Here is a 55,290-nt window from a genome sequence, read left to right on the forward strand (position 1 = left end):
TGCGAGGCGATCTTGTTGAGGTGCTCGACCTGGTTCTTCGGATCGACCGCGCTGACCATGATGCCGGCGGCACCCGCGGCAACGAGGTCGTCCATCATGCGCTGCTGAACGGCAGCGGCGGCCTGCTCCGGATATTTGAGCTGAAGATTGTAGTTGGGCAGTTCGCCCTGGGCCTTCTTCACGCCGGCTTCCGCGATCTTCCAGAAGTCGGACGCGCCGTTGACGACGAAGGCCAGGACCTTCTTGTCGGCCGCATTGGCCGAGCCGAGGCCCAGAGCCAGTGCGAACGCGACAGATATACCTGCGATCAAGTGACGCTGCATGTCATCCTCCCCTTGTGCGGTCAGCCCTTGATGGAGGCCAACTCTGCTTCAGCCCGAATTGGGCACATGCCTCGCTCCCCCCACGGGACACACCGGTCGGCCGCCAATCCGCATCTTTGCGGCAGGGGCGGGGTCACCAGTCGGCCCATGAGGTGAAATGAGGCGCGTACCTCAACCGTAGCAAAAGCACGTCGAGCGTGCAACAGGAGGCGACGTTCGCGCGAAATCGCCCCAACGCTCGCCTCGCCGGCGTTCATCATCCTGAACGTGTTGGGGGAACTGGAAGTCCCGCCGCGGGGCCCCGGATTGGTACGGACCGGGTTATTAACCACGCTTTAGCGCTGATCGTGCGGATGATCGGCGTGGCGAGACCAGGGGAGCGGCCCCCATGCTGAAGGACGGTACCTACGCGGCGTGGTACAAGACGCCATTCGATCAGGGCACCGGCATCGTCCATGTCGCTGACGGCCAGATCTGGGGCCGCGACAGCCTGATGACGTATCACGGCTCCTGCAAGATCGATGGCGATCGTTTCACCGCGACCGTTTCGACGAAGCGTCACACCGAAGGGCGTGACACGGTGTTCGGCGTCTATGATGAACTCACGCTGGACATCGAGGGCATGTGCCCCGGCAAAATCGCGACCTACACGGCAACGGCGGGGCAGGCGCAGGGAGTCGTCCTTGAGGGAACGCTCATCCTGACGGAGCAGCCGACGGCGGCGCTTGAACGAACCTCAGAAGTCCCGCGGTTCAATCCCGGCAAGCTGCCAAAGCTGCCGAGGCGCTCGCGCTGAAGCGCAGCGTCGCCTGCCGCGACATCTCGTGCCCTCGGCCAGTGCGATTGTGCATCCTCAAATTCCGGTGCTGGCGCTTCTCAAACGGACGACGCCCAGTCATTGTGCCGCCGCATCGTCAATCTGGGAGCCAGCATCAATGTCAGACAAGGTCTCGCGTCGCCAGTTCGCGAAAATCGCGGGCCTGTCTGCGGCCGGAATCGCAAATCCACCCGAGGTCGCCGATGCCAAGCCGGCAGCCGCGCCGCGCCGCACCGGCGGCTTCCCGGCAGGCTTCCTCTGGGGCACCGCGACCTCGTCCTATCAGGTCGAGGGCGCGGTCGAGGAGGACGGGCGAGGGGCCTCGATCTGGGACAAGTTCGTCCGCATCCCCGGCAAGATCGAGGACGGCACCAATGGCGATCGCGCCGCTGAGCATTATCATCGCTACGTCGATGACATCGCACTCATCAAGGAACTCGGCTGCAAGGCCTATCGGTTCTCGGTGGCCTGGCCGCGGGTGTTTCCTGACGGCGACGGCAAGCCGAACCCGAAGGGGCTCGACTTCTACAATCGACTGATCGACGAACTCTTGAAGAACGGCATCGAGCCGTGGCTGACACTTTATCATTGGGACCTGCCGCAGTCATTGCAGGACCGTTTCGGCGGCTGGCGGTCGACCGAGACCTGCAAGATCTTCGGTGACTACGCGGCCTATGTCGCCGAGCACCTGACCGATCGCGTCAGGAACGTGTTCACGCTGAACGAGAGCGGCCGCTTCGTCTATTTTGGCTATGGCATCGGCATCGACGCGCCCGGTCTGACGCTGCCACAGGCCGAGGTAAACCAGATCAGGCATAACAGCGCGCTCGCGCATGGGCTCGCGGTGCAGGCGGTGCGTGCCCATGGCCGCCGCGGCACGCGCGTCGGACCCGCCGAGAACATCGATGCCTGCATTCCCGCGATCGACACGCCCGAAAACGTCCGCGCCGCCGAGATCGCGTTGCGCGAGCTGAATGCCGGCTATCTCAACGTCATCATGACCGGCCGCTACACCGACGCATTCCTGAAATATGCAGGCAGCGACGCGCCGAAATATACCGACGCCGAATTGAAGATCATCTCCTCGCCGGTCGATTTCCTCGGCCTCAACATCTACGCGCCGCAGCACTATATCGTCGCGTCCGACCAGGGCGCCGGCTTCACGCCCCTGCCGATCCCGAAATCGTTTCCGCACATGAACTCGGACTGGCTGCGCGTCGGCCCCGAGACGATCTACTGGGTGCCGAAGCTCGCGGCAAAGATCTGGAAGACCGATGCGATCTATATCAGCGAGAACGGCACCTCCGGCGAGGATCAGGTGACGCCTGACGGCAAGATCTACGACACCGACCGCATCATGTATTTGCGCAACTATCTCGCCCAGCTCCAGCGCGCCACCGCGGAAGGCGCGCCGGTGCGCGGCTATTTCCTCTGGAGCCTGCTGGACAATTTCGAATGGGTGTTCGGGCTCAACAAGCGCTTCGGGCTCTATCACGTCAATTTCGACACCCAGGTGCGCACCGCCAAGCTGAGTGCGAGCTTCTACCGCAATGTGGTCGCGAAGAACGCGGCGGGGGCGTGATGGCTTGAGTCCGGATTTTACGCGGAGCGGAAAATCCGGGCTCAGGGTGCAAATGCCGCGCATTGACTCCACTTTCCCCCTGATTCAAAACCGTCCTCAATATGCACAACGAGAGGACAACGCTCATGACCGACGCACTGATCATCGATGCCTGCCGAACCCCGCGCGGCGTCGGCAAGGCCGGCAAGGGAGCGCTGTCAGGCATTCATCCGCAGCAGTTGGGCGCCACCGTGCTGCGTGCGCTCGCCGATCGCACCGGCATCAACACCGCCGATGTCGACGATATCGTGTGGGGCTGCAGCGCGCAGGTGGCAACGCAAGGCGGCGATCTTGGCCGCATGTCGGCACTCGATGCCGGCTATGACGTCCGGGCCAGCGCCGTGACGCTGGATCGCTTCTGCGGTTCCGGCATCACCAGCGTCAACATGGCGGCCTCCTCGATCATGGCGGGCGCGGAAGATCTCGTCATCGCCGGTGGTTGCGAGATGATGTCGATGGAGGGACGTCGCGGCGGCGGCCCGATGATGATGGACTCCGGAAATCTGCGGCTTCGTGCAAGACATCCGCAGTCGCATCAGGGCGTCTGTGCCGACGCGATTGCGACGCTGGAAGGCATCACGCGGCACGACGTCGACGCGCTTGGCCTCGAAAGCCAGAAGCGCGCGGCGCAGGCGATTGCCGGCGGCCATTTCAACAAGAGCCTCGTGCCCGTTCATCGCGAGGACGGCAGCCTTGCGCTCGACCATGAAGAATATCCGCGGCCACAGACGACGATGGAAGGGCTAGCTGCCCTGAAGCCCGCGTTCCCCGCGATCGCGGACTATGCGCTGGACGACAAGGGCACGACCTATCGCGGCCTGATCCTGCAAAAATATCCTGACCTCGACATCGACTTCATGCATCACGCCGGCAATTCGTCCGGTGTCGTCGACGGCGCCGCGGCGATCCTGCTCGCGTCGCCGTCTTACGCCAGAGCACATGGCCTCAAGGCCCGCGCCCGGGTGGTCGCCATGGCCAATATGGGGGACTCGCCGACCCTGATGCTGAACGCACCAGTGCCGGCGACGCGCAAGGTGCTGGCGAAGGCCGGGCTCGCCATCGACGACATCGACCTGTTCGAGATCAACGAGGCTTTCGCGGTGGTGGCGGAAAAATATATCAGGGATCTCAAGCTCGACCGCGCCAAGGTCAACGTCAACGGCGGCTCGATCGCGCTCGGTCATCCCATCGGCGCGACCGGCTCGATCCTGATCGGCACCGTGCTCGACGAGCTGGAGCGGCGGGATCTCAAGCGCGGTCTCGTCACCATGTGCGCGGCCGGCGGTATGGCGCCAGCCATCATCATCGAGCGCGTCTAGTGCGCCGCGGCCCCGTAAAAAGCAGGGAAAAACGTCGCAGGACGACGATCCAGCCTTATTTTTCAGGGTGAATCGCGCATCCCTTCTCACAAAGAGGTCGGTCGTCGCTTGTCGAAAGCATCGAATCAGCTTTAGCAAGGCTGCTTGCGGGCCTTTGAAACAAGGCAAAAACCGCTGCGTGAGGCGCCATCCACTCTGGAAGCCGCTAAAATGCAGGGTTTTTTGTCTCAGGGGGCCAAAAAAGCCCGTAAAACCGCGACAAAACTGTGCAGAAGGCTATAGGCCTTCGCCGGTTGGTCTAATATGCAACCGGCAACGAATCAGAGGAGACACGATGCCAGCCCAAATGTCCAAATCGCAGTTGATCGAAAAGATTGCGACCGCCACCGAGCTTTCCAAGCGCGACGTCAAGAGCGTCATGGAGACGCTGACCGATGTCGGCCACAAGGAGCTCAAGAAGAACGGCCTGTTCCTGGTGCCGGGCTTCGCCAAGTTCGTGGTCATTAAGAAGCCCGCGACCAAGGCGCGTAAGGGCACCAACCCGTTCACGGGCGAAGAGATGATGTTCAAGGCCAAGCCGGCCCGGAAGATCGTCCGCGCCCGCCCCGTCAAGGCCGCCAAGGACGCCGTGGCCTGATAACGCAAAGGCCCCCTCGATGAGAGGGGGCCTTTTGATTTGAATGCCCGCGCGGGCCGATCGGAGGGGATCAGCCCTTGCGGCGCCTCACCCGGACCGGGATCGGCTGAAGCCGCGGCACCGGTCCTGCAAGCGCATCGCGCACCCGGTCGATGGCACGACCGAGCAGCTGGCGCAGCTTCTGCGTCGTCCGCGATCGCTTCGCGTCTTCCAGCAGTTTATTCATCGCATTCACTCCGCCGCTTCGACCTTCGCATCGACTTCCGCGGGCTCGAGCGCCGCGGCGATGGCCTCGTCGACACGCTCCAGCCAGATGAACTCCAGGTTGTCCCGCGCGCTCTTCGGGATGTCGTCATAGTCCCGCTTGTTGCGCGCCGGCAGCATCACCCGCTTCAAGCCGGCGGCGGCCGCAGCCACCACCTTCTCCTTGATGCCGCCGACCGGCAGCACCAGGCCGCGCAGCGAGATCTCGCCGGTCATCGCCGTGTCGCTCCTCACCGTGCGATTGGTGAGCAGTGACGTCAGCGCCGTGAACATCGCCACGCCCGCGCTCGGTCCGTCCTTCGGGGTTGCGCCCGCCGGGACGTGAACGTGGATGTCGCTCTTCTCGAACAACTGGGGATCGATGCCGAGCTGGTTCGCTTTGCTCTTCACCAGCGTCAGCGCGGCCTGCACGCTCTCGCGCATGACCTCGCCGAGCTGGCCGGTCAGGATCATGCCGCCGCGGCCGGGCACGCGCGAGGCCTCGATGAACAGGATGTCGCCGCCGACAGGCGTCCAGGCGAGGCCGGTGGCAACCCCGGGAATGCTGGTGCGCTGCGCGATCTCGCCTTCGAAGCGCGGCTGTCCCAGCACGTCGCCGATGTCCTTTGCCGTCACCACGACCTTTGCGGTCGTGCCTTCGGCAACCTGCACCGCGGCATGGCGGAACACCTTGCCGATCTCGCGCTCGAGGTTACGCACGCCGGCCTCGCGGGTGTAGCCCTTGACCACCAGCTTCAGCGCCTCCGGCTCGATCTCGGCCTGCTCGGCCGTCAGGCCGTTGGCCTCCAGCTGCCGCCGCACCAGATAGCGCCGCGCGATCTCGAGCTTCTCGTCCTCGGTGTAACCGGCGAGGCTAATCAGCTCCATACGGTCCAGCAGCGGACCGGGAATCTGGTCCAGCATGTTGGCGGTCGCGATGAAGACGACGCGCGACAGGTCGAAGGGCACGCCCAGGTAATTGTCCCGGAACGTCCCGTTCTGCTCGGGGTCGAGCACCTCCAGCATCGCGGCGGAAGGATCGCCCTGCACGCCGCGGCCCATCTTGTCGATCTCGTCCAGCATCATGACGCAGTTGCGTGCGCCCGCCTTCTTGATGCCCTGGATGATGTTGCCGGGCAGCGCGCCGATATAGGTGCGCCGGTGGCCGCGGATCTCGGCCTCGTCATGCACGCCGCCGAGGCTCACGCGCACGAAGGGGCGATCCATCGCGCGGGCGATGGACTGGCCGAGCGAGGTCTTGCCGACGCCGGGCGGGCCGACGAAGCACAGGATCGGCGCCTTGCCCTGCGGCGCCAGCTTGCGCACCGCCAGATATTCGATGATCCGGCTCTTGATCTTCTCCAGGCCAAAGTGATCCGCATCCAGGATGCGACGTGCTTCCTTGATGTCGATCGGCTTCTCCGCAGGCAGCGCCCACGGCAGCTCGATCAGCCAGTCGAGATAAGTGCGGACCATGCCGGCTTCGCCTGCGGCCTCAGGCATGCGCTCGTAGCGGCGCAGCTCCTTCTTGGCGTGCGCGTCCGCTTCGGGCGGCATGTTGGCCTTGGCGATCGCAGCCGTCAGCTCGGCGACCTCGGCAGCCTTGCCGTCGCCTTCGCCCAGTTGCCGCTGGATGGTCGCCATCTGCTCGCGCAGGATCGCCTCGCGCTGCCGCTCGTCGAACGAGGCCTTGGTCTTCTGGCCGATCTCGTTGGAGATGCGCAGCACCTCCAGCCGCTCCGCCAGATGCTTCGACACCCTCTCGACGCGCAAGGAGAGGTCGATGGTCTCCAGCACCTCCTGCTTGTCGGATGGCTTGATGTCCATGAACGACGTCGCCAGATCCGCCAGCGCGCCGGGTGCACTGGTGCTCTGGAACATCGCGACCAGCTCGGGCGGGGCCTGCGGCAGCAGCTCGATCGCCTCGATGGCCTGGCGCTGCAGGTTCAGCGCCCGTGCCTCGATCTCGGCTGAGGTCGTGGTCGGCTCGGGGATCTGCTGGAAGCGCGCGGCCAGGAACGGCGTCCCCGGCAGGAAGTCGAGGATACGCGCGCGCTGCACGCCCTGGCAGACGATGTGATGCGTGCCGTCGGGTGCGGTGATGTAGCGCACGATGTTGGCGATGGTCGCGACCTTGTAGAGATCATCCGGGCCCGGCTCGTCGGTCTCCGGGCGGCGCTGCAGCACGATGCCGACCGGCCGCTGCTCGCGCAGGGCCTGCTGCGCGGCGGCGACGGATTTCGGCCGCGCGATCGCGATCGGCGCGATAGCGCCGGGGAACAGCACCATCTCGCGTACCGGGATGATGATCAGTGCGTCGTCGGGGATCTTCACGTCTGGATTGGTCTGAGCGGTATTCATCTGTTCGGTGGCCATGATCGACCTCAGGATTTGGCGAGGCGCAGTGCGACGCAGCCGTCCATCACGAAGCGGCTGATGGCGTAGCGGCCAAGGGGAAGCGCGATGCGGCGCTCAAATCGCCCCTGCGGCAGCTCGAGCCGGTGGATGCGGGCGTTGCGAAGCTCCGGCGGCAGCGTGCGCTGGCCGGAAATGACCAGCACGCCGTCATGGATGACGGTCTCGACATTGTCCGGATTGACGCCGGGAAGCGCCACCAGGATCAAAAGTTCATGCTCGGTCTCGAGCACGTCGATCGGCGGCTCCCAGCAGGTGTCCTGGCGGCCGAACTGCTGCCGCAGCCGTTCGGCGCGGGTCAGCTGGTCGAGGGCCTCGGACAGCATCCAGTTAAAGGGATTTTTGGGTTGCATGGCAAAACTCTGGGAAGGCGCTGCGGTTGGAAAACGGGGATATGGTGATGGTTCCCGCAATTTCCAGCATCGCGCGTTTGCGGCATGCCTGCCTCTCTAAGGGAAGCAGGCCCTTGCGCTCAGACGCATCGACGCCGCGAAAGATGTTCCGCGGCGCCGGAGGCAACAATTGGGCGGGTGGTCGGGATCAGGCGGCTTCGCGGTATTCGGCCTCCGCTTCGAGGTTGATGACCGACGTGGCGAGCTCGGTCAGGGTGTGGTCGGTCGCCTCTTCCTCGTCCAGCGTATCCTGGAGCAACCTTGCCGCCTCGGGCATGCCGAGCTCCTCGGCCCAGGTGCGAAGTGTGCCGTAACGGGAGATCTCGTAGTGCTCGACGGCCTGCGCCGCCGCCAGCAGGCCAGCGTCGAGGGCAGGGGCGTTCTTGAAGTCCTTCATGATCTCGGCGCCCTCGTCGGTAATGCCGTTGATCGCCTCGCACGGCTTGCCGCGTGCAGGCTTGTCCAGCATCCGGAAGATCTGCTCGAGCCGTCTGACCTGGCCCTGCGTCTCCCGCAGGTGCTTGTTGAAGGCGGCGGCAAGGTCCTTCGAATGCGCGGCCTTGGCCATCTTCGGCAGCGTCTTGATGATCTTGTTCTCGGCGTAATAGATGTCTTTCAGCGTTTCCAGGAAAAGGTCGCTCAGCATCTTAGGCGCCCGCCGCGGGCGGCGCGATGCGGTCTTTTTCGTAGGTGCACGTTTCTTTGCTTTCTTCGCCATTGGTCCTCCTCATGAGGCGACACGGGAAGGCACGTCCTTCCTCAATCCTCACGCGATCAAGAGCCGGGACAGGCAAATGTTCCTCGCGAAGGTCTGCGCGAGCCGCTATGGCTGGCGATCCACGCTTGTCTGAGGCGCCCGACCCATGCTCGACTTCGCCCTGTCCGCCTTCGTCACGCTGCTGCTGGTGGTCGATCCCGTCGGCCTTGCGCCGGCGTTTCTGGCCGCGACCGGCGGCATGCCCGACGCGAGCAAGCGGACCGTGGCGCTGCGGGCGCCGTTCATCGCGGCCTCGATCCTGGTCGTGATCGCGCTGGTCGGAAACTGGCTGCTGCGCCAGCTCGGGATCGGCATCCCCGCCTTCCAGATCGCGGGCGGACTGCTGCTGTTCGGAGTGTCCTACCAGATGATCTTCGGCGACCGGCCGCATCGCGAGGCGCGGGAGGCCGACAAGGCCACGGCCGAGCACGCCTCCGATGTCGCGGTGTTTCCGCTCGCCATCCCCATGATGGCCGGTCCCGGGGCGATCGCGACCACGCTGCTGCTGGCCGGCGATGCGGGCTATGGGGCGAGGCTCGCGATCATCATCGCGATCGTGCTGGCGGTCTGCCTGCTCTGCATGCTCTGCTTCGCCTCGGCGCACCTGATTGCGCGCACGCTCGGGCGCACCGGAAATGCGGTGCTCTCGCGGGTGCTCGGCATGCTGCTGGCGGCCTATTCGGTGCAATTCGTGATCAACGGCATTGCGGCCGTCCGGGCGAGCCTGTCCTAGCGCCGCGACAAACTGTTAATCTGTTGATTTTACAATAAATTCATGGCCCTTGCGGGCGCGTCGGCAATCTGGCGCCTGAACAGGTCCGCTTTCGCTTGCACTGCCATATTGCTTTGACGTACTTCGGGTCTAACAAGAGCCCATCGCCACGAAGATCACCAAGAAAATCCGCAACAAGGTCGAGATACAATCGAGATGTCGATGACAGCGGACGAACTCGCAAAGAGACAGGCCATCATCGACGCCTGCCGCCGGATGAATGCGCTCGGCATCAACCAGGGCACCTCAGGCAATATCAGCGTGCGGCATGAGGACGGGCTCCTGATCACGCCCACCAGCCTTCCCTATGACACCATGACGCCGGACCAGATTGTCTTCATGGCGATGGACGGCTCTCATGCCCCGGGCCAGAAGCCGTCCAGCGAGTGGCGCTTCCATCTGGACATCCTGAAGGCGCGCAGCGACGTCAACGCCGTCGTGCACGCCCATCCGACCTATTGCACCATCCTGGCGATCATGGGCATGGAGATCCCGCCGGTGCACTACATGATCGCGGCGGCCGGCGGCGACAGCATCCGCTGCGCGCCCTACGCCACCTTCGGGACGGTGGAATTGTCCGAGCATGCGGTGCGTGCACTGGAGGGCCGGCTCGCCTGCCTGCTGGACCATCACGGCATGATCGTGCTCGGCAAGACCCTCGACAAGGCGATGTGGCTCGCCGTCGAGGTCGAGACGCTGGCGCGGCAGTATCACGGCTGCCTCCAGATCGGCAAACCGCCGCTGCTGTCGAGCGCCGAGATCGAACGGGTCCGTCAGCGCATGGCCGGCTACGGCCTATCGGAAGGGTAGGGCTCGCAAGCGGTGTTCGCGCGGATCAGATATTTCGTCGACGGCAAGGGGACCAACCGAACCATGGTTCGGCTGCGCGCGCTGTTGCGCAGCAACGAGTTCTACCTGATCCCGCTCGCGCTCGTCATCGGCACGCTGGCCGGTGCGATCGTGACCCTGATGGCCGAGATCGCGCAGATCGCCCATGTCGTGATCTTTGGCATTCCGATCGACGTGCGCCTCTCCGCCAACGCCTATATCAATCCCTGGGCGGCGATGACCGCGCCGGCGCTCGGCGGGCTCGTGCTCGGCGTCATGGAATGGTGGCGGCGGCGGCTGAAGATCTCGAGCGCGGTTGATCCGATCGAGGCGAACGCGCTGCGCGGCGGCATCCTGTCGATGCGCGACAGCGTGGTGGTGTCGAGCCAGACCTTGATCTCGAACGGCTGCGGCGCCTCGGTCGGCCTGGAGGCCGGCTACACCCAGATCGGCTCGGGCATCGCCTCGCTGTTCGGCAAGTTCTTCAACCTCCGCCGCAACGATCTGCGCCTGATGGTCGGCTGCGGCGCAGCCGCAGCAATCGCGGCGGCGTTCGGCGCGCCGATCACCGGCGCGTTCTACGCCTGCGAGCTCATCGTCGGCGTCTATTCGGTCGGCAGCGCAGCTCCCATCCTGGCGGCTTCGCTCGCCGGCGCGCTGACCGCACAATGGCTGGGCGGCGCGCCTTACTCGATCGAAATCCCCAAGGTCAGCGCCGTCGGCGTCGAGCAATATCTGGCGCTGATCGGGCTCGCGCTCATCACCAGCGGCGTCGGCATTGCCGTGATGCGCTCGTCCTCGATGTTCGAGCGGCTGTTCAAATGGCTGCCGGTCTGGCTGCGCCCCGTGATCGGCGGCCTCATCGTCGGCAGCTTCGCCCTCGTCACGCCGCAGGTGCTGGCGGCCGGCCACGGCGCCATGGTGCTCGACCTCTTCCACGACATGACGATCGGCCTGGTCGCGATCATCATCGCGCTGAAGGTGACCTCCTGCCTGATCTCGCTGGCCTCGGGCTTCCGCGGCGGTCTGTTCTTCGCCTCGCTGTTCGTCGGCAGCCTGATCGGAAAATTCTTCTCCGCCGTCCTGCTCTTGATAAGTCCGAATTTCGCGATCGATCCGCTGGTGGCGATGCTGACCGGCATGGCCACGCTGGGCGTCGCCATCGTCGGCGGTCCGCTGACCATGTCGTTCCTCGTGCTCGAGATGACCCGCAATGTCGATGTCACCGCCGTGGTGCTGGCCGGCTGCATCGTCACCTCGATCTGCGTCCGCTTCATGTTCGGCCACTCCTTCTCGACCTGGCGCCTGCATCTGCGTGGCGAGACCATCCGCAGCGCCAACGACGTCGGCTGGCTGCGCAATCTCACCGTCGAACGGCTGATGCGCTCCGACGTCGGCAAGGTGCCGTCGAGCACCACGATCGCCGCGACCCGCAGCGAATTCCCGCTGGGATCGCGCCCGGGCGTCGTCATCGTCAACAACGCCGACGAATATGTCGGCCTGGTCCTGCTGCCCGATTTGTTCTCCAGCGACCTCGACACCATCGCCGACGATATCCAGATCATCGAGCTCGCGCGGCTGACCGAGATCGTGCTGATCCCGGAAATGAACGTGAAGTCGGCCATGGCGGTGTTCGACGAGGCCGAGGCCGAGATGCTGGCCGTGGTCGATTCCACCGACAGCCGCAAGGTCGTCGGCTTCCTGACCGAGACCACCGCCCGCCGACGCTATGTCGAGGAGATCGACAAGGCCACGCGCGGCGTGCTGGGAGCGCTGTCCTGAGGTCCGCCCCCCGGGCAAGTTGACGCTGGCACGCCGGGCGGACTTGCCAGATCGTTCACAACCTCTAGGCTGGGGACCGGCGGCGGGGCCGGCGCCTGGCCGCATCCAGCGACGAGGGACGTGCGATGCCGGATACGCTTCGCCTGTTACTTGCTTTGCTCGAGCTCGGGCCCCGTCTGAAAGACCTGCTCGGCGACAGATGGCCCCCTTATGCCGACGAATTACAGGAATTGGCCGGTCGGGCCGGCAGGGGCGAGGATCCGGCCAGGCTTCGTCCGTCGCTTGATCTGCTGCTCGTGCGGCTGCTCGCGGAGGCGCCGGCCACGGAATTCGTCGCGCATTTGATGGAGGACATGGCGGCTCCCACGGCCGCCACGGAGATTGTGACCCGTCGCGGCCGGATTTCGCCGCTGGTCGTCCCGGAGATCGTCCGGCCGACCACCGATGAGGCGACCGGCGTCGTCACCATCCCCGTGTTCTACGGCACCGACCGCGCCCGCGGCGACGACACGCCGTCGCACTATTTTGGCGGTGTACGCGGGACGCTGTCATTCGGGATCGCGGAGGTCAGCGTGCCCACGCATGGCCGCGACCTCGGCGAGCTCACCAGCCCGAGCTGGTGGCACCTCGAATTCTCGGCCAATCCGGAAAAGCATGTCATCCTCAAGTCGGTGGGCGCGCTGGACAGGGATACCTTCGTCACCGGTCTGAAGGACTCGCTCGCGGCGGCGGATTTGCACGACGTCCTGATTTTCGTGCACGGCTACAACGTCACCTTCGAGGATGCGGCGCGGCGCGCGGGGCAGCTTGCGGTGGATCTGAAATTCGCCGGCAGGACGCTGCTGTACAGCTGGGCGTCGGCGGCGGACACCAAGAAGTACACGGTGGACGAGAGCACGATCGACTGGTCGCGCGATCATTTCGAGGCGTTTCTCCAGCTTGCGCTCGGCGAAATCGGTGCCGGCAAGGTGCACGTCATCGCTCACAGCATGGGCAATCGCGCGGTGATCAACACGCTCGAACGCGTGACGTCGTGGCAGCTGCCATCAGGCGCCGCAAAGCTCGGTCAGATCATCTTTGCCGCGCCCGACATCGATCGCGACCGCTTTGTCCAGCTCGCGGCCAAGTTCAAAGGCTGCGCTGCGCGCGTCACGCTTTATGCCTCGTCGCGCGACGTGGCGCTGCTGGCCTCGAAATTCGTGCACGGCTATCCCCGGGCGGGCGAGGCCGGCGATGCGCTGACTGTTGTCGACGGCGTCGACACGATCGATGCCTCGCTGGTCGACACCAGCCTGGTCGGCCTGCGCCATTCCTATTTCGGCGAGAAGCGCTCGATCCTGAACGACATGTTCAATCTGATCGTGCAGCAGCTCGCGCCCGATCAGCGTTTTGATCTCCAGGCTGCGGGCGATGCGCTGCGGAAGTATTGGAGCTGCAGGGCCTAGAGGCGGCACGACCGGTCAAAGCGTGGCAGATTGCCGCGATCGCGAAACCAATTTTGCGCTTTGCGCATTATAGGGTGTTTCCATATCTCTTTTTGGCGAGAGCAGAGGACGTGAAAGATGAGTGACAGGTCCGTGAATTCGAGAGTTGGCCGCAGCACCGCATTGGCCGCTTTCGCCAGTCTTGCTCTGGTCGCGGCGTCCGTGACGCCTTCGGCGGCCGCCTCTCCGGCGAAGGCCTCGCGCGCCGCTACGGCCGGGCAGGGCTCGTCCAACGCGACCGATTTCAGTGCTGCGCGCCGTCATCGCTATTATCGGCGGGGGCCGAGCGCGGCGGGCCTTGCCTTCATGGGCGCCGCGGCTGGCCTGATCGGAGGCGCGATCGCCGAAAGCCGACGCCAGGAATATTACGACAATTATTATTATGGCGGACCGCGCTACTATGGTCCCGGCTACGGCTACTATGGTGGGCCGCGCTACTACTACAATCCGTACTGATGCCAACGGGGGATGGACCGGTGCTGTGTCGCCCCCTGCCAATCAGCGTCGGCAAAATCATTCCGCTTAGCGAAATTCGGAAATGGCGTATGTGTGGCGCATATCGGCTTGACTTTGAGGGGCGATCGTAAATCGTCACGTTTGCGAGGCGCGTCTGTGTCTACACACCCGCTGTAATCGCCCGCGATAGCGGGCGATCCAGTATTCCAGAGGCGGATGTGGTTGAGCCGAGAAGCCGCGGCGTACTGGATTCCCCCGCCTTCGCGGGGAATGACCGTTTCATTTGGAGAGTAATGCCGGCCCGTCGCTGCGCTCGCAATGACGATGTGATGTGGAGAGAACCCGGCCCTATGCCTTCGGTCTCATCGCCCCGCCGGCGCCGACAACGCCCCATTGGCGTAGCGCCAATAGTCCACTTCGCTCGGCTGCGATGGCCACATGGCCGCGTTGGAGTCGCGGACCGATTGGGTGATGGGAGCAGGTCGCGCCTTGCGAACATGGTGACGGTCGTTCGCGGCGGCGGTCTGGAGGGTGATGGCGGTGATCAGCGTGGCGCCAAGAATGGCAAGAGACTTTTGCATTGCTGTTTCTCCCGTGACGACGTTCCGGTCGTGTGAAATGTCATCGTCGTCACCGCTGACATGGCGATGCGACCGGCCTGATGTCACCGTCGCCGGGTTCACGATGGGGAGAGCCGATTTTTTGGTCCCGGCTAAATATTCGGCAGCCGCATGGCGGGGTCCGGATGGACTTGGCCGGCGCCATCAGGTTGAATGGTGCAATAAAGGTTTCAGGCGCGACAATGATGTCGAAATATCTGCTGGTCCTGCTCTTGATCGCCTCGCCGGCTGTGGCGCAGGTCAAACCCGCTCCCAGAACCTCGGCGGCGCATCCCGACCCCTGCGCTCCGATCGGACGCACCGCGGACGGCAAGTTGGTCTATTCCATGAAATGCGAGAATCTGCCGGCGCCGCCTGAGCCAGCTCCCCAGGCGGAACTGAAGGAGGCGCCGCCGGCGGCAGCCGCCGCTGCGGAGCCCGAGCCGGAGGTGCGGCGGAGCGGCATATTTGGCTGGTCCTACGACCGCAGGTAACGGGCCTTAGTGACAAGCCTTGCGCCCTTGCGCGAAGCCCGCTGGAATGCTCTTTGCGTGCAAGTTCCACGTGGGCCCTCCAACACGTCGGCCCCCGATCCAGAGAGATGAGATGAGCAAACTCGTTATCCGCGCCGGCGATTTCACCTTCGATGCCCGCTTCGAAGAGGAGGCTGCTCCCAAGACCGTCGCGGCGTTCCGCAAGGCGCTGCCGTTCGAGAGCCACATCATCCATGTGCGCTGGAGCGGCGAAGGCGTCTGGATGCCGCTCGGCGATCTCGACTTCGGCGTCGGCTACGAGAACCACACCAGCTATCCCGCGCCGGGCCAGATCATCCTCTATCCCGGCGGCATCAGCGAGACCGAGATCCTGCTCGCCTATGGCGGCGTGCACTTCGCCAGCAAGATGGGCCAGCTCGCCGGCAATCACTTCATCACCGTGACTTCGGGTTTGGAGAACCTGGCGACGCTCGGCAAGAGCGTGCTGTGGAAGGGCGCGCTGCCGATCCGTTTCGAGGAAGTCTGAGTGACCGACAACAGCTATCCGCGCGATCTCCGCGGTTACGGTCGCAACCCGCCGCATCCAGAGTGGCCCGGCCATGCGCGGGTCGCGGTGCAGTTCGTCGTCAATTTCGAGGAGGGCGGCGAGAACAACATTTTGCACGGCGATCGTGCCTCGGAAGCATTCCTGTCCGACGTGCTGGGCGCGCAGCCCTGGCCAGGCCAGCGTCACGCCAATATCGAATCCATGTTCGAATACGGCTCGCGCGCCGGCTTTTGGCGGCTGTGGCGGATGTTCGATGAACGAAAGTGGCCAACCACCGTGTTCGGTGTCGCCACCGCGCTGAAGCGCAATCCGGAAATCGTGGCGGCGATGAAGGAATCAGGCTGGGACATTGCGAGCCACAGCCTGAAATGGATCGAGCACAAGGACATGACCGAGGCGCAGGAGCGCGCCGAGATCGCCGAGTCCATTCGCGTCCACACCGAGGCGGTCGGATCGCGGCCGCTCGGCTGGTACACTGGGCGCTCCTCGATCAATACCAACCGGCTACTGACGGAGGAGGGCGGCTTCCTCTATCTCTGCGACTCCTATGCCGACGATCTGCCCTATTGGGTCAAGGGCGCCAACGGCAAGCAGCTCATCATTCCCTACACGCTTGACGCCAACGACATGCGCTTCATCAACCCGCAGGGCTTTGCCGAAGGCGAGCAGTTCTTCATCTATCTGAAGGACGCCTTCGACGTGCTCTATGCGGAAGGGCAGACCGCGCCGAAGATGATGTCGGTGGGACTGCACTGCCGCCTCGCCGGCCGGCCCGGCCGCGCCGCGGGCCTGATCCGCTTCCTCGACTACATCGGCAAGCACGAACGCGTCTGGGTGCCGACGCGGCTGCAGATCGCGCAGCATTGGCACGACAAGCATGCGCATCTTGCCGACAACGCCTTCGAGATCGGATAGGCAATCAATGTCGCGGATCGCCTTGTCTGATCTCAATGCCGCGAGCTTGGACGATTTCGTCGCCGTACTTGAAAACGTGGTCGAATACTCGCCTTGGATCGCCCAGGAAGCGGCGGCGCGCCGTCCGTTTGCCGGGATCAATCAGCTGCATGCCGCGCTGATGGCGGCGATCCAGGCCGCCGAACCCGAGGTGCAGCTGGCGCTGATCCGCGCGCATCCCGATCTCGCCAACAAGACCCAGCGCGCGGCGGGCCTGACGGCGGAATCGACCGGCGAGCAGAACAGCGCCGGTCTCGACCGGCTCTCGGAGGCCGAATATTCTGCGTTCGAGCGCGTCAACGGCGCCTATCGCGAAAAGTTCGGCTTCCCCTATATCGTCTGCGTGCGGCGTCACACCAAGGATTCGGTGCTGCGCGACTTCGAGACGCGCCTGCGCAACATCGCCAAGACCGAGACGCGCCGCGCGATCGAGGAGATCGCCCGCATCGCAGCGCTGCGCCTCGACCAGCTCGTCGTCGCCGACGACAAGCTGAAAGTGCATGGTCGGCTTTCGACCCATGTGCTGGATAATCACGTCGGGAAGCCCGGGGCAGGGATCGCGGTGGAGTTGGTGGAGCTTGCCAGTCTCGGCGAGAGCCGAGTGATCGCTCGCAGCGTTACCAACGCTGACGGCCGCACCGACCAGCCGCTGATCGGCGGTCGCCCGCTGCCGATCGGACGCTACGAGCTCCGCTTCAATGTCGGAAAGTATTACGCGGAGCGCAACGTGCAGCTTCCCGATCCACCATTCCTCGACGAGATCCCGCTGCGCTTCGCGATCAGCGAGCCGGAAGGCCACTACCACGTGCCGCTGCTGGTCACGCCGTGGAGCTACTCGACCTATCGCGGCAGCTAGTCGCCGAACTTGTCGTGCAGGGCTGGAAACAGCCGGTCCGGCTTGAATGGCGGCGCAGTGAAGCGGATGCCCGTGGCATCGGCGATGGCGTTGCCGAGGGCGGCCGCGACCGGATTGTACGGGCTCTCGCTCATCGACTTCGCGCCCAGCGGTCCGATGGTATCGGAGGTCTCGGCGAACAAAACTTCCGTGCGCGGCACATCCGCGAAGGACGGCAGATGGTAATCGCGGAATTTGGGATTGGTAACGCGGCCCTCTGCGTCGATCACCATTTCCTCGTAGAGCGCAGCCCCAAGGGCCTGCGCAACGCCGCCTTCGACCTGGCCGCGGCATTGCATGGGGTTGGCGACGACGCCGGCATCGGCGGCCTGCACGCTCCGGAGAATCCTGATCTCGCCTGTGCCCTTGTTCACGGCAACACGGAAGCCCTGCACGTTGAAGCCGACCGAGCGCGGCGTTCCCTCGGAATTGCCGTGCGCGGCGAGCGGACGACCGGCCTCGCGCGCGAGCTTTGCGAGCTCGGCAAAAGACATCCGCCGCACGCCGCTGACGACGAACTCGCCCTCGAGCGTGCACGTCGCGACATCGCAAAGCCACGCGCCGGCGGCGGCGGCCTTCAGCTCGGCTGCAAGCTGCATCGCTGCGGCTTCAGTTGCCTTGCCGGCCACGAAGGTGCCGGTGCTGCCATAGGCGCCGGTGTCGTGGCCGCCATGGGCGGTGTCGGACTGGCGCAGGCGGATCCTGTCGACGGTGGTCGCGAGCACAGTCGCGGCGATCTGCCGGTGCACGGTGCTGGTGCCATTGCCGAACTCGGCGGTGCCGACGGTGAGATCGAAACCGCCATCGTCGTTGAGCGCGATCATGGCGTCTGCGATGTGGCCGGCGGGCGGCGCGGTGTCGATCATGGTCAGTGCAATGCCGTCGCCGGTCAGCCAGTCGGGCGATAGCTCGTGTTGCGGCTGATCGGCCTGCATCGCGCGCTCGACGAGATCGATGCACTGGTCGAGCCCGTAGGAGCCGTAGAGCACGTCGTGATATTCGGATTCAGGCGGCGACAGCATGGGATCGCCGGGCCTGACGATATTGCGGCGGCGGATCTCGTAGGGGCTGATGTTGAGCTGCTTCGCCAACTCGTCGATTGCGGCTTCCACCGCGATCACGGTCTGTGGCAAGCCATAGCCGCGAAATGCGCCCGCGGGCACCGTATTGGTGTAGACCACGAAACCGTCGACGCGCTTGTTCGGGCAAATATAGACGGCAATCGACTCGTTTACAGCGTGAAACATCACAGAGGGGCCGTGATTGCCATAGGCGCCGGTGTTGGAGAGCACGTCGAGCTGCAGCGCGGTGAGCTTTCCTCGCGCATCGGCGCCGGCCTTGATGTGGACGCGCATAGGGTGCCGCGTCGAGGTCGCGATGAACTGCTCCTCGCGGGTGAGCTCGAGCTTGACGGGCCGGCCGGTCTTGAGTGCGGCCAGCGCCAGGATGTCCTCGACGAACATCTCCTGCTTGCCGCCAAAGCCGCCGCCGACGCGCTCGCAGAACACGCGGACCTTGTCCATGGGAAGCTGGAAGATGTCCGAGAGCGCGCGCCGCGTCAGGAACGGAACCTGCGTCGAGGTGCGGACGTTGAGCACGCCAGAAACGTCGAGCCATGCGAGGCCGCCATGGGTCTCCAGCGCCGCATGCTGCACACGATGGCTGTGGAAGGTGGCCTCGTACGTGACCGCGGATGTGGCGAGCGCGGCCGCGACATCGCCGAACTCGCCATGAATCTCCGCGACCAGATTGCGCTGCGCGTCGGCAATGCGGTTGGCGCTGGTCCTGTCAGGGTGAACGAGCGGCGCGCCCGGCATCATCGCCTGCTCCGGATCGATCAACGCAGGCAAAATCTCGTAACCGACCTTCAGCCGGCGGCAGGCCTCCTCGGCTGCGCCTTCACTCTCGGCCACCACCGCCGCGACCCTCTGGCCGATGAAGCGGACGACGTCGTCGAGGATGCGGGTGTCCTCGGGGTCCATCCAGTCCTTCTCGTGCCGCGCCGTCGATGTCAGCACCGACGGCGCATCCTCATGGGTCAGGATTGCGTGCACGCCCGGAACGGCCATCGCTGCCGATCTGTCGATCGACACGATCCGGGCGTGAGCGTGCGGCGAGCGCAGCAGCTTGATGTGCAGCAGGCCGTCGACTTGCGTGTCGAACGTGTAGCGCGCCTTGCCACGCACGACGTCCGGCCCTGCGGGCGCCGGCAGGCTGCGGCCGAAGGCCCTGCCGGCCTCGACATGCGCCTCGGCATTGCTCCTGCCGTGGATCGCATCCTCGATCGCGCGATAACCGGTGCAGCGGCAGATATTGCCCTTCAGCGCGGCGCCAAGGTCGGTGCGCTGCGCCTGGTTCAGCGAAGCACAGGTCACGATCATGCCGGCCGTGCAGAAGCCGCACTGGAATCCCTGCGCGTCGAGGAAGTCCTGCTGCATCGGATGCGCGCCGTCCTCGCCGCCGAGCCCTTCGATCGTGGTGACGGCGCGCCCCTCCGCGCGGAACGCGGGAATCAGGCAGCTATGCACGGGTTCGCCGTCGAGCAGCACGGTGCAAGCGCCGCAATCGCCGGCGTCGCAGCCCTTTTTCACCCCGAAATGGCCAAGCTCCCGCAGGAATGTGCGCAGGCACTGACCGGCGCCCGGCGTTTGCGGAAATGTCGTCCCGTTAATCAAGAAACTCATGGCGACATTGCACCCTGCAGTTCGGCGCGGATCTCCTCGGCGAGCCGCAGTGTCATGTGCTTGCGCCAGAGCGGCTTGCCATGAACGTCGGTGTGATAGAGATCGTCGGGAATCTGCTCAGAGATCGCGGTGCGAAGCGTGCTCGCATCGACCGGCCTGGGAAACGACACCTGGATCGGGCGCACGGTCGAAGCGGTCACAGTCAGCTTCAGCGCGCCATTGCCGTCGAGGCAACCGATCAGAAGCGCTGCGGACCGGCCGACCGGGGCGAGCGAGATCTGGCGAAACGCCGAGCGGCGCTTCAGCGCAGCAATCGGGATGTCGATCTGCCGCAACAACTCGCCCGGCGACAGCCGATTGCGCTGGTTGCCGGTGACGAAGTCGGTGACGGGAATCCTCTGCTCACCGTTGCCGCCGGCCTTCCAGATGGTGCAAACGCCGTCGAGTGCGGCGGCGAGCGAGATCATCGGCCCCGCCGGCAGCGACATGCAGAGATTGCCGCCCACGGTCGCCGTCTTCCAGATCTTGAAGGACGCGAGGAAGGCGCGGCAGCATTGGCCGATCAGCGGTGCCGCGAGCCAGTCGGGCGGACAGGTGAACGCATCGAGCTGCGAAATCGTGCAGGTGGCGGCGATGCTGAGGTGACCGGGCGTGATCGTCAGTGCCGGCCATCTCAGATCGGTGAGATCGATCAGCCGCGTGAGATGGACTTGCGGCTCGGAGAACAGCCACGTGCCGCCCGCGAGCCAAGCATCACCTGGCGCCCAAACTGGCAGTTCGGAACGCGTTTGCGGATGAGAGACCGCTGTGATGGTATTCAAGTCCATGGCTGCGACAACGCCTGCGCCGAAGTGATTTGTGTCGAGGGAAAGTCTTGCAAGACCAGCGCCAAGTAGCAACAAGAAGTAGCAGCAACAGTGCTCTGGTGATGGTCTCTGCCTTGCAGGCGCTTCGTTAACGAGGACGAGGAGAAATAGAGGCATGAGCGACGCAAAGCCGATCTGGATCAGGGATCCCTTGGCGATTCTCGCTGACGGCGCCGGGCGCGGAATCGTCGTGAGGGATGGTCGTATCGTCGAACTGGTGCCCGCAGGCGGGACACCTGTGACCGCAGACGTCACCGTGTTCGATGCGAGCGAGCATGTCGTGCTGCCGGGCCTTATCAACACCCATCATCATTTTTATCAGACGCTGACGCGGGCGCTGCCGGCGGCGATGGACCGCGAGTTGTTTCCTTGGCTTCAGGCACTCTATCCTGTATGGGCGAGGATGACGCCCGAGGCGCTCGAGCTCGGCGTCACCGTGGCGATGTCGGAGCTGCTGCTCTCGGGCTGCACCACCATGACGGATCATCATTACGTCTTCCCGGCGGGGCTCGAAGAGTCCGTGGATATCGAGGTCGGCGCCGCAAAGCGGCTCGGCGTGCGCGTGTTGCTGACGCGCGGCTCGATGAACCTGTCGCAGCGCGATGGCGGCTTGCCGCCCGACAGCGTCGTGCAGGACGAGGACACCATCCTCGCCGACAGCGCGCGCGTAGTCGGCAAGCACCACCAGCGCGGTGCGGATGCGATGGTGCAGATCGCGCTCGCGCCATGCTCGCCGTTCTCGGTGACGACATCACTCATGCGCGCCACCGCCGACCTCGCCGCCAAGCTCGACGTGCGTCTGCACACCCATCTGGCCGAGACCGAGGATGAGAACAGATTCTGCCAGCAGATGTATGGCTGCCGCCCGCTCGACTATTTAGAGCAATGCGGCTGGCTCAATGCGCGGACCTGGCTCGCGCACGGCATCTTTTTCAACGCCGACGAGATCAAGCGGCTCGGCAAGGCCAGGACCACCATCAGCCATTGCGCGTGCAGCAACCAGTTGCTGGCGTCGGGCTGCTGCCCGGTTTGCGAGATGGAAGAGGCGGGCGTCGGGATCGGCATCGGCGTCGACGGCTCGGCCTCCAATGACGGATCGAACCTGATGCAGGAGGTGCGCGCGGCCTTCCTGCTGCAGCGGGCGCGCTATGGCGTGACCAAGGTCAGCCACAAGGATGCGCTGCGCTGGGCCACAAAAGGTTCGGCAGCCTGTGTCGGCCGTCCGGAGCTCGGCGAGATCGCGGTCGGCAAGGCCGCCGACCTCGCGCTGTTCAAGCTGGATGAGCTTCGCTTCTCCGGCCATGGCGATCCCCTGGCCGCGCTGGTGCTGTGCGGGGCGCATCGGGCTGACAGGGTGATGGTGGCAGGGAACTGGGCCGTGGTCGACGGCGCAGTCCCGGGATTGGACGTTCCGGACCTGATCCGCCGGCACAGCGCCGCGGCGCGGGCCATGCAGGCGGGATAGGACAGAAAGAGGGGGCGGCCACAAGTGCCGGGTGCTTCTGGCCACCCCCTCCGAACCTCCTCCGGGAGGAGCAGGTGATTTAGACGATGCAAGAAGCGTGCTACTTGCCCGGCAGCTTGTCGTCGATGCCCTTGACGTAGAAATTCATGCCGAGGATCTGGCCGTCGGCGAGGTTGGCGCCGCCCTTGCACTCGATCTCCTTGCCGTCCTGCCCAATCACCGGGCACTTGAACGGATGCAAGGTGCCGGCCGTGATGGCGGCTTGGGCATCCTCGGCGATCTTTTTCACGTCGTCCGGCATGTTGGTATAAGGCGCCATCGCGAACATGTGGCTGTCGAGGCCGCCGTAGGTGTCCTCCGACTTCCAGGTACCGTCGAGCTCGGCCTTGACGCGGGCGATGTAGTAGGGGGCCCAGGTGTCGAGGATCGAGGTCAGCTGGGTCTTGGGCCCGAACTTGATCATCTCGGAGTCCTGGCCGAAGGCGAGCTTGCCGCGTTCGCTGGCAATCTGCATCGCCGCGGGCGAATCCGTATGCTGCATGATCACGTCGGCGCCCTGGTCGATCAGCGCCTTGGCGGCGTCGGCTTCCTTGCCCGGATCGAACCAGGTGTTGGCCCAGATGATCTTGACCTTGATGTTCGGGTTGATGCTCTGCGCCGCGATCATCGTCGCGTTGATGCCGGAGACGACCTCGGGAATCGGGAACGAGCCGATATAGCCGAGCACGCCCGACTTCGACATCTTGGCCGCGATCAGGCCTTGAATGTAGCGGCCCTGATACCATTTCGACGAATAAGTCGACATATTCTTGTCGCGCTTGTAGCCGGTCGCGTGCTCGAAATGCACGTTCGGATACTTCTTGGCGACCTTCAGCGTCGGATCCATGTAGCCGAACGACGTCGTGAAGATCAGCTTGTTGCCGGCGCGGACGAGCTGCTCGATGGCACGCTCGGCGTCGGGGCCTTCTGGGACGTTTTCGAGATAGGTGGTCTCGATCTTGTCGCCGAACTCCTTCACCAGCGCCTGGCGGGCGAGCTCATGCTGGTAGGTCCAACCGAGATCGCCGATCGGGCCGAGGTAGATGAAGCCGACTTTCAGCTTGTCGGCGGCGGAAGCTGCGCTGACGCTTCCGGCAAGCAGAAGGCCGGCAGCCAGCGCAAGAAGTGATTTCCTCATCATCAATCTCCAAACATCAGGGGAAAGCCACGATCCGCAACTTGCGCGCCCCATCGCGCATGCTGCGAAAACCAAAACTCTAGCGGTCAGGCACGAACACGGTGCCGAGCGCGGCCGGCGCGGTTGAGCCGCCTGTGCGCGCGCGGGAGAGCAGGACCAGCACGATGACTGTCGCCAGATACGGCAGCGCCGACATGAACTGCGAGGGAATGCCGACGCCCCAGCCCTGCGCATGCAATTGCAGGATGGTCACCGCGCCGAACAGGTAAGCGCCGACCACGAGCCGGCCCGGCCGCCAGGATGCGAACACGACCAGTGCGAGCGCGATCCAGCCGCGGCCCGCGGTCATGCCGGGAATGAAGAATGGCGTATAGGCGAGCGGCAGATAGGCGCCGGCAAGACCCGCGCAGGCGCCACCGAACATCACGGCAAGGGTGCGGATGCGCAGCACGGGATAGCCGAGCGCGTGCGCGGAAACGTGATTGTCGCCGCAGGCGCGCAGGATCAATCCCGCCCGCGTCCGGTACAGGAACCACCACACGCCGATGATGAGAGCGATCGAGAAATAGACGAAAGCGTCCTCTCCGAACAGCACGCGGCCGATCAGCGGAATGTCAGTGAGGCCGGGAATGTAGAGGTGTGCGGCCGGCGTCAGGCGTTCGCCAACGAAGCCGGCGCCGATCAGACCCGACAGGCCGATGCCGAAAATGGTCAGCGCCAAACCCGTAGCGACCTGGTTGACGGCGAGGCCGAGTGCCATCAGCGCGAAGACCAGGGACATCAGCACTCCCGCGATGATGCCGAACACCGCGCCGATGAAGATTGATCCGCTGAGCCATGCGCCGCCGAAGCCGCAGGCGGCGCCGACGATCATCATGCCCTCGACGCCGAGATTGAGCACGCCGGACCGCTCGGTGACGAGCTCGCCGGTTGCCGCGATCAGCAGCGGTGTCGAGGCGGCGAGCACCGACAGGATGATGGCTTCAACCAGCTCCACGGGCCACCTGTCGGTTCGGGAAGACCAGCTTGAAGCGATAGAGAATGAGAGAATCGCAGGCGAGCACGTAGAACAGCAGGATGCCCTGGAACACCTTGGTGACGTCCAACGGGATCTTCATTGCGATCTGCGCCTGCTCGCCGCCGATAAAGGTGAGCGCGAGAAAAAGGCCTGCAATTAGTATTCCAATCGGGTTCAAACGGCCGAGGAACGCGACGATGATCGCAGTGAAACCATAGCCGGGCGAGATGCCGGGCTGGAGGTGTCCGACGGGACCGGCGACCTCGATGATGCCGGCAAGGCCGGCGAGTGCGCCCGATACCGCGAAGGTCAGGATCACCAGCTGGTTGGCATTGAAACCGCCGAACCGCGCCGCACGCGGCGAAGCACCGACCACGCGGATCTCGAACCCCTTGATGGTGCGTCCGAGCAGGATTGCCGCTGCTGCAACGACCAGCAACGCAATGATCGAGCCGAGATGCAGCCGTCCGCCTTCGATCAGCAACGGCACCGTCGCGACGGGATCGAATTCCGCCGTGGTCGGGAAGTTGAACCCGTTCGGATCGCGCCAGGGACCGCGCACCAGATAATCCAGCAGAAGGTCGGCGACATAGACCAGCATCAGGCTGGTCAGGATTTCACTGGCACCGAACTTCACCTTGCAGATCGCCGGGATCAGCGCATAGAGCGCGCCCGCGGCGGCCGCGAGCACGAGCATCGCCGGCAGCACCCAAGCCCCGGCATCGGTGCCTTGCGTCTTCACTGCGATCCAGCTTCCGGCAACGGCGCCGATCAGGAATTGCCCCTCCGCGCCGATGTTCCAGGCGTTGGCAAGATAGCAGAGCGACAGTCCGATCGCGATCATCACCAGCGGCGTCGCCTTCACTGCGATCTCCTGGAGCGAATAGCCGTCGGTCAGGGGCGCAATGAAATAGGCTTGCAGGGCGAGCAGCGGATTCTTGCCGAGGATCGCGAACAGGATAGTCATGGTCACGATCGTCAAGCCGATCGCGATCAGCGGCGAGACCAGCGCGATCGTATTGGAGCGCTCGGCGCGCTTCTCAAGCACCAACTGCATGCGCGGCCTCCTTCGGCTCCAGGCTGCTGCCGCCCATCAACAGGCCGAGCTTCTCGCGTGTCGCTTCGCTTGCTGCCAGCGGAACAGACAGGCGGCCGTGGAACATCACCGCGATGCGATCGGCGATTTCGGCGAGCTCGTCGAGATCCTGGCTGGTCACCAGCACCGCAGCACCGGCGGTCGCAAGGTCAAGCAACGCCTGGCGGATGACGGCGGCAGCTCCGGCGTCGACGCCCCAGGTCGGCTGGCTCACCACCAGCACGGCGGGGTTGCGCAGGATCTCACGGCCGACGATGAATTTCTGCAAATTGCCCCCGGAAAGAGATGCCGCTTCCGGGTCGCGCTTGGCCTTGCGCACGTCGAAGGTCTCGGTCGCCCTGTCCACCGTCTTCAGCGTGGCCGCGGTGTCGATGAAGCCGCGATTGACCATGCCGCTGGCGGCGTGACCCGTCAGCAGCGCGTTCTCCGACAGCTTCATGCGCGGCGCGGTACCGTGGCCGAGCCGCTCTTCGGGCACAAAGGCGGCACCGAGCTTGCGGCGCTTGGTGATCGAGAGGTGGCCGGCAGCGATCCCCTCGATGACAACAGTGCCGGGATCCGTCGACAGCCGCTCACCGGACAGGGCGGCAAACAGTTCGTCCTGGCCGTTCCCGGCGACGCCGGCGATGCCGAGAATCTCGCCGCCTTTCAGCTCGAACGAGATGTGCTCGAGCCGCACCCCATGCGCTTCGTCGGGCGCGAGCGAGAGATCGTTGACGACGAGCCGCGGGATCGTTGTCCGTCGCCCGGCCGCCGCCTTCACTTCCCTGATCTCGCCGCCGACCATCATGCGCGCGAGCGAGGCGGCGGTCTCCTGCCGGGGATTGCAGGTCTGCACCTTCTTGCCGCCGCGCAGAATGGTTGCGGTGTCGCAGAGGCGCTTCACTTCCTCGAGCTTGTGGCTGATGTAGAGAATGGCGCGGCCTTCTGACTTGAGTCGCTCCAGTACGACGAAGAGCTGGTCCGCCTCCTGCGGTGTCAGCACCGCGGTCGGCTCGTCCAGAATCAGGAATTTCGGATCCTGCATCAGCGCGCGGACGATCTCGATTCGCTGGCGCTCGCCGACGGATAGTTGCCAGACCTCCCGTCTGGGATCGAGCGGCAGTCCGTAGGTCCTGGACACCTGCTCCAGCCGCGCCGACATGTCTCTGAACGATTCCTTGCCGTCGAGGCCAAGGGCGACGTTCTCGGCGACGGTGAGGTTGTCGAACAGCGAAAAGTGTTGGAACACCATGCCGATGCCGCGGCCGCGCGCCTCGGAGGGACCGGACAGCACGATGGGTTGGCCCTGCCAGCGTATTTCCCCGGCGGACGGCTGGATCAGCCCATAGATCGCCTTCACCAGCGTCGATTTGCCGGCGCCGTTCTCGCCAAGCAGGGCATGGATTTCCTTCGGCCAAACGTCGATGTCGATGGAATCGTTGGCGAGGAAATCCCCATAGCGTTTGGTCAGCCCGACCGTTTGAAGCAACGGGCACTCGCCGGAATGCAGGCTGTTAGGCGTCGGATCTAGCATTCGTTGATGCGCTTGCATGGATGAAGTGCCTCAATTGTGGGCTAGTTTGAACCGCTGCGTAAGGTGCGAAAAAGCGTCATCCCTTGCTTAACGCTTCGGCAGGAGGCCAGTGTTGCGAGTCGCGGTCCTCGTCGAACAATAATTGCGTCTAGGTGAGGAGCCGGGGCCGCTGGGGTACAGCCTGCAGGCCAGGTCTGTTGCAAATTTGTGACGGTTTAAACCAAATCGGAACCCGCTGGGCAGGCTTGATGTGAAGTTGGGCAAAATCGCGCCAGGACGCGTATGCAATGCGGGATCGCCCCGGCAGCCAATGCCAACACCGGCATTTGCATTGCTCGGTCGGAATAAAACGCAAACGAAATCAAACGGGAATGTTCGGCATTGCGTCGTCGATTCCGCGCGGCAAATTCGCGCGAAAACCTCGTGATTTCAGTGGTGAATCGTCGCGTGCTGCCGAAACATGCGGCATGCCTTGAAAAAAGTTGAGGCTTCTCACCTCGGGGGTTCGGAGCAACTGTCGCCCAAGGGACGTTCATTTTTACGTGTCCAAACTTGGGGGTATTCAGGATGTCGTTTCGCTTCAAGGCGGTTGCAGCAATGGCGCTGTCACTTGCTACGCTGGCCATCGGTGGCTGGGCTCACGCGGCAGATCTGCCGGTCAAGGCGGCCAAGAAAGCGCCTGACCTTCCGTTCTTTCTGGTGATCGATAACCGCGTATCGTTCTCCTGGATGCCGAAGGGGACTGACCCCGGCATGTGGAGCACCCGGCCGGATGGCAGCATCAACGGCACCACTCCCAAGCAGGTCTACTCGTTCACGCATTTCGACCTCTGGGCCTACGGCACCAACTTCTTCACGATCTCGATGTTCAAGTCGGGTCATAACGACCCGGCCTCGCCCTGTACTGCGCCGGGCGTGAACATCAACGGCACCGCCAGCAACTGCGCCGGCGCCACCGAGATCTATGGCCTGTTCCGTTCGACCTTCGGCTGGAACGAGCTGTTCAACACCAAGACCTTCACCGCGGGCCCGCTGCACAACATCTCGTTCGAAGTCGGCATGGACGCGAACACCGAGAACAACTTCCTCGCGCCCGCCAAGCGTGACGTGGTTGGCGGTCTCCAGTTCGCCTTCGACCTTCCCTACAAGGGCTACATCGACGTCGCGCCGTTGGTGTATTGGGAGTTCCTGAATCACAACGCCTTCACGCAGTGCGGCCTGTTCGGCGCTGGTGTCGCGGGCGTGACCTGTAATTCGGACGGAAACGTCAGCTATCGTGCGACCTGGGCCGTTGAAATCAACTACTACATGGATCTCGGCTTCCTGCCGCCGAACCTGCAGTTCTGGTCGATCAGCGGCCGCGCCGGGTGGTATGGCCCGAAGGGCGACTCGAACGGCCTTCCCGCGCTCTCAGGCATCGGCCGCTTCTCGACTGCGTCCAAGACCGAGCTGAACAGCGAACCGATCCGCCTGACCTTCGACGCGTCGAAGGCCGCCTGGGGTGACAAGTACTCGCACTTCGTCGACCTCTGGGTCGCCTATCGCTACTGGCAGAACAAGTTCGGCCTCGACCACAACGCCATGCCCGGCGTCTGCACGGTCGCCGCGACCGGCCAGAGCACCAACAGCTGCACCGAGTCCACCGTTTACGGTGGCGTCACTGTGAAGTTCTGATCGCCTGAGGTTTCAGGTTCGAGTGGCGCCGCGCAGGAATGCGTGGCGCCATTCTGTTGGGTGGAATCGTAGGGTGGATTAGCGCAGCTTAATCCACCTCTTCTGCTTCCGTGCGTCGGGAGAAAGGGGTGGATTATGCTGCGCTAATCCACCCTACGAAGTTAATCTACTTCGTCCACATGCCGTCATGCAGCGCTGCGGCCTCGTCTTCGAGCAACGGCCCCACCACCTCGGTCGACCGCTGGCCGCTTGCAAAGACGTCGCGGCAGGGCAGGTCGAGTGTCGGGTTCTCAGGGTGATTTCCGGTGATGCCGCGCAGACGGTGCTCGCCGAGGCCGTAGACGACGCGGCCGATGCCGGCCCAGTAGATCGCGCCCGAACACATCGCGCAGGGTTCGGCGGAGGAATAGAGCGTCGCTGACGCCAGCACCTCGCGGCCGAGCGTGCGGCAGGCTTGCGTGGCCGCGAGGCGTTCCGCATGCGCAGTGCCGTCATGGTCAGGCATGTAGCCGTTCTCGGCTTCGATCAGCACGTTGCCATCGGCACCGACGATGATGCAGCCGAAGGGATGGTTGCCGTGCATGAGGGACCGGCGGGCGACCGCGAAGGACAGACGCAAAAAGTGCTTGTCGGGCTCGCTTGCGCTGTCCATCGATGCTCCGGTCTAGTGCCCTGCCATGTGCCGGCCGACCTCGGTGAGATCGGCCTCGCTCGTCCGTGCTTCGTAGACGAATTCGCCATGGAACATTACCACCAGCCGGTCTGAGAGTTCGAGCAATTCGTCGAGGTCTTCGCTCACCAGCAATACCGCCGCGCCGCGGTTACGTGCGGCCATGATCTCCGCGTGGATTTGTGCCACGGCGGCGAAGTCGAGGCCGAAGCAGGGATTGGCAGCGATCAGCACCTCGACATCGCCCGCGAGCTCGCGGGCAAGCACGGCGCGCTGGACATTTCCGCCCGACAGCGCCGCGATCGGCGTCTCGGGCGTGCGCGTCTTGATCTTGTACTGTCCGATCTTTTTCTGCGCGTCGGCGCGGAAGGCGCCGCGGTTGAGCCACCAGCCGCCGCTGGCTAAGGGCGCGCGATCGAACTCGCGGAAGGCGATGTTGTCGGCAACGCTCATGCCGCCGACACAGGCATTCTTGAGCGGCTCCTCCGGCAGGAGCGACATCTTGTGACGCCGCATCTCCTCTCGGCTAGCCTGATAGGGATCGCCTGCGACGCGGATTTCACCGCCTTCCGCCTCGCGCTGGCCGGCCAGGACCTCGACCAGCTGGCGCTGGCCGTTGCCGGAGACGCCGGCAATGCCGACGATCTCGCCAGCGCGCACGGTGAGGGAAACGTCATGCACGGCAACGCCGCCTGCATCGTCGAGCGCGCGGAGCTTCGCCAGCTCCAGGCGTGCCTTTCCAGCCTCGCCGGTGCGTGGGGGCTGCACGGTCAGCTCTTCGGCGCCGATCATGGTGCGCGCCATCGCATCCGGCGTGAGCTCGGAAACCTTGCCAGCTCCCGCGAGCTTGCCCCGGCGCAGGATCGTGACGTCGTCGGCGAAGGCCATGACCTCGCGGAACTTGTGCGTGATCATCAGGATGGTCAGCTCGCCCTTGACCACCATGTCGCGGAGCATGCCGAGCACCTCGTCGGCTTCCGCCGGCGTCAGCACCGAGGTCGGCTCGTCCAGGATCAGGAAGCGACGCTTCAGATAGAGCTGCTTGAGGATCTCGCATTTCTGCCGCTCGCCGGCGGAGATATCGGAGACCTTTGCCGAGAGAGGCACCTTGAAGGGCATCCGCACGAGGAACGCTTCGAGCTCTTTCATCTCCTTCGGCCAGTTCACCACGGCCGGCACATCGTCGCGGGCAAGGACGAGGTTTTCAGCAACCGTCATGGCCGGCACCAGCGTAAAGTGCTGGTAGACCATGCCGAGGCCGAGCGCATGAGCATCCTTTGGGTTGGCGATCGCCTGCTCGCGGCCGCCGACCAGGATGTCGCCTTCGGTCGCGTGGTAGTAGCCCATGATACATTTGACGAGGGTCGACTTGCCCGCGCCATTCTCGCCGAGCAATGCATGGAAGGAGCCTGGCCGCACCTTAAGCTCGACATTATCAAGCGCCAGGAAGTCGCCGAAGCGCATGGTCATCGCGATGGCGTCGACGCCGAAGGCGCCGACGAGCGGAGGCGGCTCGCCGATGATCACGAAATCGCTCCGATGAAGGCGTCCGAGGTCGAGACCGCGCCGAACACGCCACCCTGCATCTTGATCATTTTCAGCGCGTGGTCGTGGTTGCTCTTGTCGGTCGCGCCGCAGCAATCATGCAGCAGCACGCATTCGAAGCCCCGATCGTTGGCCTCGCGCATGGTGGTGTGGACGCAGACGTCGGTCGTGATGCCCGTCAGCACGATGTTCTCGATGCCGCGCACGCGCAGAATCAATTCCAGGTCGGTGGCACAGAAAGAGCCCTTGCCGGGCTTGTCGATGATGGGCTCGCCTGGCAGGGGGCTAAGCTCCTCGATGATGTCCCAGCCGGGCTCGCCGCGCACCAGGATGCGGCCGCAAGGGCCGGGATCGCCGATGCCGGCGCCGATCTGCCGCGAGCGCCAGCGCTTGTTGGCGGGAAGATCCGAGAGATCCGGACGATGTCCTTCGCGGGTATGGATGATGTGAAAGCCCTGCTTGCGCATCGCGGCGAGCAGCTTCTTGATCGGCTCGATCGGCGCCCGGGTCAGCGACAGATCGTAGCCCATCTTGTCGACATAGCCACCGACGCCGCAGAAATCGGTCTGCATGTCGATAATGATGAGTGCGGTGTTTTGCGGGCGCAGGTCGCCGTTGTAGGGCCAGGCATAGGGCTCGGACTTGATGTAGCGCTCGGGCATGATATCGCTCTCTAGCGGGTGATCGACAATTCGGCCGGGGCTCCGGTCAGCGTGCGTTTCGGCGAGCAGGTGATGATCATGATCGCCAGCGTCAGGATGTACGGCGCGGCGTTGAAGAGGTGATAGCCGGAGGTGACGCCAACCGATTGCAGCGCCGGGCCGAGCGCCGCAGCGCCGCCAAAGGCGAGCGAGGCCCACAGGCAGAGCAGGGGATCCCAGCGGGCGAAGATCACCAGCGCGACGGCGGTGATGCCCTGGCCCGACGAAAGACCCTCATTCCAGCTGCCGGGATAGAACAGCGACAGGAACGAGCCGCCGATGCCGGCGAGGAAGCCGCCGACCATGGTGGCGCGCAGGCGGATCAGCAGCACCGAGTGGCCCATCGCGCGTGCCGCATCCGAGCTCTCGCCGGCGGTGCGAATGAGGAGGCCCCAGCGCGTGGTGCGGAAGGCCCAGTAGAGTATCGGTGCGAGCGCGACGCCAATCAGGAACAGGACGTTGACGCGTAGAGCGGCGCGGACCTGCGGGATGTCGCTCCACCAGCCGAAATCGATCGCAGGCAGGCGCGGTGCGGTGGGCTCAATGAGCGGCTTGCCGAGATAGAAGGCGAGCCCGGTGCCGAACAGCATCAAGGCGATGCCGACCGCGACGTCGTTGACGCGCGGCAGCGAGCAGATGCCGGCATGGAGCGCGCCCAGCAGCGCGCCGGTGATACCGGCGGCGAGCACGCCGAGCCAGGGCGATCCCGTCAGGTAGGAGATGCCGTAGGCGCTCATCGCGCCCATCACCAGCGTGCCTTCAAGGCCGAGATTGATGCGGCCCGAACGCTCGGTGATGCATTCACCGAGGCTCACGAACAGAAAGGGCGTCGAGACGCGAATGGCGCCGCCGAGCACGGCGAGCGGGACCGTCCAAAGTCCGATCGATCCGTCAGCCATCAGGATTTGCCTTTCAGGAATCCGATGCGGCCGTAGAGCGCATCGCTGGCGAGCACGAAGACGAAGATGATGCCTTGCAGCACCAGCACGGATGCATCCGGCAATCCCAGGCGGCGTTGCAGCAGGCCGCCACTGGCGCTGATGCCGCCGAGCAGGATCGCGACGGGAATGATCGCAAGCGGATTTTGTCGCGCCAGGAAGGCGACGAGGATGCCGGTGAAGCCGTAACCAGCCGCGAGGTTGGCATTGGTACGGCCCTGAACGGCGGCGACCTCGACCATGCCGGCAAGGCCTGCGGCGCCGCCGGCGAGGAAGCATATGGTGAGGATCAGCTTGCTGACGCCGAGACCGACAATCTTTGCGGCGCGGATGTTGCCGCCGGCAACGCGCGCGGCGAAGCCGAATACGGTGTGATAGATCAGGATGTAGGAGGCGACCGCGGCGATCAGACCGAAGACCAGACCCCAATGCACGTCTGTGCCCGGAATGGAGCCGATCATGTTGACGGCGCCGATCTCGCGCGTCGATGGCTTGTTGAGGCTTGCGGGATCCCGCATCATGCCTTCAACGAGATGATTGAGGATCGCGAGCGCGATGTAGACGAGCAGCAAGCTCGAGATCGTTTCGTTGACGCCGCGATATTGCCGCAGTGCGCCCGCCAGCATGATCCACAAGCCGCCTCCGACGACGCCGGCGATCACCATGGCGATCTGTACGACGAGCGGTGGCATGCCCTGAAGCAACAGTGCGGCGCTCGTCGCCGACAACGCGCCGATCAACAGCGCACCTTCGCCGCCGATGATGACCATGCCGAGCTGCGCCGGCAGCGCCGTGCAAAGCGCGGTGAGGATGAGGGGCGCAGCACGCGTCAGCGTGTTCTGCCAGGAGAACCAGGTGCCGAAGGCGCCGTAGTACATGTAAAAATAGAGGTCGAGCGGGTTCTTGCCGAACAGCATGACGAAGATGCCGAAGACCACGAGCGCGCCGGCCAGCGCCGCGGCCGGTATCAGGACATACTCGATCGTGCCGCCGTGACGTTGCAGAAAGCCGGGGTCGGCGGTCGGGGCAATTGTCCCGACCGCCTCGGCTGAATCCGCTGCTTCCGATGTCACGAAGTCGCTCCGATCACGCCTTCGACGAGATAGTCCATCTTCTCGAGTTCGGGATCCTTCTGGCCGCGGTCGGTACCGGCAGCGATCACAGTCTTGCCCTTGTTGTCGACCAGGCCCCCCTTGAAGATGGCAAAGCCGTCCGCGGACAGGAATTTCGCTTTGGCCTCGTCCGCCGCCTTGCGTGCCTCGGCCGAGACGGCTTCGCCGTAAGGCGAGACCTTGACGATCTCCTCCTTCAGGCCGCCGCGATAGAAGTTCGGGATGCTCTCGCCGGCCGCGATCATCTTGACGAACTTCGGATAGAGCGCTTCCCAGTTCCATTCCGCGCCGGTGAGATAGGCCTTGGGTGCCAGCGCCGACTGGTTGGTGTGATAGCCACAGACGAAGGCGCCGCGCCGCGCGGCGTTCTCGACCATGGTCTTGGGGCCGTCGACGTGACAGGTCAGCACGTCCACACCCTGGTCGATCAGGCTGTTGGTGGCTTCAGCCTCCTTGACCGGCATCGACCAGTCCCCGGTGAAGATCACCTGCGTCGTGGCCTTCGGATTGACGGACTTGGCACCCAGCGCAAAGGCATTGATGTTGCGCAGCACCTGAGGGATCGGCTTGGCAGCGACGAAGCCGAGCTTGCCGCTCTTGGATGTCAGGCCCGCGACGATTCCGGAGATGTACTGAGCTTCGTCGATATAGCCGAAATAGCTGCCGGCGTTCTTCGGGTCCTTGTCGGTCCAGAGGCCGCCGCAGTGCTCGAAGCGCAGCTTCGGGTACTTGGTGGCCATCTTGATCATGTGCGGATTGTAGTAACCGAACGAGGTCGGGAAAATCAGGGTCGCGCCGTCGAGGTTGATCATGGACTCGATCGTCTTCTCGACCGCGTCGGTCTCGGGCACCTTCTCTTCCTCAACGACTTTGAGGCCCGGAATCTTCTTCAGCGCCGCCGCGCCCTGCGCGTGGGCCTGGTTGTAGCCGTAGTCGTCGCGTGAGCCGACATAGATGAAGCCGATTGTGGTTTCGGCCGCGAAGGCCGGGCGGGCGCCGGCCGCTGCGCCGAGGGTGAGGGCAGCACTGCCCTGCAACAAATGACGTCGTGAAATCCTGCCAAAATCCATTGCTTGCTCCCCTTGGCGGACTGACCGCCTCAATCTCGCGGCTGCGCCGGTCTGGCGGAGCCCGGGATACGATGTCGCAAGCTTTGTGCCAGAGGCCAATAGGCGTGCATTTCAGATTAAATAACTGAAAAACATGGCATATATTGAATGTGCAAAATTTGATCAGGAGACCGATAGATGAAATTATAGGCATTATTTCTTGATTGTATGCAATTGAGTTAAGCAATCTTAACACCTCTCGCGGGACATAGGCGATCGCAGGCGGTTCGGCCGACCGCCCCTAAACGTGCTAACCACACGCTGAACCCGCGAGGGCGCTGGTCTGAATTCGCTGGCACCGAACTTGTATCGATTGACGCTGCGACCGCGCCTAGCGGTCTCCAGGATGGAAGCTTGGCCGAGATGGGTGCTGGTAAGGCCGTTCAGAATGCATCGCTCGGCGAAGAGATCGTGCGCCGGGTCAACGAGCTCGCGGCGATCTCGGAAGGCGGCGACAAGCTCACCCGCGTCTTTCTCACGAAGGAGCTGCGTGCAGCCTCCAATGTCATTCTGGGCTGGATGCGTGAGGCCGGCATGAGCGCGCATCTCGACGCGATCGGCAACGCCTGCGGCCGTTACGAAGGTGAGCAGCCGGGGGCGCCCTGCCTGATGCTCGGCTCGCATTACGACACGGTACGCGATGCCGGCAAATGGGACGGACCGCTCGGTGTGATCACGGCCATTGCCTGCGTCGCCGACCTCAACCGCCGCGGCAAGCGTCTGCCGTTCGCGATCGAGGTGGTCGGCTTCGCCGACGAGGAAGGCGTGCGCTTCGCCTCGACCCTGCTCGGCAGTCGCGCCATCGCCGGCACATTCGACGAAAGCGTTTTGAACACGCGCGACCGGGACGGTGTGTCGATGCGCGATGCGCTCATCGAATTTGGCCTCGACCCTGATCATATCGGTGCGGCAGCGCGCGCCCGACGCGAGCTGCTGGCCTATCTCGAATTGCATATCGAGCAGGGGCCGGTGCTGGAAGCCCGGAATCTCCCTCTCGGCGTCGTGACCGCGATTGCGGGCGCGACACGGCTCGCCGCGCGGCTGACCGGAATGGCCGGTCACGCCGGCACCGTGCCGATGGCGTTGCGCCGCGACGCGCTGACAGGTGCAGCCGAATGCATTGCCGCCATCGAGCAGTTTTGCCGCACCGATGAGGACGAACTGGTCGGCACCGTCGGCTACATCCAGGCAAGGCCCGGCGCGACCAACGTCGTTCCGGGCGAGGTATCCTTCACCATCGACATGCGTGCGCCGACCGATATGCATCGCAAGCGCGCAGTCGCCGACGTCGTTCGCCAGATCGAGGCGATCGCAAGGCGCCGGAATCTGGTGCTTCAGCTCGATGTCACCCATGAGAACCGCACTGTTCCTTGCGCGCCCTGGCTGAAGGATCAGATCGCGCAGGCGATCGCGGCCGAAGGATTTTCCACCTTCGAGCTGCCGAGCGGGGCCGGGCATGACGGCATGGCGATGATCGACATCGCCGATGTCGGGATGATTTTCATTCGCTGCCGCGGCGGCATCAGTCATCATCCGGACGAGCATGTCGAGCTGGCTGACGTCGATGCCGGCGCGCGGGTGTTGCTGCGGGTGATCGAGCATTTTAAGCCGCGAGCGGCGTAGGCCCGGAAGTCACCGGGTAGAGACACGAATCAGAGAAGTGTAAAATGGTGCAACTTCACCAGACGTCAGCCGACTCGAACAAATGAACAGCGACATTTCCTTTTCAAGCCATCGAGAGAACCGGTTTTACCAGGGCACGGCTGCGACCTTGCTCGCCAACGCGCTTCAGGCGGTCAATTTTCTCGGCGACCGGTTCATGAGAAAGTCGCATCACTCGCTGTCGGCGATCGAGGACCTCTATCGGCACTCGATGGACAGCGCCTTTTCGGTGACCGAGGCGTTCCTTGTCACAGGTGCTCCGCACGCCTCCGCCTACTATCCGCGCGACTTTGCCTGGTTCTATCCTGATGTCCTCGATCCCGAGACCATCATGGATGCACAGGACGCGGTGCGTCGGGCGCGCTTGCTCGAAAAGAGCGTGCGCCTGTTGCTAGAGGCGGCTCGCGCCGATGTGGTCACGACGACCATCGTTCCGGCGGGGCGTGGCCGGTATCTCGGCGTGAACTATTTCTCGCGCCCCTCGGATACGTTGCTCGGCATTCTGGCTGGTCTGCAGCAGATGCTCTCGGCCGAGGAGCGGGCGTTGTCCTATCTGGCGATGTCGCAATGCGCGCATGCCGGCCGCCTGTTGCTGGCCGAATATGGCGGCGATCTGAAGCGTGCGATCCTGAAGCTCGCTCGCGAGCTCGAGCCGTTCGATGCCGACGGTGTCCGATATTTGCTCTGCGATGCCAGAAGCCCTCGTTCGGCGGCAACAGACACCCGTGCTGAGCGCCGGCGCTTTGTTACCAATGCCTGTGTTTACACGACGTTCGTGTGGGGTGTGCAACTCGGCATCGTCGACGAGGTCGAGCTGAAGCGGCTGCTCGGGCGCGACCTCCCAGAATACAAGAAAGGCCTGCTCCGGCTGTTCGGCAAGGATGGCTACATCAGGCATTCGCTGGATGGTCCAGCGGGCCCGCCGGTGTCGATGGTCGCGCTGGATTTTGTCAGCGTGCATCGCGGCTTCTGGGATATGAATGATCCGAGCGAGCGCGCGCTGTTCGCGGCCACGACGGATCTGATCCTGGCCGAGCCCCGTTTCCGCATCCCCAGCACGTTCCACTTCCTGGTGTCGGCGGATAATCCGCGCAACAAGATGATCCACAAGATTGCGGCGCCGGCCTATCAGGGTCGCTCGTCGTGGCCGACGTTCAACGTCGAGTTCGCCGATCGCATGCTGGACTTTGACGAGCTCTCGGGGAGCGATACTTATCGCGCCTGCGCGCAAGGAATCTTGAAAGATATCCGTACCGCGACCGAGGTCCACGGCGGCTATCAGGAACTGATCTCGGAGCAGGGGTTGAAGTATCGCACCTGGGCCTATAAAGGCGCGGTTGCGCACTCCTGGTTCCCGCGCTTCCTCTCCGTCTGGAGCCGGGCCTATGGGACGCCCTTGCTCCGCTGGAACGACTGAGCGGCGATCTTTGCGAGACCGGCCGCATCGGAACATCAGACCAAATCCTCGGCAAGCCGTTGACGGCAATCCAGAAGCGCCCGCTGGTTGCGACAATAGGTCCCTGCTCGCTGTCATAATCTCGTAACGGAAGTGACACGGCCGAGCAGCACGTCTGACAAGCGCGCCCCTTAACCTGACATGCGTTGAGACAATTTCTCTGCATTCAGGAAACGAACGGAGGGGTGTGAAAATGCTTTCAAAGACGACACGACGTCTGCGTGACCGTACCGTGGTAACAGCCGCGATCCTGTCACTGATGGGACATGACGTTTATGCGATGGATATGCTCGGCGGCAGCAACACGAACGGCGACCGTACCGAGAGCCCGATCAAGCACGTGATCGTCATCCTCGGCGAAAACCGCACCTTCGACCACGTCTTCGCCACCTACGAGCCGCGTCATCCGGGCGAACATGTCGACAATTTGCTCTCCAAAGGCATCATCACCAGGGACGGTCAGCCCGGTCCGAATTACGCCAGGGCCGCGCAGTCTTCCACCGTCGTCAACAATACTTACTCGATCAATCCGACCCCGAAGACGCCATATAATCACACGACCAACAAGGTGCAGACGCCCGGCACCTCCTACGCACCGCAATCCTGCTACACCTCGGTCGATCAGGCCGCGCTCAATGGTCCGGGATGTCTCGCCACGCTGCAACTCGCGCAGCAAGGGGATTACGGCCTGAGCCAGCAGGACCTGCCGCTGCTGACGACCGGCGCGACCGGCCTGCCGGGCAATTCGCCCGACACGCGCATCCTCGACTCCGATAGTCTGCCGAACGGCCCTTATCCGCTCGTGACCCTGGCGCAGGGCGGCGAAACTCCGTCCACCCTCTACAAGACCTACGGCGGCAGCCCCGTGCACCGCTTCTACCAGATGTGGCAGCAACTCGACTGCGACGTGGCCAAGGCAACGCATCACAATCCAAGCGGCTGCCAGGCCGATCTCTTCACCTTTGTGGAACAGAGCGTCTCCTCGGGCAGCAATGGCAATCCGACCCCGCACCCATTGAAGGAAGGCGGTATTGCGCTCGGCTTCTATAATGTCGCCAAGGGCGATGCGCCTTATCTGACCGAGCTTGCGCGCAAGTACACGCTCAACGACAACTTCCACCAGAGCGTGATGGGCGGCACTTTCGCCAATCACATGATGATCGGCTACGCCGACGCGCTCTATTATGCCGACGACAAGGGCGACCCGGCCAAGCCGGATCACGTGCTCGTGCCCGGTTCCAATCCGCCGCAATATGTCAACGAGGTCGAGAACCCGAACCCGGCGCCGGGCACCAACAACTGGTATCTCAACGACGGCTATGGCGGCGGCAGCTATTCGAACTGCTCAGATCCCGGCCAGCCGGGCGTGGGCCCTGTTGTCGCCTATCTCAACGCCATCCACGTGTCGCCGCGCTGCGCGCCCAACGCCTATTATCTGCTGAACAACTACGTTCCAGCCTTCATCGGCAGCGGTGCCACCGATCCGATCAACAACGGGCCGTTCACTCTGCCGCCTGTCATCAAGCAGCGGCATATCGGCGATGCGCTGACCCAGGCCGACGTCTCCTGGGCCTATTTCGGCGAGCGCTGGAACGACTTCAAGACGGCGCCCGGCGAGGGCACCAATTTCGGTGCGCTGGATCCAGTCGCCTACCTCTATTGCAACATCTGCAATCCCTTCCTGTTCTCCGCTTCGGTCATGACCCACGCGGAGCAGCGCGATGCGCACATGAAGGACACGCTCGATCTCTACGACGCCATCGCCAAGGGCGATCTGCCCGCCGTGTCGTTCGTCAAGCCGAGCACCTTCAACGACGGCCATCCAGCCTCGTCCCGTGTCGATCTCTTCGAAGCCTTCACCAAGAAGATCGTCGATCAGGTGAAGTCCAACAAGGAGCTGTGGAAGTCGACCGCGATCGTCATCACCATGGACGAGGGCGGCGGTTACTACGACTCCGGCTATATCCAGCCGGTCGACTTCTTCGGCGACGGAACGCGCATCCCGCTTCTCGTCGTCTCGAAATATTCGCGCGGCGGTCATGTGTCGCATGAATATGGCGACCACGTCTCGATCACCAAGTTCATCGAACGCAATTGGCACCTCAAGCCGCTCGGACCCAAGACGCGTGACACCCTGCCGAACCCGGTTGCGTCGGACGATAATCCCTACGTTCCCGTCAACCGCCCCGCAATCGGCGATCTCTTCGGCAATTTCAACTTCGCCGATCGTCACGACGGTGATCACGACGACGACCAGGACTGATCGGAGCCGATAGCCTTCACCAGCAAGACCCGGCGGCTGCCCAGCCGCCGGGTCGATCTCGTCTGAATTGCATGGAGCAACACGCGTGGAAGCCAACGGACAGCATGCCGCCGGCGCCGTTTCGATCGAGGCGGCGCGCCGTGCCTTTGCAAGCGGCGATCTGAGCTCGACTGAGACGATTTGCGCAAAGGTGCTCGCGGGCAATTCGTCGGATTGGCGCGCCTGGGCGCTGCTGACCGAGACTGCGCTGATGCGTGATCGGCTCGATGCGGCAGCGGTCAGCGCGGAACGCGCCGTGGCACTCGCTCCGACCAACCCGATTGCGCTGGCGTTGCGGGCCAAATGCCTCTTCGTGAAGGGCGAGACGCGCGAAGCCAATGCGGCTACGGACGTTGCGGCGAGGCATGCCGGCGACGAGCCGGACGCGCTCGACGCAGTTGGTGCCATGTTTGGCTTGCTCGGACTGCAACAACAGGCGAGGGAGCTTTTCCGCCGCGCTGTCACCTTGCAGCCCGCCGTTCCGCAGTATCTGTTCAATCTGGCCGCCGCGGAGCGGATGATCGGCGCACTCGACGACGCCGAAGCGCATTGCGATGCGGCGATTGCGTGCGACCCCCGCTACGGATTGGCCCACTACCTGCGTTCGGACCTGCGAATCCAGAGCAGCGACCGCAACCATGTCGACGAGATGGAGGCCGTGATCGCAGAGGGGCGTCTGTCGGCGCCGAGCGAAATCATGCTGCGCTTTGCCCTCGGCAAGGAGTGCGAGGATGTCGAGCATTGGGATCGCGCTTTCTCGCATGTCGAGGCCGGCTGCAACTTGCAGCGCCGGTCGCTCCCGCGCGATCCCGCCGCCGAAATTGGTGAGATCGATGCGATCATCCAGGCGCACACGCGACGCTGGATCGATACTGCGCCGCGTGGCTACGCCGATGTCGCGCCTGTCTTCGTCACCGGTCTGCCGCGCACCGGTACCACGCTGGTGGAGCGCATTATCGCGAGCCACTCGGCGATGCATTCCGTCGGAGAGACCGGCGCGTTCGCCGCAGAGATGCGTCGCAGCATGGCGGAGCGCCCAAGGGGGCACGACCTCGAAGGTATCGGCAGGCGCTACCTGGATCAGGCCACCGCGCTCCGCGTGCCGGAGAACGTCCGCTTTGTCGACAAGACGCTCGATAACTATCTTTATTGCGGCCTCATTCACGCGGCGCTGCCTTCAGCCAAGATCATCCTCGTCCAGCGGCATCCGATGGATGCGTGCTGGGCGATCTACAAGGCGCACTTCCGCAACAAGTTCGCGTTTTCCTACGATCAAACCCAGCTAGCGCACTACTATCTCGCCTATCGCCGTCTGACGCGGCACTGGCGCGGCGTGTTGCCGCCCGACGTGCTCATGGAAATCAACTACGAGGACGTCGTTCGGGACCAGGCTGCGGCGAGCCGGGACATCATCAGATTTCTGGGGCTTCCCTGGGAAGACGGGGTGATGCGATTCCACGAAAGCCCGGCGCCATCGGCGACTGCCAGCGCCGTTCAGGTGCGCCGTCCGATCTACGCATCCTCGCTCGGAAAATGGCGTCACCATGCCGAGCGATTAAAACCGCTCCGCGAACGCCTGGCGCACGAGATTCCGGAAGCGGAACTGGCATGACGATGCGTCGGCTACTTCTGGTCGCCATGCTCGGGTCCGCCACCGTCCTGGCCCTCGGCCGAACCGCGTCGGCCGAGGTGAAGGTTGCGGGGCGTCCGGACGCGGTCCATCTCGAGGTGCACGACGCCTCGCTCCATGACGTCTTGGCTGCGCTGCAGGAGCGTTTCAATCTGCGTTACCGCTCCGCTGACGCGCTCGAAGCTCAGGTGACGGGCGTGTTCGATGGACCGCTGCGTCGTGTGGTCGCTCGGCTCCTCAGCGGCCATGATTATGCAATGCAGGTCACCGCCGACAGCATCGACGTCCTGGTGCTGGCATCGCAGGGCCCAAGTGCGACCGTCGTCGCCGCGGTGACGCCTGCAAGTGCTGCCCGGCCACCGCTCACGGCTGCCGAGCGCAAGCATTACGACAGCGGACACCTGCGCTAGCGACGCGACGAGCTCGCCTCAACCCAAACAATTGCCGATAAGGTTGCCGACTGCACGGGACATACCGATGTCGCTTACGCAATTGGGAGGGCCCAGATATTTTGATCGTGAACTACGCTGCCAAATCCAGCAATCGGCATGATCCGCGCACCAGCACCTTGCGTCCCGCTGGTGTCATCGCGGGCACTCCGTCGTTGACGTCGACGAGGCCAAGCCTGGCGAGACCTTCGAGGAGGTAAGCCTTGGCGAGGCGACCGTTCGACACCGGGTTGCGAAGCGCTTTCAGCGCTTCCCACTGGTCCGGCGAAAGGTCGAAGTCGGCGTCGTTGCTCATGTTGCCTCAGGCGATAGTCACGTTCGCGCCCCTGTTAGCGGCGCTGCATGAAGACCATGCGACGACAATGAGTCGGGAATTCGGTGACCATTTTGAACTTCTACTCACGAATTGCCGCAGTCTGTTGCGCCACAATAGTTAAGATCGGCTGGAGGCGATTATCGTCCCGATCGCCGATCACTAATTGATGATCTTCATTTGATGCTGCGCCGCGACAGCCGCAGTGCACGGGAAGCGTTGCTGTCTCATTCTTCGTCGCGATATGCACAGAAATGGTGAGACGCTGGGTTCGTGATTCTGCTAGGCTGATTTGCGGGGAATGGCTTCACACGACAAGGAGTGTGAGTGCATGAACAGGCTGGTCGAAATTCGCAGTCAGGAATCCCTCTGTCGGGAGCGCGCCGCGCTCGATTTCGAACGTCGGGTTTTCTGGCTGGCGCAAGCCCAGGAGTGGGAACAGCGCGCGCTCGACGAAATTGCCTATCACTTTCGCGAGTGCAACGTCGCTCACGCAGAACTTGCGCGAAACTGACGTTCGCTGCGACCTGAGACTTACTGATAAGTGGCAACGATATCGGAGACCGCGCGCTCGAGCTGCTGTGCGGTGGCGCATTGCCGCACCACGCTGCAAAAGGTCGCATAACGCGGCATCTCGGAATCGCCAAAGCCCCAGGCGAGCCGTCCTTCGGGATTGAGCCAGACCAGCCGCTTCGATCGTTCGGAGATGCGGCGCAAGATATCTGCGCGCGGGTCGAGATTGTTGCTACGCGCATCGCCGAGTACGATCACCGTGGTCTGGGGCGTCAGCGCGCTCATGAAGTCCTTTTCGAAATCGACCAGCGCGGAGCCGTAGTCGGACGAGCCGAAGCCGACCTTGGACATGATCTCGGCCATCGCCTCCTCGGGCGACTTCTTCTCCAGGATCTCGCTGACCTCGATCAGATGTGACGAGAATGCGAAGGAGCGGACGTCGTCCACGACTTCGTGCAGGGAGTGGATCAGGAGCAGGAAGAAATCCGAGACCTGCGCAACCGAGCCGGAGACGTCGCACAGCGCCACGATCTTCGGCCGGTCGCGATGCTTGCGCTTCCATGCAGTGAGGAAAGGCACGCCGCCCCAAGCGGCGTTCCGGCGGAGCGTGCGGCGGACGTCGAGATGGCCGCGGCGCTGGCGCTTGCGCGGCTTCGAATAGCGCTCGCGCAGGCGCCGCGCGATCTGGCGGATGAGGGCGCGCATCTCCGCCACCTGGCGCCGCTCGATGCGGGCAAGAGGCGCGTTGCGCAGGATTTCGTTGCGGAGGTTTTCAGCCTCTTCGCGGGCATAGAGCGCGAGTCCCTGCGAGACAGTATCGCGCACCGCCTCGCGCAACGCATCTAGCGCGGCGCGCAGGCGTTCGGCGAGTGCCGGGTTCGTCCCGGTCAGCTCGTCAAGATCGTCGCGCAGGCGCTGGAGCCCCATCGCGTCGAGAATGCGGCTGGAGAAGATGCCGCGCTGGGTGGAGTAGCGGATATCGGAGAGTGATGCTGCGCCGGAAGCACTGGCGATGGCGGCCTGGATCGCGTTGCGATCCTGCGACAGCAGCATCTGTGCGAGCGGGCCCAATCGTTGTTGGGGCTGACCCCCGCCTGCATCGCTGTCCGAGCCTGACGAGGCCGACTGATCGGAGCCTTGTGAAGGCTCGTCATTGTCGTTTGCCTCGGGTTGATCCTGCCGCGGCTCGGGCTGGCTGAAGAACAGATCGAAGCAGTCGCCGAGCGCGAGCTTCTCGTCCTGTGATTTGGCGAGCGTCAGGAGCAGCGTGTCGCGCAGGATGGCCCGGTTGGTGAGACCGACCTGCGAGACCGCGCGCATCGCGTCGATGCTTTCGGCAGGCGAGACGTGGACGCCGGCGCCGCGCGCCGCCCGGAAGAAACGATGGAGGTTCTCGCGCATCGGGCGTCAACCGAAGACGTTGGACCGGGCCGCCTTGGCGATGAAGGTCGTCACTTGCGGCGTAGCCGCCTCGATGTCGGCCTCGTATTTCAGGAGCACGTTGAGCGTGTCCTTGACGATCTCGGTGTCGAGCTCGCTTGCCTGGAGCAACACCAGCACGCGTGCCCAGTCGATGGTTTCGCTGACCGACGGTAGCTTCTTGAGGTCGAGCGAGCGGATTTCGTGAATGAAGCCGACCATCTGCCTGCGAAGCGTCTGCGAAATGCCGGGCACGCGGCTTTCGACAATGCGCTCCTCAAGCCGCTGCTCGGGGAAGCCGATGTGCAGATGCAGGCAACGCCGCTTCAGGGCGTCGCCCAGATCGCGCTCGCTGTTGGAGGTGAGGATCACGGTCGGTGGCGTGATCGCCGAGACCGTGCCGAGCTCGGGGATCGTGACCTGGAAGTCGGAGAGGATTTCAAGCAGCAACGATTCGAATTCGGCATCCGATTTGTCGATCTCGTCGATCAGCAACACGCAGCCGCCCGGCTGCTCCAGCGCCTGGAGGAGGGGACGCGGCTCGACGAATTCCTTGGAGAAGAACACGTCGCCGAAATCGTGGAGCTGATCGAGGGCGGCATGTAGCGTCTGCGCGCCGCCGAGGACTTCTCCGAGCTTGTCCTTGAGGATCTGGGTGTAGAGCAGCTGCTTGGCGTATTTCCATTCATAGAGCGCCTTGGCCTCGTCGAGGCCTTCGTAGCATTGCAGGCGGATCATCTTCTTGCCGCGCCATGCGGCGATCGCCTTGGCGAGCTCGGTCTTGCCGACGCCCGCGGGGCCCTCGACCAGGATCGGCTTTTCGATCTGCTGCGACAGATAGACGGCGGTCGCGATCTGCCGGCTCGCGATATAGCCTTGCGCGGCGAGGCCGCTCTCCACTGCCTCGATCGCGGTCGAGGCCTTCTGATCAGCCACGAAATGGCGCTCCCAAATGTCTTGCTTGAGGGGTGTTCTGCCTGCGTTCCCGGCAAAGAACAAGCCTCGTTTGGGACGGCCTGACCCGCGCTGACATCAGCTTTTTCCGTTCAGCGCAAATACTTAAGGGCTGCTGATCGCTCGATCAGTGCCTCAGCAACTCCGGCTTGCGGATGGTCTGCCTGACCTCGGCGCCGCAATCGGCGCATTCATAGACGAAGTCGATCTTGGCAAGGCTCCAGTGCGGCTCGACCTCGCGCACATACATCGGCAGGAACCCCATGCATGTCGGGCAAATCACAGGCGCGATTTCGATGTCCTGATGATGCTGTACATAAGCTGGCATCTCGGCTCTCCTTCGCAGGCGACCACCAAACCCCGCGAAGAGGCTACTGCCGGTCGCTCCGAGACCGTCATCAACTCTTTCGAACAGAGGTGGAACGGCGAGGGTTTGTCGTTCGCTGTGACATTCTTGTTACGTCTTCTATACTGTAACAGGCGGACCAAATGCCTATTTCTCGGGCCGATCCGCCCTTCGAGGACCATCAACGCAACGATAAGGGAGCAACGCCCATGACTCACGCCATTCGTTTTCACAAGACCGGTGGTCCGGAAGTCCTGCTTTGGGAGGAGGTCAGTGTCGGCAAGCCGGGGCCGGGCGAGGCGCGCATCCGCCATACTGCCGTGGGCCTCAACTTCGTCGACATCTACAATCGCTCCGGTGTGTATCCGGTGCAGCTGCCGAGCGGGCTCGGCAGCGAGGCGGCTGGCGTTGTAGAGGAGGTCGGCCCCGGCGTTACCGATCTGAAACCAGGCGATCGCGTCGCTTATGGTGCATCACCGCTCGGCGCTTATTCCGAGGCACGGCTGATCCCGGCCGACCGGCTGTTGAAGATTCCCGACGGTGTCGACGACAAGACCGCCGCGGCGATGATGCTGAAGGGACTGACGACACAATATCTGATCCGGCAGACCTATCGTGTGAAGGCCGGCGATACCATTCTGCTGCATGCCGCCGCCGGCGGCGTTGGCCTGATCCTGAGCCAATGGGCCAAGCATCTCGGCGCAACCGTGATCGGCACCGTCAGCAGCGACGAGAAGGCAAAGCTCGCCAAGGCGCACGGATGCGACCACGTCATCATCTATACGCGTGAGGATTTCGTGAAACGCGTCGACGAGATCACCGGCGGCAAGAAGGTGCCAGTGGTCTATGATTCCGTCGGCAAGGACACGTTCCTGAAGTCGCTTGACTGCCTCGCGCCGCTTGGCGTCGCTGCGCTGTTCGGTGCATCCTCCGGCGCGGTCGAACCGCTCAATCTTGGTCTGCTCGCGCAGAAGGGTTCGCTCTATGTTACCCGGCCGACATTGTTCACCTACGCGGCCAAGCGCGACAACCTGGTCGCCATGGCGAACGAGCTGTTCGATGTCGTCAAGTCCGGCGCAGTCAAGATCGCGGTGCACCAGAGCTATGCACTGAAGGACGCCGCCAAAGCGCATGCCGACCTTGCCGCGCGCAAGACCACGGGATCGACCGTTTTGACGGTGTGAGCCCGGTTCAGTCGTGACGCAGGCTGCGTCAGGCCTGCGTCACGCTTTCTCGTGCTTGCGCAGGTCGCGAGCGTGATCATGACGGAGCGCCTGGAGATCCAGGTCTTCAGGCGGGATTTCGGGGAGGGCGGCCTCGGCCAAAATGGCTTCGGTCACGTCGTCGACCGAATTTTCCGCGATTTCGTGGATGAACAGAATGTTCCGGTATTCGCCGGAGCTGACGCGGGAGATGACCTCGCGCCTGGTGATTTCAGGATCGACGACCGCCTCGCGACCGCGGCGCCCGTAATCGATCATCACGACGAAATACTGCATCAAACGATCCTGCCGCACCCCCGGTGGTCGGGTGCGCGGCAGAGTATTTCCGGAAATAAGAAAAAAGTCAAGGAGGATTTCCGAAAATCGGGAATGCCTGTTATCGACCCTTCTTGCGCGGGCGGGCCGATTTGGCGCGCAACCGTTCGAGCTGGCCTTTTGGCATCGAGAGACAGATCTCTCCGACCCAGTCCAGCTTGACGCCGACGATCGGCTTGGCGTTGAAGCTCGTGAGGTTGACGACAGAGGGGGATTTGCCCCGCTCGATGGTCTTCAGATAGCGCTCGCCGGTCTTGAGCCGAACAACGGCCTCTTCGCCATAGAAGCTCGACAGCGGATGACGCTGGTCCTTGTAGACAACGATCACGTCGCCGCTTTCGTATTTGGGCAGCATCGAATCGCCAACGATCTCGAAGGCCACGGTCTCTTCCATGATCGGGAAGGGCAGCGCGATATCGCCGAGCCCTTCCGGCGGAACCTGCTCGAAGTCAGGCTCGATCACGGCGCCGGCACCAACGCGGCCCATGATCGGCGCGAGGTTCAGCTCGAGATACTGCATGATCGGGATGATTTCCGAGGCCTTCACCAGGCGTTCACCACCAAGGATTTCCGATACGGCACCCGGGCGCACGCCCATCGCCGCGGCCAGCCCGCCTTTGCTCTTGCCCGTCTTTTCCAGGCCCCGCTCGATCATCGCAACGTCCAACATGGTGATTCCCTCGATTGCCATGGTTCAGTCCCTTGTAATCCGAAATTCGGAATTCATGCAATTATGAATATCAGAATTATGGCTTGACTTCGTATTCGGAATAACGGAATGTGTGTGTCGCCTCGGGATCATGAGATCGGGGGTGCATCACAGGACAACAGCATGGAACCGGGCCATTGGTCGTCGGAGCAGTCCGACGCGCTTCGCGACTACTTCTTCAAAGGACTGTCATATGCAGAGATCGGAAGGCAGATTAACGCAAGGTTTGGAACGGCTTACACGCGCAATGCGGTGGTCGGTCGCGCCAAGCGGCTCGGGCTCGGGCTCAGCAGGCCCGAACGAATGATAAGTCCGTCGATCGTGCCGTCCTTGCCGGGCGCATCTGCTCCGCTCACACCGCCTCGTGCCGCGCCACCCTGCTTGAACCTGCCACCGCCATCGGCCCTGAAGCCAGCCAATCCGGTCAAACTGCGCTGCGTCGGCGTCCAGCCGCGCCTGATCGCACTGGACGAGCTCGAACCAGGCGATTGCCGCTACCCCTATGGCGGCGACAAGGAGGGGGAGGAGATCAACTTCTGCGGCCACCCACGTCAAGCAGGCTCAAGCTATTGCACGCCGCATGCGCGCCTCACTTGCGGTCCCGGCGCGGCCCGTACGGCAGCAGCCGTCGCGCTGAGGCTCGTCTCCGCCGCCTGAGCCGCGCGCGACCGTCTTTTTCATGTCAATTCGCAAGGAGTTTCCGAGTGGCTCGTGCCCGACGCAACAAGTCTTACAGATTGACCGAACTTCACGACCGGCGCTCGCGCGACCTGCCGTTCAATGCCGAGGTCACGGAGGCAGAGGTCGATAATCCCCTCGCGCTAGATTCCGATGAGAAGATCGTGGCGATGCGGTCGATTCGCAACGATCCGCTCGGCCGGCTGCTCTCGCATCGCCAGATCGATGAAGCGCAATATCGAGGTGGTCGCGCCTACCAGAACGACTGGGAGAGGGCAGAGCGGGGCCCGCAGGCCATGGACCCCAGCCGAGAATATGTTGACGGCACGAGCTCCCGCGAACCCCTGACGGAGCGTCAGCGTCAGGCCGTGCTGCGGTTGAATCGGGTCGAACGCGAGCTTGGCACCGACGGTGCCGCGCTGGTGCATGACGTGCTGGTGCTCGGCCTGACCATGGACCAGATCGGGCAGCGGCGCGCTGTCCGCACCCAGCGCTGGAACGACTATTTCGCCCGGCGCTTTCGCGAATGCCTCGACCGGCTGGCGCTGGTTTATGGTTTTGCGATGGACGCGTCGGCGCGGCGCCGCTGAAGAATGGGCCGACGGCTTTCGCCGTCGGCCCATCTCCGGCCTCGCGTCACGGATGCGGCATGATCTGGTAGGGCGTGGTGTAAGGTTCGACGCGGAGCGAAGCGTTGGCCAGGAGGCCAATTTTGGCCGAGGGGGCCTGCTGCATTTCGCCGTTCTGTCCGCGATGCACGTTGTACTGCCAGACGGTAAGGTCGCCCCTCTGCGCCAGAGCGTGCGCGACCGCACTCGCGTCACTGCCGCCGAGCGCCTGGAGCTCGTCGGGCGACAGCCCGATGATGATCTCGTCCTTGACGGTGACGATCTTGAACAGGTTCATTTTGGTCTCCTGCGCCCATGCGCCCTGAGTCGAGAGTGTAAGAAGCGCAGCCGCGGCGCCCTTGATGAGATCGCAGCGAGAAAGCATGCCGTCGTCCTTTGGTCCTGAGGCGCGCCCGAATCAAATCATTCATCAGCCATGGCGCCCGTGATCTGCGTGGTCGCAACCGCTTGGTCGCACGATCTTGAACGACGGTTCACCAAGCGAGAGATATCGGACCATGATGAACCCCGATGCGGCGCGACGCGTCCAAGCCATGAAGGGGAGCTGCCGCATGAAATTCATCCATCTTGCTTGTCTGCTCGCATCTCTTGGCATGGCAGGCTCCGCCGTGGCCGCCGGTCCCTTTTTTGTCGGAAACTGGACATTCACGACGGCCGTGGTCGCGCCTTGGGCCGATCCGCACCGCAAGCCTGACGATGTCGAGCGCGCGCGGCTGATGGGCAGGACAGTCGCTCTCAAGACCGGGGAAATCTCCGGTCCGCGTCCATTTGCCTGTGCCAAGCCGCGCTACAAGGTGACCGATTATGGTCCCGACATGCTTTTCCAAGGCGCATTTGACGAGATGCGTAGCGCCGACGGGAAGGTCGATCCAAAGGCACTTGCCGCTTCGCTCGGCTTCGTCGGGTCCCGTATCAGGACATTGGAGACGGGCTGCGAGATCGACGTTCATTTCGTGGACGATACAACCGCCGAAATCGGGCTCAACGATTACGTGTATACGCTGAAAAAGCGCTAGTTCGCAGTTTGCCAGTTTCCGAGCATCAGAAACGACGCGAAACGTTGGTCGAATTGACAGCGATCGGGACCTTGTGGTGACTGTTGCTGCTTCTTGACGCAGGTGGGTGACTGCGGCGCGTATTCCTGTTATCCGGAATTGCCGTGGCGCGATGTCGACGAAGCATCGCTAAGTCTCACGGTTTGGCTTGCCCGACGGGTTGTTCCTTGACATAATTGCAACTTCTCGGGTCGGGCCGAGTCTATTCAGACCTACAGCTCAGCGCGCCAGCCTGCTGGGGTGCTCCGACCTAGAGTTCGTCGTCGCCGTGGCGTTCGGTGACGACAACCGGTCCTCGATCGGGCTTCGAACGCCCGACCCGAAGGGCCGATCCTGTCATAGGTGCGAGATGAAGAACCTCAATTTCGCGGCTGAACTGCATCTCAAGCTCGGTGCACCCGCGACCGGCACGGTCGAGAGCCTCCGCCTGCTGCGCGCCTTTCTCAAGCTCGCTCCCCGTCAACGCTTCGAGGTCATCAAGCTCGTCGAAGATCTCGTCACCGACGAAACTCTCCCCGACCACCCCTTGTCCTAAGCGTGGCCGAGCGCCGGCAATACGCTTGGTCCGTGCTCCCGACCGGTGATGGACCGTCGGGTGGCGGTTCCGGCTGACGCTTGGCCGCTGGAAGGCGGTGCGACAAATGTGATAATCAGTCAGGAAAAAGAGGGAGGAGTACGACCATGATCGAACCGAAGCTCGAAGTTCCGGCTGAACTGCGTGACTTGGCGGAGAAGACGATCGACCAGGCGGAAAAGGCATTCGGCATGTTTTTCGATGCCGCCACCAAATCGATGTCGTCTGTTCCTGGCGCGAGCGCGGACGTGTCCAAGCAGGCGCTCGCCTTCACCGAGCAGAACATGAAGGCGGCATTCGAGCATGCGCGCAAGCTGGTTCATGCGACCGACCTTCAGGAGGCGATGCGAATCCAGTCCGAGTTCCTGCGCAGCCAGTTCACGAACGCCGGCGATCACATGCGCCAGATGACCGGCAACCTCATGCAGCCGGGCAAGGGCAAATCCTGATCCCGGATTGTCTGCTTACAAATTGATCTTGCGCAGCTGCGTGATGCGCATTTCAATTCCAACGCAGGTCCATGATGGGCCACCGGATGAACCTCGTCCGCCGTCCATCGTCCCTTCTGCTGATCCCTGTCGGTTCACCCGGCATGGGTTTGCATTTTCGGGGGAGCGATCCGCCACCTACTGGCGCAATGATCCGATATAGGCCGCGAGGTCGGCGGCTTCGGTCCGGCTCAACGGAAAGTTCGGCATCTTCGGATGCGGGTCAAGAAGGAAGAATGCGAGCTTCTCGGGGTTAAAATCAGGCTTGCGCGCAACTGATGCGAAGGAGGGCACGTCGGCGCTGGCCTGCGCTTGGCTGCTTGTCACGAGATGGCAGCTTGCGCACCAGCGCCGGGCCAGGTCGGCCCCGTGACCGGCGTCGGCCGCCGGAGCAGGCGATATGCCCAAATTCGCGATTGTCGCTAGCGGAAGCCAAATTCGTCTCGCGAATGCGCGCATCTCATCACCTGCCTTGTTCGCTTGCGGACTGCACGCTCAGCCGCAACATGATCCCGGAAACTGCGAGAGGTCGATACGCGCGATGATCGAGCGGAAGAGCTTGCGGGCCAAACGATAGAGATGGCGCATCGGTGCAGGCACTCTCGCCGGGAGAAGGCCGAGCCTCTCCATGTCGAGCCTCGTCGCTTCGAGCCCTTCAGGATGATGCAACATGCGCCTCTCCGGTAACGTATGGCCATTTATCCCGGCCGGCATGGAGCTGCGTTGATCTGCCGCAAAGCGTCCCGGCTAATAGTCGCCGGGGTTCATGATCATCGGGGTGGTGGTATCGGCCGGCGCCAGCGCGCTGCTGGCGCTGTCCCGCAGGAAGCGGTCAAGTGTCGCCTGGATCTTCTCCTTGACCGAGTCGGGCCCGCGATCGCTCATCTCCGTGTGCTGCGCACCGGTATGGATGATGTCGATGCCGCGCGCCTTGGCCTCTTCCGGGGTCGGCAGCACGCCGGGGTCGGTCACGAAATGCGGGTCCTTGGAGCGGAACGATAGAATCTTCATGTGGTCGTTGAGAACGAAGGGCACCCTGAGATTGTCGAGCGTAATCACCTTCGACACCAGTTCGGGATGTTGCTTTGCGACATACATGGAGACGTCACCGCCGTTGGAATGACCAACGAGCGTGATGTGGTCGTAGTCGGCATTCTGCTGCCGCCCCTTCAACGTGTTCAATACGTAGAGGATGTTGGCTTCGCAGCGGATATAGACTTCGCGCCGGCCGACATATTGCTGGCCGACACGGGTCATCAGGGGCGGATCGCTCGGCAGGTCCTGCTGAATGCTGGCGACGAGATAGCCGCGCGCCGCAAGCACGTTGGCGAGGAAGGAGTATTCGGTTGCCTTGACCGTATTACCGTTGCTGATGATGGCGACCGGAAGCTTCCAGAGACCGAGATTGGCCTTGGTCTCGTAGTCGCGCCGCACCGCGATCTCGACCGAGATCGGCCGCTGACGCGAGGCGTCAAACAAGGACAACATCTCGTGGCGGATCGCGAATTTGCTGACGATAATATACTGGCCCGCCGCAAGGACGCAGAGAAAAGCCAGAATTGCAAACACCCTCTTCATGGGTTCCGTCTCAATCACTTTTCACTGAACATGGCTATTGGAAACGCCGGGATCGAGCGATCGTGACCAGATTGCCGGATTAAATTTAGGCAAGTTTGTGAGGAAGCCCGCGAAAAGGCCGTATCAAGGCAACGGCTAGCAGCTAAAGGCAGCCGTTTCTGCCGCGTTCGGGGCAGAGCCGGAACGCACTCGACAGGGTGAAAAGAAAGCGCGGGCTGCGGCGCTCATTGTCCGGTGCACGGTAGCTCAAGGGTACCGCGACGCCGACATCCGCCTGGAGATCCTGCGGCAGGAAGAACCGTACGCCTGCGCCCGCCGACGTCAGCGACAGGCCGTCGCTCAGCCGGTAGCCGTCGTTCCAGACCGCACCGGCATCGCCGAACGCGTAGAGCTGGTAGCCGCTCCAGTAGCGGAAATTGAGCTTCTGGTCGAAGCGCACCTCAAGCGAGCCGGCAAGACCGTTGTCGCCGCTGATCTCGGCCGCGCCATAGCCGCGGCCGAAGGCTGCGCCGCCGAGATAGAATTGCTGCGAGGTGACCAGGGGACGTGAGGCGGTCTGGCTCGCCGCAGACAGCTTGAGCGACCATGCGTCGTTGAGAGTCTGGTAGCGCGTGAACCAGAAGTTCAGCACCGAGAAGTTCGAGGAGGCACCATCGCGTGACAACAGATCGTCGTTGAAATGCGAGGCGCCGAAGACGTCAAGACCCTGGCGAAAAGTCATCGTCGCATAGTTGGTGCCGCCGAAGCCATCTTGCAGCCGGTAGTCGGCCGTGAGGCTCGCGGTTCTGATGTGGTCGTTGTACCAGGGGCCGTACAGATCGTGCTCCGACACATTGCTGAAGGTCGTCGCCGCAGTGAGGGTCAGCGTGGACGATTGGGATTGGAGCGGGATAATGCTGGCACGCAGCTCGAACGCCTCCGTCGTGGTGATGTCGCTGGCGAGGCGGCGCGCATCGCCAGGCCTGACTGCGCTGTACAGCACCGATCCACCGAGCCGAACGCCGTCCACGCCAACTGGAGCGTCGTAGGAGAGGCGCGAGAAACCGAGCTCGCGCGGGTCGTTGGCAATGGTCGACAGATTGACGGCGAGCGTGTCACCGGGCGTGAGGTAGGAGTTGAACGCTCCTGTCGCGTAGGTCTGCCACGGACCGACCGACGACGACCCAAGATTGTCCAGCCCGAAAGAGGTGAAGACATGCCAGGTCTTCACATACACGGTGAGGCGGAAGCGTCCGGTCGTGCCGCCGATTTCTTCCAGCGCGGTGTCGGCGATGCGCACGCCCGGCCAGCCGTTGACGAGGTAGAGCTGGCGTTCGAGCGTTGCCAGGCGCGACGGCTGCTCGGCTAGGATCGGCCCGAGCATCGGCCTCAGGCCGAACTGCTCGGCGCCATCGCCTTTCAGCTCGGCCTCGACGATCGAGCCTTCGATCACCTGGATCTGGACGCGGCCGCCGGCAATGTCCTGCGCGGGCACGATCGCTCGGCTCAGATGGAAACCCTGGGTGCGGTAGAGATCGCTGATCGCGCCGGCGATCGTCGCGAGGTCAGCTTGCGAGACCTGCTTGCCGAGATAGGTCTGGTAGACGGCGACAATGCGATCGTGGGGGATGGCGTGGGCGCCGGTGATCGTGATGTCGCGCAGTACGAATTGTGGCTTGGTATCCCCGGCGGGATTGCGCTGGCCGACCGAGGGTAGCTTCACCGGAGGCCGGCGGAGGGATTCCTGCTCAGTTTGGTTTTCAAAATATTTCTCCGGCTGACGCGGATCGAACCCCGGCTGGTTCGCCTGCTGCGCGAGTGCTGGGGAAATTCCCGCAAATGTGGGTCCTAGGAGCGCCAGAGCGGCAGCGAGATACCACCCCGCGGCTCCGAGCGTAGATCGTTCTCCGTAGTTTGACGGAGAAATCGCCTGGTTCCGGTTGGGATTCCGTAGCCGCATGATTTTTCATAATTTTTTATGGTCAATGATCGGTTAATGCGGTCCCCCGACTCCGGGACTCCCGCTAAGTCAATCTTGAGTGATTTCGGATAGGCCTCAGGCTGGCAGTAACTCTGGCTGAGGGTCGTTCATGCTTGTCCGAATTGGAATGC

Annotated in this window: 57 protein-coding genes (2 of these 57 cut by a window edge); 28 read left to right on the plus strand and 29 right to left on the minus strand. The window is 63.5% G+C overall.

Features of this window, described 5'->3' with window-relative positions:
- Window positions 1–323: the beginning of a sugar-binding protein gene (locus XH91_RS10580; protein ID WP_128950548.1), read on the minus strand. The gene continues 631 nt to the left of window position 1, outside the view; only the first 323 of its 954 coding nucleotides appear in the window; its start codon is at window positions 321–323; the stop codon falls past the left edge of the window.
- Window positions 324–711: 388 nt separating this feature from the next.
- On the opposite strand from XH91_RS10580, the gene XH91_RS10585 reads away from it, so the two are divergent.
- The 4 genes from XH91_RS10585 to XH91_RS10600 all read left to right on the plus strand — a co-directional run bounded on the left by XH91_RS10585 (window position 712) and on the right by XH91_RS10600 (window position 4,717).
- Window positions 712–1,119, plus strand: coding sequence for a hypothetical protein (locus tag XH91_RS10585; RefSeq protein ID WP_128950549.1), 408 nt, complete (start codon window positions 712–714; stop codon window positions 1,117–1,119).
- 139 nt (window positions 1,120–1,258) lie between these two features.
- Window positions 1,259–2,722 carry a GH1 family beta-glucosidase gene (locus tag XH91_RS10590; RefSeq protein WP_128950550.1) on the plus strand — a complete coding sequence of 488 codons (1,464 nt, stop codon included), beginning with the start codon at window positions 1,259–1,261 and terminating at the stop codon, window positions 2,720–2,722.
- A 125-nt stretch (window positions 2,723–2,847) separates the two neighbouring features.
- On the plus strand, window positions 2,848–4,080 hold the full coding sequence (locus tag XH91_RS10595) for an acetyl-CoA C-acetyltransferase (protein WP_128950551.1): 1,233 nt from the start codon (window positions 2,848–2,850) through the stop codon (window positions 4,078–4,080).
- Window positions 4,081–4,414: 334 nt separating this feature from the next.
- Window positions 4,415–4,717, plus strand: coding sequence for an HU family DNA-binding protein (locus tag XH91_RS10600; protein ID WP_008139488.1), 303 nt, complete (start codon window positions 4,415–4,417; stop codon window positions 4,715–4,717).
- A gap of 70 nt (window positions 4,718–4,787) precedes the next feature.
- On the opposite strand, the gene XH91_RS38775 is transcribed toward XH91_RS10600, so the two are convergent.
- The 4 genes from XH91_RS38775 to XH91_RS10615 form a co-directional block, all read right to left on the minus strand.
- Complete coding sequence (locus XH91_RS38775) at window positions 4,788–4,943, minus strand: hypothetical protein (protein ID WP_164934202.1); 156 nt, start codon at window positions 4,941–4,943, stop codon at window positions 4,788–4,790.
- Window positions 4,944–4,948: 5 nt separating this feature from the next.
- Complete coding sequence (gene lon / locus XH91_RS10605; protein ID WP_128950552.1) at window positions 4,949–7,336, minus strand: endopeptidase La; 2,388 nt, start codon at window positions 7,334–7,336, stop codon at window positions 4,949–4,951.
- 8 nt (window positions 7,337–7,344) lie between these two features.
- Complete coding sequence (locus XH91_RS10610) at window positions 7,345–7,728, minus strand: Hsp20/alpha crystallin family protein (RefSeq protein ID WP_128950553.1); 384 nt, start codon at window positions 7,726–7,728, stop codon at window positions 7,345–7,347.
- 187 nt (window positions 7,729–7,915) lie between these two features.
- Window positions 7,916–8,485, minus strand: a complete 570-nt coding sequence (locus XH91_RS10615) for a YciE/YciF ferroxidase family protein (protein WP_128950554.1) — start codon at window positions 8,483–8,485, stop codon at window positions 7,916–7,918.
- A gap of 145 nt (window positions 8,486–8,630) precedes the next feature.
- Between XH91_RS10615 and XH91_RS10620 the strand changes: the two genes are divergently transcribed.
- The 5 genes from XH91_RS10620 (at window position 8,631) to XH91_RS10640 (ending at window position 13,846) form a co-directional block, all read left to right on the plus strand.
- On the plus strand, window positions 8,631–9,257 hold the full coding sequence (locus XH91_RS10620) for a MarC family protein (RefSeq protein ID WP_128950555.1): 627 nt from the start codon (window positions 8,631–8,633) through the stop codon (window positions 9,255–9,257).
- A 195-nt stretch (window positions 9,258–9,452) separates the two neighbouring features.
- The gene (locus XH91_RS10625) at window positions 9,453–10,106 is read left to right on the plus strand and encodes an L-fuculose-phosphate aldolase (RefSeq protein ID WP_206733119.1); all 654 of its coding nucleotides are present in this window, start codon (window positions 9,453–9,455) and stop codon (window positions 10,104–10,106) included.
- A 12-nt stretch (window positions 10,107–10,118) separates the two neighbouring features.
- Window positions 10,119–11,906: a chloride channel protein gene (locus XH91_RS10630; RefSeq protein WP_128950557.1), complete on the plus strand. Its 1,788-nt coding sequence runs from the start codon at window positions 10,119–10,121 to the stop codon at window positions 11,904–11,906.
- Window positions 11,907–12,031: 125 nt separating this feature from the next.
- Window positions 12,032–13,351: an alpha/beta hydrolase gene (locus XH91_RS10635; protein ID WP_128950558.1), complete on the plus strand. Its 1,320-nt coding sequence runs from the start codon at window positions 12,032–12,034 to the stop codon at window positions 13,349–13,351.
- A gap of 117 nt (window positions 13,352–13,468) precedes the next feature.
- Window positions 13,469–13,846: a hypothetical protein gene (locus XH91_RS10640; protein WP_128950559.1), complete on the plus strand. Its 378-nt coding sequence runs from the start codon at window positions 13,469–13,471 to the stop codon at window positions 13,844–13,846.
- A 362-nt stretch (window positions 13,847–14,208) separates the two neighbouring features.
- Here XH91_RS10640 and XH91_RS10645 read toward each other — a convergent pair whose 3' ends face one another.
- Complete coding sequence (locus XH91_RS10645) at window positions 14,209–14,427, minus strand: hypothetical protein (protein ID WP_128950560.1); 219 nt, start codon at window positions 14,425–14,427, stop codon at window positions 14,209–14,211.
- A 224-nt stretch (window positions 14,428–14,651) separates the two neighbouring features.
- On the opposite strand from XH91_RS10645, the gene XH91_RS10650 reads away from it, so the two are divergent.
- The 4 genes from XH91_RS10650 to uraD all read left to right on the plus strand — a co-directional run bounded on the left by XH91_RS10650 (window position 14,652) and on the right by uraD (window position 17,296).
- Window positions 14,652–14,939: a hypothetical protein gene (locus tag XH91_RS10650; RefSeq protein WP_206733551.1), complete on the plus strand. Its 288-nt coding sequence runs from the start codon at window positions 14,652–14,654 to the stop codon at window positions 14,937–14,939.
- A 112-nt stretch (window positions 14,940–15,051) separates the two neighbouring features.
- Window positions 15,052–15,465: a DUF3830 family protein gene (locus XH91_RS10655; RefSeq protein WP_128950562.1), complete on the plus strand. Its 414-nt coding sequence runs from the start codon at window positions 15,052–15,054 to the stop codon at window positions 15,463–15,465.
- Window positions 15,466–16,401 (plus strand): allantoinase PuuE, encoded by a 936-nt coding sequence (gene puuE, locus XH91_RS10660; protein ID WP_128950563.1) that lies wholly within the window; start codon window positions 15,466–15,468, stop codon window positions 16,399–16,401.
- 7 nt (window positions 16,402–16,408) lie between these two features.
- Window positions 16,409–17,296 (plus strand): 2-oxo-4-hydroxy-4-carboxy-5-ureidoimidazoline decarboxylase, encoded by an 888-nt coding sequence (gene uraD, locus XH91_RS10665; protein ID WP_128950564.1) that lies wholly within the window; start codon window positions 16,409–16,411, stop codon window positions 17,294–17,296.
- Here the strand turns inward: uraD and XH91_RS10670 are convergent.
- Window positions 17,293–20,019, minus strand: a complete 2,727-nt coding sequence (locus tag XH91_RS10670; RefSeq protein WP_128950565.1) for a molybdopterin-dependent oxidoreductase — start codon at window positions 20,017–20,019, stop codon at window positions 17,293–17,295. The genes uraD and XH91_RS10670 overlap by 4 nt on opposite strands.
- Window positions 20,016–20,846, minus strand: a complete 831-nt coding sequence (locus tag XH91_RS10675; protein ID WP_128950566.1) for an FAD binding domain-containing protein — start codon at window positions 20,844–20,846, stop codon at window positions 20,016–20,018. The genes XH91_RS10670 and XH91_RS10675 overlap by 4 nt, the downstream gene beginning before the upstream one ends.
- 154 nt (window positions 20,847–21,000) lie before the next feature.
- Between XH91_RS10675 and XH91_RS10680 the strand changes: the two genes are divergently transcribed.
- Window positions 21,001–22,350 carry an 8-oxoguanine deaminase gene (locus XH91_RS10680; protein WP_128950567.1) on the plus strand — a complete coding sequence of 450 codons (1,350 nt, stop codon included), beginning with the start codon at window positions 21,001–21,003 and terminating at the stop codon, window positions 22,348–22,350.
- A gap of 100 nt (window positions 22,351–22,450) precedes the next feature.
- Here XH91_RS10680 and XH91_RS10685 read toward each other — a convergent pair whose 3' ends face one another.
- The 4 genes from XH91_RS10685 to XH91_RS10700 all read right to left on the minus strand — a co-directional run bounded on the left by XH91_RS10685 (window position 22,451) and on the right by XH91_RS10700 (window position 27,157).
- Entirely contained in the window at window positions 22,451–23,527 is a 1,077-nt protein-coding gene (locus XH91_RS10685; RefSeq protein ID WP_164934203.1) for a BMP family ABC transporter substrate-binding protein, read from the minus strand.
- Between the two features lie 79 nt (window positions 23,528–23,606).
- Window positions 23,607–24,524: an ABC transporter permease gene (locus tag XH91_RS10690; RefSeq protein WP_128950569.1), complete on the minus strand. Its 918-nt coding sequence runs from the start codon at window positions 24,522–24,524 to the stop codon at window positions 23,607–23,609.
- On the minus strand, window positions 24,511–25,602 hold the full coding sequence (locus XH91_RS10695) for an ABC transporter permease (RefSeq protein WP_128950570.1): 1,092 nt from the start codon (window positions 25,600–25,602) through the stop codon (window positions 24,511–24,513). Before XH91_RS10695 ends, XH91_RS10690 begins: the two co-directional genes overlap by 14 nt.
- Entirely contained in the window at window positions 25,586–27,157 is a 1,572-nt protein-coding gene (locus XH91_RS10700; RefSeq protein WP_128950571.1) for an ABC transporter ATP-binding protein, read from the minus strand. The genes XH91_RS10695 and XH91_RS10700 overlap by 17 nt, the downstream gene beginning before the upstream one ends.
- A 567-nt stretch (window positions 27,158–27,724) precedes the next feature.
- Here XH91_RS10700 and XH91_RS10705 point away from each other — a divergent pair.
- A complete protein-coding gene (locus tag XH91_RS10705) occupies window positions 27,725–28,831 on the plus strand; it encodes a hypothetical protein (RefSeq protein ID WP_128950572.1) in 1,107 nt (368 codons plus the stop codon).
- A gap of 166 nt (window positions 28,832–28,997) precedes the next feature.
- On the opposite strand, the gene XH91_RS10710 is transcribed toward XH91_RS10705, so the two are convergent.
- From XH91_RS10710 to XH91_RS10735, 6 genes are read right to left on the minus strand one after another with little or no spacing between them, the layout of a single operon-like run.
- Window positions 28,998–29,483: a nucleoside deaminase gene (locus XH91_RS10710; protein ID WP_128950573.1), complete on the minus strand. Its 486-nt coding sequence runs from the start codon at window positions 29,481–29,483 to the stop codon at window positions 28,998–29,000.
- A 12-nt stretch (window positions 29,484–29,495) separates the two neighbouring features.
- Window positions 29,496–31,028 (minus strand): ABC transporter ATP-binding protein, encoded by a 1,533-nt coding sequence (locus XH91_RS10715; RefSeq protein ID WP_128950574.1) that lies wholly within the window; start codon window positions 31,026–31,028, stop codon window positions 29,496–29,498.
- Window positions 31,025–31,708, minus strand: a complete 684-nt coding sequence (gene biuH, locus XH91_RS10720; RefSeq protein WP_128950575.1) for a biuret amidohydrolase — start codon at window positions 31,706–31,708, stop codon at window positions 31,025–31,027. Before biuH ends, XH91_RS10715 begins: the two co-directional genes overlap by 4 nt.
- An 11-nt stretch (window positions 31,709–31,719) precedes the next feature.
- Window positions 31,720–32,646 carry an ABC transporter permease gene (locus tag XH91_RS10725; RefSeq protein ID WP_007612833.1) on the minus strand — a complete coding sequence of 309 codons (927 nt, stop codon included), beginning with the start codon at window positions 32,644–32,646 and terminating at the stop codon, window positions 31,720–31,722.
- Window positions 32,646–33,758 (minus strand): ABC transporter permease, encoded by a 1,113-nt coding sequence (locus XH91_RS10730; protein ID WP_128950576.1) that lies wholly within the window; start codon window positions 33,756–33,758, stop codon window positions 32,646–32,648. Before XH91_RS10730 ends, XH91_RS10725 begins: the two co-directional genes overlap by 1 nt.
- Entirely contained in the window at window positions 33,755–34,867 is a 1,113-nt protein-coding gene (locus XH91_RS10735) for a BMP family ABC transporter substrate-binding protein (protein ID WP_128950577.1), read from the minus strand. Before XH91_RS10735 ends, XH91_RS10730 begins: the two co-directional genes overlap by 4 nt.
- A 402-nt stretch (window positions 34,868–35,269) precedes the next feature.
- On the opposite strand from XH91_RS10735, the gene XH91_RS10740 reads away from it, so the two are divergent.
- The 5 genes from XH91_RS10740 to XH91_RS10760 all read left to right on the plus strand — a co-directional run bounded on the left by XH91_RS10740 (window position 35,270) and on the right by XH91_RS10760 (window position 42,366).
- Window positions 35,270–36,529: an allantoate amidohydrolase gene (locus XH91_RS10740; protein WP_128954795.1), complete on the plus strand. Its 1,260-nt coding sequence runs from the start codon at window positions 35,270–35,272 to the stop codon at window positions 36,527–36,529.
- A gap of 82 nt (window positions 36,530–36,611) precedes the next feature.
- Window positions 36,612–37,985: a hypothetical protein gene (locus XH91_RS10745; protein ID WP_128950578.1), complete on the plus strand. Its 1,374-nt coding sequence runs from the start codon at window positions 36,612–36,614 to the stop codon at window positions 37,983–37,985.
- Between the two features lie 232 nt (window positions 37,986–38,217).
- Complete coding sequence (locus XH91_RS10750; protein WP_128950579.1) at window positions 38,218–40,287, plus strand: alkaline phosphatase family protein; 2,070 nt, start codon at window positions 38,218–38,220, stop codon at window positions 40,285–40,287.
- Window positions 40,288–40,639: 352 nt separating this feature from the next.
- The gene (locus XH91_RS10755; RefSeq protein ID WP_164934205.1) at window positions 40,640–41,938 is read left to right on the plus strand and encodes a tetratricopeptide repeat-containing sulfotransferase family protein; all 1,299 of its coding nucleotides are present in this window, start codon (window positions 40,640–40,642) and stop codon (window positions 41,936–41,938) included.
- Window positions 41,935–42,366 carry a hypothetical protein gene (locus XH91_RS10760; protein WP_128950581.1) on the plus strand — a complete coding sequence of 144 codons (432 nt, stop codon included), beginning with the start codon at window positions 41,935–41,937 and terminating at the stop codon, window positions 42,364–42,366. The genes XH91_RS10755 and XH91_RS10760 overlap by 4 nt, the downstream gene beginning before the upstream one ends.
- A 112-nt stretch (window positions 42,367–42,478) precedes the next feature.
- Here XH91_RS10760 and XH91_RS10765 read toward each other — a convergent pair whose 3' ends face one another.
- Window positions 42,479–42,700, minus strand: a complete 222-nt coding sequence (locus tag XH91_RS10765) for a hypothetical protein (protein WP_128950582.1) — start codon at window positions 42,698–42,700, stop codon at window positions 42,479–42,481.
- Window positions 42,701–43,049: 349 nt separating this feature from the next.
- Here XH91_RS10765 and XH91_RS10770 point away from each other — a divergent pair, with 349 nt between their 5' ends.
- Entirely contained in the window at window positions 43,050–43,232 is a 183-nt protein-coding gene (locus tag XH91_RS10770) for a hypothetical protein (RefSeq protein WP_128950583.1), read from the plus strand.
- A gap of 20 nt (window positions 43,233–43,252) precedes the next feature.
- On the opposite strand, the gene XH91_RS10775 is transcribed toward XH91_RS10770, so the two are convergent.
- The 3 genes from XH91_RS10775 to XH91_RS10785 form a co-directional block, all read right to left on the minus strand.
- Entirely contained in the window at window positions 43,253–44,632 is a 1,380-nt protein-coding gene (locus XH91_RS10775; RefSeq protein ID WP_128950584.1) for a vWA domain-containing protein, read from the minus strand.
- Between the two features lie 6 nt (window positions 44,633–44,638).
- A complete protein-coding gene (locus XH91_RS10780) occupies window positions 44,639–45,586 on the minus strand; it encodes an AAA family ATPase (RefSeq protein ID WP_128950585.1) in 948 nt (315 codons plus the stop codon).
- 145 nt (window positions 45,587–45,731) lie between these two features.
- Window positions 45,732–45,932, minus strand: a complete 201-nt coding sequence (locus XH91_RS10785) for a hypothetical protein (protein ID WP_057749711.1) — start codon at window positions 45,930–45,932, stop codon at window positions 45,732–45,734.
- A 227-nt stretch (window positions 45,933–46,159) separates the two neighbouring features.
- On the opposite strand from XH91_RS10785, the gene XH91_RS10790 reads away from it, so the two are divergent.
- Window positions 46,160–47,134, plus strand: a complete 975-nt coding sequence (locus tag XH91_RS10790; RefSeq protein WP_128950586.1) for a quinone oxidoreductase family protein — start codon at window positions 46,160–46,162, stop codon at window positions 47,132–47,134.
- A 39-nt stretch (window positions 47,135–47,173) separates the two neighbouring features.
- On the opposite strand, the gene XH91_RS10795 is transcribed toward XH91_RS10790, so the two are convergent.
- Together XH91_RS10795 and XH91_RS10800 are read right to left on the minus strand one after the other, a co-directional pair.
- A complete protein-coding gene (locus XH91_RS10795; protein ID WP_128950587.1) occupies window positions 47,174–47,449 on the minus strand; it encodes a hypothetical protein in 276 nt (91 codons plus the stop codon).
- A 100-nt stretch (window positions 47,450–47,549) separates the two neighbouring features.
- Complete coding sequence (locus tag XH91_RS10800; RefSeq protein ID WP_128954796.1) at window positions 47,550–48,158, minus strand: S24 family peptidase; 609 nt, start codon at window positions 48,156–48,158, stop codon at window positions 47,550–47,552.
- 162 nt (window positions 48,159–48,320) lie between these two features.
- On the opposite strand from XH91_RS10800, the gene XH91_RS10805 reads away from it, so the two are divergent.
- Both XH91_RS10805 and XH91_RS10810 read left to right on the plus strand, forming a co-directional pair.
- A complete protein-coding gene (locus XH91_RS10805) occupies window positions 48,321–48,854 on the plus strand; it encodes a GcrA family cell cycle regulator (protein WP_128950588.1) in 534 nt (177 codons plus the stop codon).
- 47 nt (window positions 48,855–48,901) lie between these two features.
- Entirely contained in the window at window positions 48,902–49,465 is a 564-nt protein-coding gene (locus XH91_RS10810; protein ID WP_128950589.1) for a hypothetical protein, read from the plus strand.
- A 46-nt stretch (window positions 49,466–49,511) separates the two neighbouring features.
- Here the strand turns inward: XH91_RS10810 and XH91_RS10815 are convergent, their stop codons facing one another.
- Window positions 49,512–49,868, minus strand: coding sequence for a hypothetical protein (locus tag XH91_RS10815; protein WP_128950590.1), 357 nt, complete (start codon window positions 49,866–49,868; stop codon window positions 49,512–49,514).
- A 133-nt stretch (window positions 49,869–50,001) separates the two neighbouring features.
- Here XH91_RS10815 and XH91_RS10820 point away from each other — a divergent pair, with 133 nt between their 5' ends.
- The 3 genes from XH91_RS10820 to XH91_RS10830 all read left to right on the plus strand — a co-directional run bounded on the left by XH91_RS10820 (window position 50,002) and on the right by XH91_RS10830 (window position 51,582).
- Entirely contained in the window at window positions 50,002–50,520 is a 519-nt protein-coding gene (locus XH91_RS10820; protein ID WP_245477300.1) for a hypothetical protein, read from the plus strand.
- A 388-nt stretch (window positions 50,521–50,908) separates the two neighbouring features.
- Window positions 50,909–51,094, plus strand: a complete 186-nt coding sequence (locus XH91_RS10825) for a hypothetical protein (RefSeq protein WP_128950591.1) — start codon at window positions 50,909–50,911, stop codon at window positions 51,092–51,094.
- Window positions 51,095–51,240: 146 nt separating this feature from the next.
- Window positions 51,241–51,582: a phasin gene (locus tag XH91_RS10830; protein ID WP_092300055.1), complete on the plus strand. Its 342-nt coding sequence runs from the start codon at window positions 51,241–51,243 to the stop codon at window positions 51,580–51,582.
- Window positions 51,583–51,759: 177 nt separating this feature from the next.
- Here the strand turns inward: XH91_RS10830 and XH91_RS10835 are convergent, their stop codons facing one another.
- The 4 genes from XH91_RS10835 to XH91_RS10845 form a co-directional block, all read right to left on the minus strand.
- The gene (locus tag XH91_RS10835) at window positions 51,760–52,080 is read right to left on the minus strand and encodes a c-type cytochrome (RefSeq protein WP_128950592.1); all 321 of its coding nucleotides are present in this window, start codon (window positions 52,078–52,080) and stop codon (window positions 51,760–51,762) included.
- 36 nt (window positions 52,081–52,116) lie between these two features.
- Window positions 52,117–52,293, minus strand: a complete 177-nt coding sequence (locus tag XH91_RS38780) for a hypothetical protein (RefSeq protein WP_164934206.1) — start codon at window positions 52,291–52,293, stop codon at window positions 52,117–52,119.
- Between the two features lie 75 nt (window positions 52,294–52,368).
- A complete protein-coding gene (locus XH91_RS10840) occupies window positions 52,369–53,199 on the minus strand; it encodes an alpha/beta fold hydrolase (RefSeq protein WP_128950593.1) in 831 nt (276 codons plus the stop codon).
- Window positions 53,200–53,341: 142 nt separating this feature from the next.
- Window positions 53,342–55,138, minus strand: coding sequence for a ShlB/FhaC/HecB family hemolysin secretion/activation protein (locus tag XH91_RS10845; RefSeq protein WP_128950594.1), 1,797 nt, complete (start codon window positions 55,136–55,138; stop codon window positions 53,342–53,344).
- A 130-nt stretch (window positions 55,139–55,268) separates the two neighbouring features.
- Between XH91_RS10845 and XH91_RS10850 the strand changes: the two genes are divergently transcribed.
- A protein-coding gene (locus XH91_RS10850; protein ID WP_128950595.1) for a FecR family protein crosses the window boundary here: on the plus strand, window positions 55,269–55,290 show its 5' end (the start). Its footprint extends 1,277 nt past the window's final position; only the first 22 of its 1,299 coding nucleotides appear in the window; its start codon is at window positions 55,269–55,271; its stop codon lies beyond the right edge, outside the window.

It is taken from the genome of Bradyrhizobium guangzhouense (genome assembly GCF_004114955.1).
Taxonomy (GTDB): Bacteria; Pseudomonadota; Alphaproteobacteria; order Rhizobiales; family Xanthobacteraceae; genus Bradyrhizobium; species Bradyrhizobium guangzhouense.

What these genes read in the sequence shown, in the direction of transcription:
- XH91_RS10645 (WP_128950560.1), bottom strand. Translation starts at nt 14,427, where the DNA reads ATGCAAAAGTCTCTTGCCATTCTTGGCGCCACGCTGATCACCGCCATC.
- XH91_RS10640 (WP_128950559.1), top strand. Translation starts at nt 13,469, where the DNA reads ATGAGTGACAGGTCCGTGAATTCGAGAGTTGGCCGCAGCACCGCATTG.
- XH91_RS10600 (WP_008139488.1), top strand. Translation starts at nt 4,415, where the DNA reads ATGCCAGCCCAAATGTCCAAATCGCAGTTGATCGAAAAGATTGCGACC.
- XH91_RS10765 (WP_128950582.1), bottom strand. Translation starts at nt 42,700, where the DNA reads ATGAGCAACGACGCCGACTTCGACCTTTCGCCGGACCAGTGGGAAGCG.
- XH91_RS10685 (WP_164934203.1), bottom strand. Translation starts at nt 23,527, where the DNA reads ATGAGGAAATCACTTCTTGCGCTGGCTGCCGGCCTTCTGCTTGCCGGA.
- XH91_RS10695 (WP_128950570.1), bottom strand. Translation starts at nt 25,602, where the DNA reads ATGCAGTTGGTGCTTGAGAAGCGCGCCGAGCGCTCCAATACGATCGCG.
- XH91_RS10670 (WP_128950565.1), bottom strand. Translation starts at nt 20,019, where the DNA reads ATGAGTTTCTTGATTAACGGGACGACATTTCCGCAAACGCCGGGCGCC.
- XH91_RS10620 (WP_128950555.1), top strand. Translation starts at nt 8,631, where the DNA reads ATGCTCGACTTCGCCCTGTCCGCCTTCGTCACGCTGCTGCTGGTGGTC.
- XH91_RS10595 (WP_128950551.1), top strand. Translation starts at nt 2,848, where the DNA reads ATGACCGACGCACTGATCATCGATGCCTGCCGAACCCCGCGCGGCGTC.
- XH91_RS10740 (WP_128954795.1), top strand. Translation starts at nt 35,270, where the DNA reads ATGGGTGCTGGTAAGGCCGTTCAGAATGCATCGCTCGGCGAAGAGATC.
- XH91_RS10635 (WP_128950558.1), top strand. Translation starts at nt 12,032, where the DNA reads ATGCCGGATACGCTTCGCCTGTTACTTGCTTTGCTCGAGCTCGGGCCC.
- XH91_RS10760 (WP_128950581.1), top strand. Translation starts at nt 41,935, where the DNA reads ATGACGATGCGTCGGCTACTTCTGGTCGCCATGCTCGGGTCCGCCACC.
- XH91_RS10820 (WP_245477300.1), top strand. Translation starts at nt 50,002, where the DNA reads ATGATGAACCCCGATGCGGCGCGACGCGTCCAAGCCATGAAGGGGAGC.
- XH91_RS10795 (WP_128950587.1), bottom strand. Translation starts at nt 47,449, where the DNA reads ATGCAGTATTTCGTCGTGATGATCGATTACGGGCGCCGCGGTCGCGAG.
- XH91_RS38775 (WP_164934202.1), bottom strand. Translation starts at nt 4,943, where the DNA reads ATGAATAAACTGCTGGAAGACGCGAAGCGATCGCGGACGACGCAGAAG.
- lon (WP_128950552.1), bottom strand. Translation starts at nt 7,336, where the DNA reads ATGGCCACCGAACAGATGAATACCGCTCAGACCAATCCAGACGTGAAG.
- XH91_RS10800 (WP_128954796.1), bottom strand. Translation starts at nt 48,158, where the DNA reads ATGTTGGACGTTGCGATGATCGAGCGGGGCCTGGAAAAGACGGGCAAG.
- XH91_RS10610 (WP_128950553.1), bottom strand. Translation starts at nt 7,728, where the DNA reads ATGCAACCCAAAAATCCCTTTAACTGGATGCTGTCCGAGGCCCTCGAC.
- XH91_RS10590 (WP_128950550.1), top strand. Translation starts at nt 1,259, where the DNA reads ATGTCAGACAAGGTCTCGCGTCGCCAGTTCGCGAAAATCGCGGGCCTG.
- XH91_RS10625 (WP_206733119.1), top strand. Translation starts at nt 9,453, where the DNA reads ATGTCGATGACAGCGGACGAACTCGCAAAGAGACAGGCCATCATCGAC.
- XH91_RS10790 (WP_128950586.1), top strand. Translation starts at nt 46,160, where the DNA reads ATGACTCACGCCATTCGTTTTCACAAGACCGGTGGTCCGGAAGTCCTG.
- biuH (WP_128950575.1), bottom strand. Translation starts at nt 31,708, where the DNA reads ATGCCCGAGCGCTACATCAAGTCCGAGCCCTATGCCTGGCCCTACAAC.
- XH91_RS10815 (WP_128950590.1), bottom strand. Translation starts at nt 49,868, where the DNA reads ATGCTTTCTCGCTGCGATCTCATCAAGGGCGCCGCGGCTGCGCTTCTT.
- XH91_RS10775 (WP_128950584.1), bottom strand. Translation starts at nt 44,632, where the DNA reads ATGCGCGAGAACCTCCATCGTTTCTTCCGGGCGGCGCGCGGCGCCGGC.
- XH91_RS10705 (WP_128950572.1), top strand. Translation starts at nt 27,725, where the DNA reads ATGTCGTTTCGCTTCAAGGCGGTTGCAGCAATGGCGCTGTCACTTGCT.
- XH91_RS10785 (WP_057749711.1), bottom strand. Translation starts at nt 45,932, where the DNA reads ATGCCAGCTTATGTACAGCATCATCAGGACATCGAAATCGCGCCTGTG.
- XH91_RS10700 (WP_128950571.1), bottom strand. Translation starts at nt 27,157, where the DNA reads ATGCTAGATCCGACGCCTAACAGCCTGCATTCCGGCGAGTGCCCGTTG.
- XH91_RS10840 (WP_128950593.1), bottom strand. Translation starts at nt 53,199, where the DNA reads ATGAAGAGGGTGTTTGCAATTCTGGCTTTTCTCTGCGTCCTTGCGGCG.
- XH91_RS10650 (WP_206733551.1), top strand. Translation starts at nt 14,652, where the DNA reads ATGTCGAAATATCTGCTGGTCCTGCTCTTGATCGCCTCGCCGGCTGTG.
- XH91_RS10725 (WP_007612833.1), bottom strand. Translation starts at nt 32,646, where the DNA reads ATGGCTGACGGATCGATCGGACTTTGGACGGTCCCGCTCGCCGTGCTC.
- XH91_RS10830 (WP_092300055.1), top strand. Translation starts at nt 51,241, where the DNA reads ATGATCGAACCGAAGCTCGAAGTTCCGGCTGAACTGCGTGACTTGGCG.
- XH91_RS10585 (WP_128950549.1), top strand. Translation starts at nt 712, where the DNA reads ATGCTGAAGGACGGTACCTACGCGGCGTGGTACAAGACGCCATTCGAT.
- XH91_RS10805 (WP_128950588.1), top strand. Translation starts at nt 48,321, where the DNA reads ATGGAACCGGGCCATTGGTCGTCGGAGCAGTCCGACGCGCTTCGCGAC.
- XH91_RS10835 (WP_128950592.1), bottom strand. Translation starts at nt 52,080, where the DNA reads ATGCGCGCATTCGCGAGACGAATTTGGCTTCCGCTAGCGACAATCGCG.
- uraD (WP_128950564.1), top strand. Translation starts at nt 16,409, where the DNA reads ATGTCGCGGATCGCCTTGTCTGATCTCAATGCCGCGAGCTTGGACGAT.
- XH91_RS10750 (WP_128950579.1), top strand. Translation starts at nt 38,218, where the DNA reads ATGCTTTCAAAGACGACACGACGTCTGCGTGACCGTACCGTGGTAACA.
- XH91_RS10745 (WP_128950578.1), top strand. Translation starts at nt 36,612, where the DNA reads ATGAACAGCGACATTTCCTTTTCAAGCCATCGAGAGAACCGGTTTTAC.
- XH91_RS10675 (WP_128950566.1), bottom strand. Translation starts at nt 20,846, where the DNA reads ATGGACTTGAATACCATCACAGCGGTCTCTCATCCGCAAACGCGTTCC.
- XH91_RS10825 (WP_128950591.1), top strand. Translation starts at nt 50,909, where the DNA reads ATGAAGAACCTCAATTTCGCGGCTGAACTGCATCTCAAGCTCGGTGCA.
- XH91_RS10680 (WP_128950567.1), top strand. Translation starts at nt 21,001, where the DNA reads ATGAGCGACGCAAAGCCGATCTGGATCAGGGATCCCTTGGCGATTCTC.
- XH91_RS10735 (WP_128950577.1), bottom strand. Translation starts at nt 34,867, where the DNA reads ATGGATTTTGGCAGGATTTCACGACGTCATTTGTTGCAGGGCAGTGCT.
- XH91_RS10710 (WP_128950573.1), bottom strand. Translation starts at nt 29,483, where the DNA reads ATGGACAGCGCAAGCGAGCCCGACAAGCACTTTTTGCGTCTGTCCTTC.
- XH91_RS38780 (WP_164934206.1), bottom strand. Translation starts at nt 52,293, where the DNA reads ATGTTGCATCATCCTGAAGGGCTCGAAGCGACGAGGCTCGACATGGAG.
- XH91_RS10845 (WP_128950594.1), bottom strand. Translation starts at nt 55,138, where the DNA reads ATGCGGCTACGGAATCCCAACCGGAACCAGGCGATTTCTCCGTCAAAC.
- XH91_RS10655 (WP_128950562.1), top strand. Translation starts at nt 15,052, where the DNA reads ATGAGCAAACTCGTTATCCGCGCCGGCGATTTCACCTTCGATGCCCGC.
- XH91_RS10615 (WP_128950554.1), bottom strand. Translation starts at nt 8,485, where the DNA reads ATGGCGAAGAAAGCAAAGAAACGTGCACCTACGAAAAAGACCGCATCG.
- XH91_RS10770 (WP_128950583.1), top strand. Translation starts at nt 43,050, where the DNA reads ATGAACAGGCTGGTCGAAATTCGCAGTCAGGAATCCCTCTGTCGGGAG.